Annotated in this window: 40 protein-coding genes, 1 tRNA gene and 20 pseudogenes (1 of these 61 cut by a window edge); 28 read left to right on the forward strand and 33 right to left on the reverse strand. The window is 74.4% G+C overall.

The features are described 5' to 3' along the window. On the reverse strand, window positions 1-189 hold the 5' end (the start) of the coding sequence (locus ACZ411_RS15220; RefSeq protein ID WP_464171526.1) for a hypothetical protein. 354 nt of this gene lie to the left of the window's left edge; the window shows 189 of its 543 coding nt (coding positions 1-189); its start codon is at window positions 187-189; the stop codon falls past the left edge of the window. 138 nt (window positions 190-327) lie between these two features. Between ACZ411_RS15220 and ACZ411_RS15225 the strand changes: the two genes are divergently transcribed. Continuing rightward, a complete protein-coding gene (locus ACZ411_RS15225; RefSeq protein ID WP_015489305.1) occupies window positions 328-501 on the forward strand; it encodes a CsbD family protein in 174 nt (57 codons plus the stop codon). A gap of 165 nt (window positions 502-666) precedes the next feature. Here the strand turns inward: ACZ411_RS15225 and ACZ411_RS15230 are convergent. Both ACZ411_RS15230 and ACZ411_RS15235 read right to left on the reverse strand, forming a co-directional pair. Further along, window positions 667-1,849, reverse strand: a pseudogene (locus ACZ411_RS15230) (AMP-binding protein). A 19-nt stretch (window positions 1,850-1,868) separates the two neighbouring features. Further along, a pseudogene (locus ACZ411_RS15235) lies at window positions 1,869-2,779 on the reverse strand (1,4-dihydroxy-2-naphthoyl-CoA synthase). A gap of 144 nt (window positions 2,780-2,923) precedes the next feature. On the opposite strand from ACZ411_RS15235, the pseudogene ACZ411_RS15240 reads away from it, so the two are divergent. After that, window positions 2,924-3,909: pseudogene (locus tag ACZ411_RS15240) on the forward strand (o-succinylbenzoate synthase). Between the two features lie 53 nt (window positions 3,910-3,962). Here ACZ411_RS15240 and ccsA read toward each other — a convergent pair. The 5 genes and pseudogenes from ccsA to ACZ411_RS15265 form a co-directional block, all read right to left on the reverse strand. Then, entirely contained in the window at window positions 3,963-4,661 is a 699-nt protein-coding gene (gene ccsA / locus ACZ411_RS15245; protein ID WP_464171459.1) for a cytochrome c biogenesis protein CcsA, read from the reverse strand. Window positions 4,662-4,961: 300 nt separating this feature from the next. Beyond that, window positions 4,962-6,614: pseudogene (gene resB / locus ACZ411_RS15250) on the reverse strand (cytochrome c biogenesis protein ResB). Beyond that, window positions 6,598-7,340: pseudogene (locus ACZ411_RS15255) on the reverse strand (cytochrome c biogenesis CcdA family protein). Before ACZ411_RS15255 ends, resB begins: the two co-directional pseudogenes overlap by 17 nt. Before the next feature lie 3 nt (window positions 7,341-7,343). Next, window positions 7,344-7,953: pseudogene (locus tag ACZ411_RS15260) on the reverse strand (TlpA family protein disulfide reductase); the annotation flags it as partial. Next, window positions 7,953-8,600, reverse strand: a complete 648-nt coding sequence (locus ACZ411_RS15265; protein ID WP_464171461.1) for a histidine phosphatase family protein — start codon at window positions 8,598-8,600, stop codon at window positions 7,953-7,955. The gene ACZ411_RS15265 and the pseudogene ACZ411_RS15260, both read right to left, overlap by 1 nt. Window positions 8,601-8,916: 316 nt before the next feature. Between ACZ411_RS15265 and ACZ411_RS15270 the strand changes: the two genes are divergently transcribed. The 5 genes from ACZ411_RS15270 to ACZ411_RS15290 all read left to right on the forward strand — a co-directional run bounded on the left by ACZ411_RS15270 (window position 8,917) and on the right by ACZ411_RS15290 (window position 14,082). Continuing rightward, entirely contained in the window at window positions 8,917-9,126 is a 210-nt protein-coding gene (locus ACZ411_RS15270; RefSeq protein WP_464171463.1) for a hypothetical protein, read from the forward strand. Continuing rightward, entirely contained in the window at window positions 9,096-9,959 is an 864-nt protein-coding gene (locus ACZ411_RS15275; RefSeq protein WP_464171465.1) for a sigma-70 family RNA polymerase sigma factor, read from the forward strand. Before ACZ411_RS15270 ends, ACZ411_RS15275 begins: the two co-directional genes overlap by 31 nt. 238 nt (window positions 9,960-10,197) lie before the next feature. Then, window positions 10,198-10,410 (forward strand): hypothetical protein, encoded by a 213-nt coding sequence (locus tag ACZ411_RS15280; protein ID WP_094115022.1) that lies wholly within the window; start codon window positions 10,198-10,200, stop codon window positions 10,408-10,410. Window positions 10,411-10,521: 111 nt separating this feature from the next. Continuing rightward, window positions 10,522-13,002 (forward strand): excinuclease ABC subunit UvrA, encoded by a 2,481-nt coding sequence (locus ACZ411_RS15285; protein ID WP_464171467.1) that lies wholly within the window; start codon window positions 10,522-10,524, stop codon window positions 13,000-13,002. 219 nt (window positions 13,003-13,221) lie between these two features. Then, a complete protein-coding gene (locus tag ACZ411_RS15290; RefSeq protein WP_464171469.1) occupies window positions 13,222-14,082 on the forward strand; it encodes a DUF2510 domain-containing protein in 861 nt (286 codons plus the stop codon). A 104-nt stretch (window positions 14,083-14,186) separates the two neighbouring features. On the opposite strand, the pseudogene ACZ411_RS15295 reads toward ACZ411_RS15290, so the two are convergent. The 3 genes and pseudogenes from ACZ411_RS15295 to ACZ411_RS15305 all read right to left on the reverse strand — a co-directional run. Further along, window positions 14,187-15,038, reverse strand: a pseudogene (locus tag ACZ411_RS15295) (5-oxoprolinase subunit C family protein); the annotation flags it as partial. Continuing rightward, window positions 15,035-15,655, reverse strand: a complete 621-nt coding sequence (locus ACZ411_RS15300; protein WP_464171471.1) for a 5-oxoprolinase subunit B family protein — start codon at window positions 15,653-15,655, stop codon at window positions 15,035-15,037. The gene ACZ411_RS15300 and the pseudogene ACZ411_RS15295, both read right to left, overlap by 4 nt. Further along, window positions 15,652-16,503 (reverse strand): LamB/YcsF family protein, encoded by an 852-nt coding sequence (locus tag ACZ411_RS15305; RefSeq protein WP_464171473.1) that lies wholly within the window; start codon window positions 16,501-16,503, stop codon window positions 15,652-15,654. Before ACZ411_RS15305 ends, ACZ411_RS15300 begins: the two co-directional genes overlap by 4 nt. A 112-nt stretch (window positions 16,504-16,615) precedes the next feature. On the opposite strand from ACZ411_RS15305, the pseudogene aspS reads away from it, so the two are divergent. The 4 genes and pseudogenes from aspS to ACZ411_RS15325 all read left to right on the forward strand — a co-directional run bounded on the left by aspS (window position 16,616) and on the right by ACZ411_RS15325 (window position 19,488). Further along, window positions 16,616-17,927, forward strand: a pseudogene (gene aspS / locus ACZ411_RS15310) (aspartate--tRNA(Asn) ligase). A 205-nt stretch (window positions 17,928-18,132) separates the two neighbouring features. Beyond that, window positions 18,133-18,324 (forward strand): annotated as a pseudogene (locus tag ACZ411_RS15315) (DUF7882 family protein); the annotation flags it as partial. Window positions 18,325-18,524: 200 nt separating this feature from the next. Further along, window positions 18,525-18,740, forward strand: a complete 216-nt coding sequence (locus ACZ411_RS15320; protein ID WP_464171516.1) for a hypothetical protein — start codon at window positions 18,525-18,527, stop codon at window positions 18,738-18,740. A gap of 79 nt (window positions 18,741-18,819) precedes the next feature. Then, window positions 18,820-19,488 (forward strand): DUF6518 family protein, encoded by a 669-nt coding sequence (locus ACZ411_RS15325; protein ID WP_464171518.1) that lies wholly within the window; start codon window positions 18,820-18,822, stop codon window positions 19,486-19,488. 171 nt (window positions 19,489-19,659) lie between these two features. Here ACZ411_RS15325 and ACZ411_RS15330 read toward each other — a convergent pair whose 3' ends face one another. Further along, entirely contained in the window at window positions 19,660-19,788 is a 129-nt protein-coding gene (locus tag ACZ411_RS15330) for a Dabb family protein (RefSeq protein WP_464171475.1), read from the reverse strand. Window positions 19,789-20,022: 234 nt separating this feature from the next. Next, window positions 20,023-20,286: a glutaredoxin family protein gene (locus tag ACZ411_RS15335; RefSeq protein ID WP_104289606.1), complete on the reverse strand. Its 264-nt coding sequence runs from the start codon at window positions 20,284-20,286 to the stop codon at window positions 20,023-20,025. A gap of 77 nt (window positions 20,287-20,363) precedes the next feature. Between ACZ411_RS15335 and ACZ411_RS15340 the strand changes: the two genes are divergently transcribed. Continuing rightward, window positions 20,364-21,116: an HAD family hydrolase gene (locus tag ACZ411_RS15340; RefSeq protein WP_464171477.1), complete on the forward strand. Its 753-nt coding sequence runs from the start codon at window positions 20,364-20,366 to the stop codon at window positions 21,114-21,116. 138 nt (window positions 21,117-21,254) lie between these two features. Here ACZ411_RS15340 and ACZ411_RS15345 read toward each other — a convergent pair whose 3' ends face one another. The 3 genes from ACZ411_RS15345 to ACZ411_RS15355 form a co-directional block, all read right to left on the reverse strand. Next, entirely contained in the window at window positions 21,255-21,353 is a 99-nt protein-coding gene (locus ACZ411_RS15345; RefSeq protein ID WP_003792170.1) for a 30S ribosomal protein bS22, read from the reverse strand. Window positions 21,354-21,425: 72 nt separating this feature from the next. Further along, a complete protein-coding gene (locus ACZ411_RS15350; protein WP_094115012.1) occupies window positions 21,426-21,665 on the reverse strand; it encodes a helix-turn-helix domain-containing protein in 240 nt (79 codons plus the stop codon). Then, window positions 21,655-22,335 (reverse strand): ArsR/SmtB family transcription factor, encoded by a 681-nt coding sequence (locus ACZ411_RS15355; protein ID WP_464171481.1) that lies wholly within the window; start codon window positions 22,333-22,335, stop codon window positions 21,655-21,657. Before ACZ411_RS15355 ends, ACZ411_RS15350 begins: the two co-directional genes overlap by 11 nt. A gap of 78 nt (window positions 22,336-22,413) precedes the next feature. Between ACZ411_RS15355 and ACZ411_RS15360 the strand changes: the two genes are divergently transcribed. Further along, window positions 22,414-23,838, forward strand: a complete 1,425-nt coding sequence (locus ACZ411_RS15360; protein ID WP_094115010.1) for a TrkH family potassium uptake protein — start codon at window positions 22,414-22,416, stop codon at window positions 23,836-23,838. 64 nt (window positions 23,839-23,902) lie between these two features. Next, window positions 23,903-24,572 (forward strand): annotated as a pseudogene (locus tag ACZ411_RS15365) (potassium channel family protein). Between the two features lie 40 nt (window positions 24,573-24,612). Here ACZ411_RS15365 and proC read toward each other — a convergent pair. Then, window positions 24,613-25,422: a pyrroline-5-carboxylate reductase gene (proC, locus tag ACZ411_RS15370; protein WP_464171520.1), complete on the reverse strand. Its 810-nt coding sequence runs from the start codon at window positions 25,420-25,422 to the stop codon at window positions 24,613-24,615. Window positions 25,423-25,633: 211 nt separating this feature from the next. Here proC and ACZ411_RS15375 point away from each other — a divergent pair. Continuing rightward, window positions 25,634-26,552: pseudogene (locus tag ACZ411_RS15375) on the forward strand (cation diffusion facilitator family transporter). A 41-nt stretch (window positions 26,553-26,593) separates the two neighbouring features. Here ACZ411_RS15375 and tadA read toward each other — a convergent pair. After that, entirely contained in the window at window positions 26,594-27,076 is a 483-nt protein-coding gene (gene tadA / locus ACZ411_RS15380; RefSeq protein WP_464171483.1) for a tRNA adenosine(34) deaminase TadA, read from the reverse strand. Between the two features lie 32 nt (window positions 27,077-27,108). On the opposite strand from tadA, the gene upp reads away from it, so the two are divergent. The 3 genes and pseudogenes from upp (at window position 27,109) to ACZ411_RS15395 (ending at window position 29,678) form a co-directional block, all read left to right on the forward strand. After that, window positions 27,109-27,747, forward strand: a complete 639-nt coding sequence (upp, locus tag ACZ411_RS15385) for a uracil phosphoribosyltransferase (RefSeq protein WP_104289612.1) — start codon at window positions 27,109-27,111, stop codon at window positions 27,745-27,747. Window positions 27,748-28,115: 368 nt separating this feature from the next. Continuing rightward, window positions 28,116-28,914, forward strand: a pseudogene (locus tag ACZ411_RS15390) (winged helix-turn-helix domain-containing protein). Between the two features lie 383 nt (window positions 28,915-29,297). Then, window positions 29,298-29,678, forward strand: a complete 381-nt coding sequence (locus ACZ411_RS15395; protein ID WP_464171522.1) for a MarR family winged helix-turn-helix transcriptional regulator — start codon at window positions 29,298-29,300, stop codon at window positions 29,676-29,678. Here ACZ411_RS15395 and ACZ411_RS15400 read toward each other — a convergent pair. Beyond that, window positions 29,641-30,366 (reverse strand): hypothetical protein, encoded by a 726-nt coding sequence (locus ACZ411_RS15400; protein ID WP_464171486.1) that lies wholly within the window; start codon window positions 30,364-30,366, stop codon window positions 29,641-29,643. The two genes, ACZ411_RS15395 and ACZ411_RS15400, sit on opposite strands and share 38 nt — an antisense overlap. Window positions 30,367-30,786: 420 nt before the next feature. Continuing rightward, the gene (locus ACZ411_RS15405; RefSeq protein WP_464171487.1) at window positions 30,787-31,056 is read right to left on the reverse strand and encodes a hypothetical protein; all 270 of its coding nucleotides are present in this window, start codon (window positions 31,054-31,056) and stop codon (window positions 30,787-30,789) included. A 142-nt stretch (window positions 31,057-31,198) separates the two neighbouring features. Between ACZ411_RS15405 and ACZ411_RS15410 the strand changes: the two genes are divergently transcribed. The 3 genes and pseudogenes from ACZ411_RS15410 to ACZ411_RS15420 form a co-directional block, all read left to right on the forward strand. Continuing rightward, on the forward strand, window positions 31,199-31,963 hold the full coding sequence (locus tag ACZ411_RS15410) for a deoxyribodipyrimidine photo-lyase (protein WP_464171489.1): 765 nt from the start codon (window positions 31,199-31,201) through the stop codon (window positions 31,961-31,963). Then, a pseudogene (locus ACZ411_RS15415) lies at window positions 31,960-32,379 on the forward strand (FAD-binding domain-containing protein); the annotation flags it as partial. The gene ACZ411_RS15410 and the pseudogene ACZ411_RS15415, both read left to right, overlap by 4 nt. A gap of 73 nt (window positions 32,380-32,452) precedes the next feature. Beyond that, window positions 32,453-32,725, forward strand: a pseudogene (locus tag ACZ411_RS15420) (FAD-binding domain-containing protein); the annotation flags it as partial. A 60-nt stretch (window positions 32,726-32,785) separates the two neighbouring features. On the opposite strand, the gene ACZ411_RS15425 reads toward ACZ411_RS15420, so the two are convergent. After that, a complete protein-coding gene (locus ACZ411_RS15425) occupies window positions 32,786-33,877 on the reverse strand; it encodes a YihY/virulence factor BrkB family protein (RefSeq protein WP_464171491.1) in 1,092 nt (363 codons plus the stop codon). A gap of 300 nt (window positions 33,878-34,177) precedes the next feature. Between ACZ411_RS15425 and panD the strand changes: the two genes are divergently transcribed. Continuing rightward, window positions 34,178-34,594: an aspartate 1-decarboxylase gene (panD, locus tag ACZ411_RS15430; RefSeq protein ID WP_464171493.1), complete on the forward strand. Its 417-nt coding sequence runs from the start codon at window positions 34,178-34,180 to the stop codon at window positions 34,592-34,594. A gap of 194 nt (window positions 34,595-34,788) precedes the next feature. On the opposite strand, the gene ACZ411_RS15435 is transcribed toward panD, so the two are convergent. The 7 genes and pseudogenes from ACZ411_RS15435 to ACZ411_RS15465 all read right to left on the reverse strand — a co-directional run bounded on the left by ACZ411_RS15435 (window position 34,789) and on the right by ACZ411_RS15465 (window position 38,674). Continuing rightward, entirely contained in the window at window positions 34,789-35,322 is a 534-nt protein-coding gene (locus ACZ411_RS15435; protein WP_464171528.1) for a hypothetical protein, read from the reverse strand. Window positions 35,323-35,362: 40 nt separating this feature from the next. After that, window positions 35,363-35,461: pseudogene (locus ACZ411_RS15440) on the reverse strand (1-acyl-sn-glycerol-3-phosphate acyltransferase); the annotation flags it as partial. 224 nt (window positions 35,462-35,685) lie between these two features. Next, window positions 35,686-36,180, reverse strand: coding sequence for an aldo/keto reductase (locus ACZ411_RS15445; protein WP_464171524.1), 495 nt, complete (start codon window positions 36,178-36,180; stop codon window positions 35,686-35,688). Further along, window positions 36,147-36,479: pseudogene (locus ACZ411_RS15450) on the reverse strand (aldo/keto reductase); the annotation flags it as partial. The gene ACZ411_RS15445 and the pseudogene ACZ411_RS15450, both read right to left, overlap by 34 nt. A gap of 103 nt (window positions 36,480-36,582) precedes the next feature. Then, a pseudogene (locus ACZ411_RS15455) lies at window positions 36,583-36,648 on the reverse strand (hypothetical protein); the annotation flags it as partial. A 920-nt stretch (window positions 36,649-37,568) separates the two neighbouring features. After that, complete coding sequence (locus ACZ411_RS15460) at window positions 37,569-37,784, reverse strand: hypothetical protein (RefSeq protein ID WP_464171495.1); 216 nt, start codon at window positions 37,782-37,784, stop codon at window positions 37,569-37,571. Window positions 37,785-38,497: 713 nt separating this feature from the next. Then, complete coding sequence (locus ACZ411_RS15465; protein ID WP_464171497.1) at window positions 38,498-38,674, reverse strand: hypothetical protein; 177 nt, start codon at window positions 38,672-38,674, stop codon at window positions 38,498-38,500. Between the two features lie 751 nt (window positions 38,675-39,425). On the opposite strand from ACZ411_RS15465, the gene ACZ411_RS15470 reads away from it, so the two are divergent. The 4 genes and pseudogenes from ACZ411_RS15470 (at window position 39,426) to ACZ411_RS15485 (ending at window position 41,623) form a co-directional block, all read left to right on the forward strand. After that, window positions 39,426-39,701, forward strand: coding sequence for a hypothetical protein (locus tag ACZ411_RS15470; protein ID WP_464171499.1), 276 nt, complete (start codon window positions 39,426-39,428; stop codon window positions 39,699-39,701). Between the two features lie 155 nt (window positions 39,702-39,856). Next, a pseudogene (locus tag ACZ411_RS15475) lies at window positions 39,857-40,171 on the forward strand (PadR family transcriptional regulator); the annotation flags it as partial. Between the two features lie 910 nt (window positions 40,172-41,081). Further along, the gene (locus ACZ411_RS15480; protein ID WP_464171501.1) at window positions 41,082-41,513 is read left to right on the forward strand and encodes a hypothetical protein; all 432 of its coding nucleotides are present in this window, start codon (window positions 41,082-41,084) and stop codon (window positions 41,511-41,513) included. After that, complete coding sequence (locus tag ACZ411_RS15485) at window positions 41,510-41,623, forward strand: hypothetical protein (RefSeq protein WP_464171503.1); 114 nt, start codon at window positions 41,510-41,512, stop codon at window positions 41,621-41,623. Before ACZ411_RS15480 ends, ACZ411_RS15485 begins: the two co-directional genes overlap by 4 nt. Window positions 41,624-41,726: 103 nt before the next feature. Here ACZ411_RS15485 and ACZ411_RS15490 read toward each other — a convergent pair. Next, window positions 41,727-41,798, reverse strand: a tRNA-Arg gene (locus tag ACZ411_RS15490). A gap of 190 nt (window positions 41,799-41,988) precedes the next feature. Between ACZ411_RS15490 and ACZ411_RS15495 the strand changes: the two genes are divergently transcribed. Together ACZ411_RS15495 and ACZ411_RS15500 are read left to right on the forward strand one after the other, a co-directional pair. Beyond that, on the forward strand, window positions 41,989-43,221 hold the full coding sequence (locus tag ACZ411_RS15495) for an alpha-amylase family protein (protein ID WP_464171505.1): 1,233 nt from the start codon (window positions 41,989-41,991) through the stop codon (window positions 43,219-43,221). Then, window positions 43,215-43,337 (forward strand): hypothetical protein, encoded by a 123-nt coding sequence (locus ACZ411_RS15500; protein WP_464171507.1) that lies wholly within the window; start codon window positions 43,215-43,217, stop codon window positions 43,335-43,337. The genes ACZ411_RS15495 and ACZ411_RS15500 overlap by 7 nt, the downstream gene beginning before the upstream one ends. Window positions 43,338-43,426: 89 nt before the next feature. Here ACZ411_RS15500 and ACZ411_RS15505 read toward each other — a convergent pair whose 3' ends face one another. The 4 genes and pseudogenes from ACZ411_RS15505 to ACZ411_RS15520 form a co-directional block, all read right to left on the reverse strand. Further along, window positions 43,427-43,726: a hypothetical protein gene (locus ACZ411_RS15505; RefSeq protein WP_464171509.1), complete on the reverse strand. Its 300-nt coding sequence runs from the start codon at window positions 43,724-43,726 to the stop codon at window positions 43,427-43,429. 151 nt (window positions 43,727-43,877) lie between these two features. Continuing rightward, a pseudogene (locus tag ACZ411_RS15510) lies at window positions 43,878-44,957 on the reverse strand (Gfo/Idh/MocA family protein). Window positions 44,958-44,974: 17 nt separating this feature from the next. Next, a pseudogene (locus ACZ411_RS15515) lies at window positions 44,975-45,675 on the reverse strand (ThuA domain-containing protein). A gap of 170 nt (window positions 45,676-45,845) precedes the next feature. Further along, a partial coding sequence (locus ACZ411_RS15520) for a substrate-binding domain-containing protein (protein WP_464171511.1) occupies window positions 45,846-46,422 on the reverse strand: 577 nt, incomplete at its 5' end.

A 46,422-nucleotide genomic window follows, 5' to 3' on the forward strand; every position in this document is an offset into this window, starting at 1 on the left:
GAAGGCCACCACCGCGACGAGGGTCGCCAGTCCGCCGGCCGCGAGCGCGCCGCTGACCTGGCGGACGCCGTCGACCTGCACGGCGGCGACGAGGATCGCGACGGTGAACGCGGCCATGACGACCGCCACCGCGAGGATCAGCCAGGACAGGAGGCCCTTCGCGCGGGCATCGGGGGTGCGGGTGGCCATGACCCCATCCTCCCACGGGCCGTGCCGCGGGGCGGGCCCTGGGGCCGCCACCCGTGCGTCCGGTGGGAGCCGGGTGACGGCGGCCGCGAGCGGGCGTAGCGTCGGAGACGTCCCATCCACCGAACGAAGGAGCGATGCATGAGTGCAGACGACAAGGCCCAGAACACCGGCGAGAAGCTCGCGGGGAAGGCCGAGGAGGCCTTCGGGAAGCTGACCGGCGACGACAGCAAGGTCGCCGAGGGCGAAGCGAAGCAGGCCGGAGCCAGCGCCAAGCAGGCCGGCGAGAACGTGAAGGACGTCTTCAAGAAGTAGGACCTCCTCGAGGGACGTCCCTCCTGAGGGGCGAGGGGCCGGATGCGGTGCATCCGGCCCCTCGTCATGTCCGGGCGGGCGTCCGGGTCCGGGCGGGCGTCCGGGTCCGGGCGGGCGTCCGGGTCCGGGCGGGCGTCCGGGTGGGGCGCCCGCGCCGACGGCGGGTCAGGCGCCCGCGTCGCCGTCCGCCAGGACCCGCAGCGCGCGGCGGTCGGGCTTCCCCGACGGCAGGGTGGGCAGCGGGTCGACTCCGCGGACGAGCGTGGATCCCGCCACGCGACCCAGGCGCGCGGCGAGGTCGGCCCGGACCCGCTCCGCCAGGGCCGGATCCACCGCGCCCCGGCACGAACACCACGGGCCGCTGCCCCCACCCGGCGTGCTCGCCGGGCACCGCGACGGCCTCGCCCAGGCGCGGCTCGACGCCGGCGAGCGACCGCACGGCCTCCTCCACGGCCGCGAGCCGGAGCTTCTCGCCGCCCGAGATGACCACGTCGTCGAGTCGACCCGTGATGCGGAGGACGCCGTCCACCAGCTCGCCGCCGTCGCCCGTGCGGTACCAGCGCCGGCCGTCGTGCTCGCCGAACGCGGCATCGGTCGCGCCGGGGTCGCCCAGGTACCCCTCCGCGAGCATGGGCCCCGCCAGCTCCACCTGGCCGTCGACGACGGCGACCTCCGCGGTGGCGACCGGGACGCCGTCGTAGACGCACCCCCCGGCGGTCTCGCTCGATCCGTAGGTGCGGACCACGCGCCATCCGAGCGCCGCGGCGCGGTCCGCCAGGTGCGGCGGCGTGGCCTGGCCGCCCACGAGGACCGCGTCGATGCGCCGGACGGCGTCGCGGACGCGCGCCGCCTCGCCTCCGGGCCCGCCCTCCGCCGCCTCGACGAGGCGGTGCAGCTGCGTCGGGACGAGCGACGTGTACCGGGCGACCCGGGCGTCGAGGGACGCGGCGAGGTCCGCGAACGCCCGCGGGTCGAAGCGCCCGGGAGCGAGGACCGCCGGTGCGGTGCCCGCCGCGATGGAGCGCACGAGCACCTGGAGGCCGGCGATGTAGTGGGTCGGCAGGGCGAGGATCCACTGACCGGGCGCCCCGAGCGCGGTCTGCGACGCCGCGGCGCTCGCGAGGAGGGCGTCGGAGGACAGCGCGACGCGCTTGGGCCGCCGCGTCGTGCCCGACGTCTCCACGACGAGCGCGACGCGGCGCTCGACCTCCGCGGGCGCCGGCGGATCGCCGGCGTCGGGCGCGTCGACCAGCCGCGCGAGGAGGGCGGGGCCGTCGCCCGCCAGCGCCGCACGGAGGAGCGGCACGACGTCGGCGCCGTGCGCGGTCAGCCGCTCCAGCCGCCTCACGGGTGGAGGACCCGTCGGATCAGAACTGCCACGGGAACGGCGACCAGTCGGGCGCCCGCTTCTCGAGGAAGGAGTCGCGGCCCTCGACGGCCTCGTCGGTGCCGTAGGCGAGGCGCGTGGCCTCGCCCGCGAACACCTGCTGGCCGACCATGCCGTCGTCGACCGCGTTGAACGCGTACTTCAGCATGCGGATCGCGGTGGGCGACTTCCCGAGGATGGTCTCGGCCCACTCGAGCGCCGTGGACTCCAGCTCGGCGTGCGGCACCACCCGGTTGACGGCGCCCATCTCGAGCATCCGCTGGGCGCTGTGCTCCTCGGCGAGGAAGAAGACCTCGCGCGCGGCCTTCTGGCCGACCTGGCGGGCGAAGTAGGCGGATCCGTAGCCGCCGTCGAACGAGCCCACGTCGGCGTCGGTCTGCTCGAAGCGGGCGTGCTCGGCGGAGGCGAGGGTGAGGTCGCAGACGACGTGCAGCGAGTGGCCGCCGCCGGCCGCCCAGCCGGGGACCACGGCGATGACGACCTTCGGCATGAAGCGGATGAGGCGCTGCACCTCGAGGATGTGCAGGCGACCCGCGCGCGTCGGGTCGACGCCCTCGGCGGTCTCGCCTTCCGCGTACCGGTACCCGTCGCGCCCGCGGATGCGCTGGTCGCCGCCGCTGCAGAACGCCCAGCCGCCGTCCTTCGGGCTCGGGCCGTTGCCGGTGAGCAGCACCACGCCGATGCGGGGGTCCTGGCGGGCGTCGTCGAGCGCCTGGTAGAGCTCGTCGACGGTGCGCGGCCGGAAGGCGTTGCGCACCTCGGGGCGGTCGAAGGCGATGCGCGCCACCCGGCCCGCGAGGTCGTGGTGGTACGTGATGTCGGTGAAGCCCTCCGCCAGGGGACGTCGCGCCAGCGGGTGGGATCGTGGATGTCGGAGACCTGCTTCACCATGCGCCCAGCCTATTCGCCGGGTGCGGGACACGTGCCGGGTGCGGGACACGTGCCGGGTGCGGGACCTATGCCGGGCGCGGGACACGCGCCGGGTGCCACACCGGTCCCGGGTGCAGGACCGGCGCCGGGTGCGAGGCTGGTCCCATGCTGCCTCCGATCGACGACCTGCTCGCCACCGTCCGCTTCGTCGCCTCCCCCTCCGCACGCGCTTCCGCGGCCTCGACGTGCGCGAGGCCGCGCTCCTGGAGGGCCCGCTCGGCTGGACGGAGTTCTCGCCGTTCGTCGAGTACGACGACGCCGAGTCCGCCGCGTGGCTCGAGGCCGCGATCGACTTCGGGTGGACGGCGCCCCCCGCCCCGCTCCGCGACCACGTGCTCGTCAACGCGACCATCCCCGCGGTGGAGGCCGCGCGCGTGGCCGAGGTGCTGGCGCGGTTCCCCGGCTGCCGCACGGCGAAGGTGAAGGTCGCGGAGCGCGGGACGGTGCTGGCCGACGACGTGGCGCGGGTCGCCGAGGTGCGGCGACTGCTGGGACCGGAGGGCCGCGTGCGCATCGACGCGAACGCCGCGTGGACGGTCGACGAGGCCGAGCACGCCGTCCACGCCCTGGCGGAGCACGACCTCGAGTACGTGGAGCAGCCCTGCGCTTCGGTGGAGGAGATGGCCGAGCTGCGCGGCCGGATCCGCCACCTCGGCGTGCCCGTCGCCGCCGACGAGAGCGTGCGGAAGGCCGAGGACCCGCTGCGGGTGGCACGGGCGGGCGCGGCCGACCTGCTCGTGATCAAGGCCCAGCCGCTCGGCGGCATCCACCGCGCGCTCGGCATCACGCGGGAGGCGGGCCTCCCCGTGGTCGTCTCCAGCGCGCTCGACACGAGCGTGGGCATCTCCATGGCCGCGCACCTCGCGGCGGCGATCCCGGACCTCCCCCACGACTGCGGCCTCGGCACGGTCTCGCTCTTCGTCGAGGACGTGACGGCGGAGCCGCTCGTGCCGGTCGACGGCCGGATCCCCGTGCGCCGCGTGGCGCCGGACGCGCGGCTCCTCGACGCGCACGCCGTGGACGTCGAGCGCCGGGCATGGTGGACGGAGCGGATCCGCCGCACGCACGCGGTGCTGGCCGCGCGCGGATGACGCGCCGGCCGCCTACAGGCCGCTGTAGGTGTGCAGGCCCTTGAAGAACACGTTCACGACGCCGAAGTTGAACATGACGGCGGAGAAGCCGATGATGGCCAGCCATGCGGAGCGCGACCCGCGCCAGCCAGGCGCGTGGCCCGCGCGTGGATGTAGCCGGCGTAGAGGACCCAGATGATGAAGGTCCAGACCTCCTTGGTGTCCCAGCCCCAGTAGCGGCCCCAGGCGCGCTCAGCCCAGATGGCGCCGGCCATGAGCGTGAAGGTCCAGAAGATGAAGCCCACGATGTTGAGGCGGTAGGCGATGGACTCGAGGGTGACGGAGTCCGGCAGCGTGGCGAGGAAGGCGCATCTCGGCGGCGCGGGCGCTCGGCCGCGAGCGACTCGCGCCGGAACTGCGGCCGCTGCACGCCGGACAGCGCGAACGCGAGGGCGAAGAAGCCCGTGCCGAGCGCGGCCACGAAGACGTGGATGACGAGCCAGTAGGACTGGAGCGACGGCGGCAAGCGGCGCCACCTCGACGCGGTACTGGACCACGGCCACGCCGAGCAGGATGAGGACGAGGCGCGTCACGAAGGTGCCGAGGAACCGCAGGTCGCGGCGCGTGAGCACGATGAGGTAGACGCTGAGGATGAGCAGCGTGCCCGTCATGGCGAACTCGTACATGTTGGCCCACGGCACGCGGGAGGCGGCGAGGCCGCGGAGCACCGTCGCGACCGCGTGCGCGACGAAGCCGACGCCGAGGAGGACCATGGCGACGTTGAGGCTGACGGAGCGACCCGGCGCGACGGGCGCGTCCGGCCCGGCACCCCGCGCCGTCGGCGGCGTCGCGTCCGCGCGGCGCGGGTCCGCGCTCCAGCGTGGCGGCGCCGCCGCGGCGGGCGGCGGTGGCGCCGACGGCGGAGGGCTGGCGCGCGGCGGCGGTGGCCGCGTCGGCGACGAGCGCCGAGCGCCGCGCCGCCAGGTCGAGGGCGAACGCGACGAACGCGGCCGCGTAGAGCCCCATCGCGACGAGGAGCGCGATGAGGGAGACGTCGTCGAGCATGGCCGTGTTCACGATGAGAGCCTAGCTTCCGCTCCTGACACCCGGCCCGGCTCGAGGCCGGTCACGTGCCGCTCGGCCAGGGCCGCGACCGCGGCCTCCAGCGTGGGGTCCTCGCCGCGCGCGAGGCCCGCGTACTCGAGGGTGGTGGACCCGTCGGCCTGCGGCACCGCCTTCACCCACACGCGTCGGCGCGGGACGAAGAGCGAGGTGAGCAGGCCGCCGAGCACGAGGATCGCGAACGGCGAGCACCCAGCCCTGCGTCGGGTCGTGGTGCACGTCGAAGGAGACGAAGCGCGGCACCGAGTCGAGGCTGACGCTGCCCGAGCCCGTCCGGCAGGTCGGCCGTCTGGCCCGGCGACAGCTCGATGGACGCGACGCCGGTCTTGCCGCCGGTGAGCTGCGTGAGGTCGCCCGTGGCGAGCGTGTAGACGGAGGTGGGCACGCCGCCGTCGATCCCGAGGTCGCCCGTGTAGACGTTGAGCGTCAAAAGCGGGTTGTCGAGGTCGGGGTAGGAGGAGAAGAACGGGGCCTTCTCCGCCCCCTGGGTCGGGTAGAAGAAGCCGAGCATCCCGACCTGCTCGCGCAGGCCGTCCGGCACCTTCGACGACGCCCAGCGAGGTGAGCTTCGCGTCCTGCGGGAGGAAGGGGACGTCGGCGCTGTAGACGACCGTGCCCTGGGGATCCCGCACGGTCACGCGGGGCGCGTACCCGTTGCCGAGCAGGTACATGTCGGTGCCGCCGATGGCGAGCGGCTCGCTGACCTTGACCTCGCGCTCCTGGGGCGACCCGCCCGGCACGTCGGCGGTCACGTCGGCCGTGAAGTCGAGCGGCTGGCCGATCGCGTTGGGGTTCTCCTGCTCGTACTCCACGTGCAGCGCGTCGAGCTTCACGCGGTACGGCGTGAGCGCCGAGTCGTCGAAGAACCGGCCGGGGTTGAAGGAGTCGAAGGTGGAGAGCGTGTTGACGAACGAGACCGGCCCTCCACGAGGACCTTCTGGCCGGAGTAGCCGAAGCCGCCGCCGACGCCGACCGTGACGAGGATGCCGACGAGGGCCGAGTGGAACACGAGGTTGCCGGTCTCGCGCAGGTACCCGCGCTCCGCGGAGACGGACAGGACGCCTCCCGCGGCCGACGCGTCGTCGACGAGGACCGTGCGGTACCGCTGGCGCTTCAGGAGCGCGCGGGCCTGGCGGATGGCGTCGACGGGATCGGCGGTGGTCGTGCGCGTCGTGTACCCGGCGAGGCGCGAGAGGCGCGCGGGCGTCTTCGGCGGCGCTTGGCGGAGCGCGTCGAGGTGGTGCTTGGCGCGGGGCACGACGCAGCCGATGAGGCTGATGAACAGCAGCAGGTAGATGGAGGAGAACCAGACCGAGCTGTAGGTGTCGAACACCTGCAGCCCGGTCGAGCGCCGGGTACAGGTCGGGGTTGTCGACCCGGAACTGGGTGACGCCGTTCGGGTCGGAGCTGCGCTGCGGCACCAGGGATCCGGGGATCGCGGCGAAGGCGAGGAGCAGCAGCAGGAACAGCGCGGTGCGCATGCTCGTGAGCTGCCGCCAGAACCAGCGCAGCGTGCCCAGGAACCCGAGCTTCGGCTGCGCGATGGGCGCCCCCTCGCGCGGCGCGGGCCGCGGGGAGTCGACGTGGTCAGATGGTCGGGACATACTGGGCGATCACCCCCTGGAGCTGGAGCATCCACGCCGACCAGAGGCCCGAGACCATGAGCAGGCCGATGAGGACGAGCACCGGCGCCCCCGACGAGGTTGACGGTGCGGATGTGGCGGCGGAGGAACCCGACGGTGCGCGTCATCCAGCCGAGGCCGAGGGCCGCGAGCAGGAACGGCACGCCGAGGCCGATGCAGTAGGCGACGCCGAGGAGGACGCCGCGGCCCGCGTCGGCGGAGGTGAGGCTCATGGAGATGACGACCGCGAGGGTCGGGCCGATGCAGGGCGCCCAGCCGATGCCGAACACGACGCCGAGCAGCGGCGCGCCCGCGAGGCCCGTCGCCTGGGCGCCACGAGGCCTTGACCTCGCGCTGCAGGAAGCCGAGCCGCCCCGTGAAGACGAGCCCCATGACGATGAGGACGACGCCGAGGATCCGCGTGATGAGGTCCTGCCAGCGCATCAGCCAGAACCCGGCCGTCGCGGAGACGAGCGTCGTGACGACGAAGACGGCGGAGAAGCCGAGCGCGAACAGCGCCGTGCCGATCGGCCGGCGGCGCCGCGTCGCGGATCCGCCCTTCGCCTCGGCCATGCCGCCGATGTAGCCGAGGTAGCCGGGCACGAGCGGGAGCACGCAGGGGGAGGCGAACGCGACCAGTCCCGCGAGCAGCGCGAGGGGCACCGCGACGAGGAGCTGGCCCGAGAGGGCCCCCTGGATCTGGTCCACCCACCCCGCCGCCTCCGCGACCGTGTCGGTCACGAGGGTGCGCAGGACGCCGGGGTCGATCTGTCCGAGCGCCCGGGAGGCGACGCGGCCCTCGCGGTCGAGCACGATGGTGGCGGGCACGGCGTTCGGCGCGATGGTGCCGGCGAAGGCGAGCTGCATGGACGTGTCCTCGACGTCGAGGACGGACGGGTAGGTGATGCCGTAGGTGCGGTCGAACGAGTCGACGTTCGGCGCCTGGTCGCGGGTGTTGACGCCGAGGAACCTCACGCCGTCCGGCGCGTGCTCCTCGCTGGCGGCCTGCAGGTCCTTCGCCTCGAGGCGGCAGGGCGGGCACTCGGCGTACCAGAAGTTGACGACCGTGACGGAGCCGCGGTAGTCGTCCGAGGAGATCTCGGTGCCGTCCGAGAGCGTGCCGGAGAAGTTCGACCGGGTCGGCGCGGTCCGCGCGGGGGACCTCGGTGAAGGTGCCGTCGCCCGCGATGTAGCGCTCGTTGTTGCCGCTGCGGTACTGGGCGGCGAGCGGATCCTCCGCGCAGCCGGCGAGGACCACGGCGGCGAGGGCGGCGGTCGCGGCCACGGCGAGGAGGCGGCGCGGGCGGCGGACGCCCCGCATCACACGGCCCCCGTGTCGACCGCGAGGTCGGTCAGGCCGGCGGCCGCGTCGAGGTAGCCGGTCTCGACGAAGCGGTCGCCCACGCGCTCGACCGTGGTGATGCTCGAGAGCGCGCAGCGGCGCTGGCGCGGGTCGTGGAAGAGGCGCTCGCCCGCGAGGGAGAGGTGCACCATCCAGATGGGGAGCTGGTGGCTGACGATGACGACGTCGCCGTCCGGCACGGAGCGGTACGCCGCCTTGACCGCGTCGGCCATGCGGGCCGCGATGGAGCGGTACGACTCGCCCCAGCTGGGCTTCACCGGGTCGACGACGAGGGGCCAGAGGCGCGGCGAGCGCGCGATGCGCGCCGGCGAGGGGAAGCGGGACCCCTCGAAGCGGTTGGTGGGCTCGATGACCCGCTCGTCGGTGGCGACCTCGAGGGCGAAGCGCTCGGCCCAGGGAGCAGCGGACTCCTGCGCGCGCTGCAGGGGCGACGCGATGACGCCGGTCGACAGGGTGCGCACGCTCTCCTCGAGGGCACGTGCCGCGGCGTCGGCCATCCGGTGGCCGAGCTCGGAGAGGCCGTATCCCGGGATGCGTCCGTAGAGGACCCCGTGCGGGTTGTGCACCTCGCCGTGACGGACGAGATGGATTCGTGAGGCGACCACCCGTCAAGTGTAGGTGTCGGGTGGATGTACAACCGCCGAGGATCCGGCGCAATCCCCCTGCGCTAACCATTAGTCCCCGATACGATTGCGGGCACCGGCGGGGGCCGGGCTCCCGCGACCGGCACCGACCGGATGTTACATGCGTATACGAACGTTTGGGCCCCAAAGGAATCGCACGCTAAGTTAGGTGCTCGAGGTCGGGAACGGCCTCCTGGCGAGAGCCCCGTGGCACACGGGACCCCGCCGCGACCCCCGTCTCACGGACAGGGGCCCGCATGACGATGCCGTCCGGGACGGCGCGGAAGGAACGGGCACCATGACGATGACACCGACCAGGCCGACGGCCTCCGACACCACCACCGACTCCGCGCTGGACCGGATCGAGGCCGTCGGCCCCGTGGATCCGTACGCGGACAGCGACCTCCCCGAGCCCTCGCTCGTCACCCCCGGCGCCAGCACCGACGCCGTCAAGGACTCCTCCGCCAGATCGGCCGCGTGCCGCTGCTCACCGCCGAGCAGGAGGTGAGCGTGGCGCGCCGCATCGAGGTGGGCGTGCTCGCCCAGGAGGTGCTCGACACCCGCGACGGCCTCACGCCCGCCGAGCGGCGCGAGTTCCAGACGCTCGCCCAGGACGGGATGCGCGCCAAGCAGCACCTCGTGAACGCGAACCTCCGCCTCGTCGTCAGCATCGCGAAGCGCTACACGGGCCGCGGCCTGCCGTTCCTGGACCTCATCCAGGAGGGCAACATGGGCCTCGTCCGGGCGGTCGAGAAGTTCGACTACCAGGCCGGGTTCAAGTTCTCGACCTACGCGTCGTGGTGGATCAAGCAGTCCATCACCCGCGGCATGGCCGACACGAGCCGCACCATCCGGATCCCCGTGCACACCGTGGAGCACATCAACCGCATCAACGCCGTGCAGCGCGAGCTCGCGGTGGAGCTCGGCCGCGACCCCTCCATGGAGGAGATCGCGCGCGAGTCGGACACGCCCGTCACCAAGGTGCGCTACCTCCTCGACCGCGCGCAGGAGCCCATGTCGCTGCAGGTCCTCGTGGGCGGCAGCGGCGGTGACGGCGACACCGAGATGGCCGACCTCATCGAGGACGCGGACGTCACGCAGCCCATCGACGTGGTGACGCAGCAGCTCATGGCCGCGCACGTCACGCGCCTCATCGACGGGCTCGCCGAGCGCGACGCCGAGGTCGTGCGGATGCGCTTCGGCCTGGCCGGCTTCGAGCCGCGCTCGCTCGCGTTCGTGAGCCAGCAGCTGGGCGTGACCCGCGAGCGCGTGCGCCAGATCGAGAAGAAGTGCCTCGCGAAGCTCCGCATCCCGGAGCTGGAGACGTACATCCGGGGGTGATCCCCGCGCACGACGACAGGGCCGCCCGCGACGCACGTCGCGGGCGGCCCTTTCGCGTCGTGGAGGCCGGGCTGCCCGGCCCGGGATCGCTCCGCGGACGGCCTTCCTGCGGATCCGCTCGGAACAATGCCCACTAGTCGTTAGTGCGCATACATTCGACATCCACCCGATCCGCGGCGCGCACCCCCGACGCGGACGACAGCGCGGGCTCGACGACGAGCCGCGAGAAGGAGGAGCCATGGCTCTCACGCAGACCGCACCCGGCCAGACCGACGTGCCCGGCATCAGCTGGTCCCCCGTCGCCGCCGGCCTCTGGGTCGCCCGACGCGGCGACGAGTTCGCCGGCATGTCCGAGGAGCGGTGGGGCGTCGGCTTCCACGTCACCGACCGCCTCGGACGCGACGTCGGCGACTTCCCCACCCTCCTCGAGGCCCGGCGCGCGCTCGGCTGATCCCGCGCGGGCGGCCGGTCGGGCGATGCGGCCGGTCGCGCTCGGGCGCCCGAGCGCGCCCCGCTGCCGGCCGGTGCGCCGACGTCCGCCGACCCGCATAGGGTCGAGCAGGTGCCTCCCACCGGAACGACCCCGCCCGCATCCGCTCCCGACGACCGCGCCGACGGCTTCGTCCGGGTCCGCGGTGCGGCGGAGAACACGCTCCGCGACGTGGACGTCGACATCCCGCGCGACCGCATCGTCGCGTTCACCGGCGTCTCCGGCTCGGGCAAGTCGTCCCTCGCCTTCGGCACGGTGTACGCGGAGGCGCAGCGCCGCTTCTTCGAGTCGGTCGCGCCGTACGCGCGCCGCCTCATCCGGCAGGAGCAGACCCCGCACGTCGACAGCATCACCGGGCTGCCGCCCGCCGTCGCGCTCCAGCAGCGCCGCGGGGCGCCCAGCACGCGGTCGACCGTCGGCACGGTGACCACGCTCTCCAACTCGCTGCGGATGCTCCTCTCCCGCGCCGGCGCCTACCCGGCCGGCCAGGGCCGGCTCGACTCCGATGCCTTCTCCCCCAACACCGCCGCGGGCGCGTGCCCGGTGTGCCACGGCCTCGGCGTCGCGCACACCGTCACGGAGGCCTCGCTCGTGCCGGATCCGTCGCTCAGCATCCGCGACGGCGCGATCGCCGCGTGGCCGGGCGCCTGGCAGGGCAAGAACCTCCGCGACATCACGATCGCGCTCGGCCACGACGTCGACGTCCCCTGGCGGGACCTGCCGCGGGACGCCCGCGACTGGATCCTCTTCACCGAGGAGCAGCCGGTGGTGCAGATCACCCCGCAGCGCGACCGCGTGGCGAAGCCGTACAACGGCCGCTTCTGGAGCGCCCGCGCCTACGTCCTGCACACGCTCGCCGACTCCGCGAGCCCGCGCCTGCGCGAGGCGGCGCTCGCGCACATGGTCTCGGGCACGTGCGAGCGGTGCGGCGGCAGCGGGCTCACGCCCGAGGCGCTCGCGGTGACCTTCGCCGGCCGCAGCATCGCGGAGCTCAACGCGCTGACGCTCGCGGACCTGGCCGCCGCCATCGCACCCGCCCCGGGCATGGGCGACGTGGCCGTCACCATCACCACCGACCTCGTCGGGCGCCTCGCCGTGCTGGTGGACCTCGGCCTCGGCTACCTGAGCCTCGGCCGCGTCACCACCACGCTGTCTCCCGGCGAGATGCAGCGGCTCCGGCTCGCGACGCAGCTGCGGTCGGGCCTGTTCGGCGTCGTCTACGTGCTCGACGAGCCATCGGCCGGCCTCCACCCGGCCGACGCCGAGCCGCTGCTCGAGGTGCTCGCGCAGCTGCGCGACTCCGGCAACTCGGTCTTCGTGGTGGAGCACGACATGGACGTCGTGCGGCAGGCCGACTGGATCGTGGACGTCGGCCCGGGTGCCGGCGAGGCGGGCGGATCCGTGGTCTACAGCGGCCCGGTCGACGGCCTCCGCGAGGTGGAGGCCTCCGCGACCCGCCCCCACCTGTTCCCCGACCTCGCGCCGCCGCGCGCCGCCCGGACCCCCAGGACGCCCACCGGCACCATCCGCGCGACGGGAGTGACGCTGCACAACCTCGTCGACCTCGACGTCGAGATCCCGCTCGGCGTGATGGTCGCCGTGACGGGCGTCTCCGGATCCGGCAAGTCGACTCTCGTGAGCCGCGTCCTCCCCGACCTCCTGCGGGCCTCCCTCGCGCCCGACCGCGTGGTCGTCGAGCAGGCGGACGGCGACGACGACGCGTCGGGAGCCGCGCGGATCGCCCGCGTCGAGGGCGCCGAGGCGGTGGACCGGCTCGTGTCCGTCGACCAGCGCCCCATCGGCCGCACCCCGCGCTCGACGCTCGCCACCTACACGGGCCTCTTCGATGCGGTCCGGCGCACGTACGCCGCCACCGACGCGGCGCGCGCCCGCGGCTACGGCGCCGGCCGCTTCTCCTTCAACGTGGCGGGCGGGCGCTGCGAGACGTGCCAGGGCGAGGGCTCGGTGACGGTCGAGCTCCTCTTCCTGCCCGGGTCGTACGGGCCGTGCCCCACCTGCCACGGCGCCAGGTACGAGCCGGGGACGCTCGAGGTCGAGTACCGCGGCCGGTCCATCGCCGACGTGCTGGCGATGACGGTCGACGAGGCCCACGGCTTCCTCGTGGACGTGCCGCTCGCCGAGCGCGCCCTGGCGACGCTCCGCGACGTGGGCCTCGGCTACCTGCGGCTCGGCCAGCCCGCGACCGAGCTCTCCGGCGGCGAGGCCCAGCGGATCAAGCTCGCCACCGAGCTGCAGCGGGCGCCCCGCGGCCACACGCTCTACCTGCTCGACGAGCCGACCACGGGGCTGCACCCGGCCGACGTCGTGCTCCTGCTGCGCCAGCTCCAGGGCCTCGTCGACGCGGGCAACACGGTCGTCGTCGTCGAGCACGAGATGGACGTGGTCGCGGACGCCGACCGGGTGATCGACCTCGGCCCGTCCGGCGGCGACCAGGGCGGCCGGATCGTCGCCCAGGGCACCCCGCGGGAGGTCGCGGACACGGCCGGCAGCCGCACCGCGCCGTACCTCGCGCGGCGGCTCCCGGCGACGTGAACGGGGCCTCGCGCGGCGGCTCCCGGGACGCGGACGGAGGCCGCGCGCGGCGGCGCGCGGCTACGTGATCGGGGCCTCCCGCGGCGGCCCGCGGCGCCGTGGACGGGGGCCGCGTCCGTCGGCCCGGGTCCAGGCCGACGTGGGTAGTGTGACCTCCAGCGTCCGTGCCCGCGCGCGTCCGACGCCCCACCTGCATGCCGCACCTCGCAAGGAGCACTCGTGACTGACTCGACCGGAACACCCTCCACGCCCGCGGGATGGTACGCGGACCCCGCCGGATCCGACCGCCTGCGCTGGTGGGACGGCACGCGGTGGACGGACCACCTGACGGACGTCCCGGCCGCGGCGAGCCCCGCTGCCTCCTCCGCCGCGACGTCGTCCTCGACGGAAGCGGGCCGCGATCCGGAGCAGGCAGCTCCCGCCACCGCCCACGTGCCGCCGGTCGCGCCGCCCGTCAGCCCGCAAGCGGCGCAGCAGCCGTACTCGCAGCAGCCCTACTCCCAGCAGCCGTCGGGCCAGCAGCCCTACTCGCAGCAGCCGTCCGGCCAGCAGCCGTACTCGCAGGCCGGGTACGCGCAGCCGGCCTACGCCGCGCCCACCCCGCCGCCGCAGGCGCCCGCGGGCACCTCCCCGTTCACCTGGGCGGTGTGGATCCTCGCGGCGCTGCCGGTGATCTCGATCCTCCTCGCGCTGGCCGTCGACTACCGTGCCGCGCTCGAGATGGGCGCGCGTGGTCCACGGCCCGACGTCGCCGTCGCCTCGGCGCTCAGCAGCCTCGTGCAGTTCCTCATGTGGGCGGCCTCCGTGGCGCTCGCCTACTTCGACCACCGCGACCTCACGCGCCGCGGGGTCGTCCGGCCGTTCCACTGGGCGTGGGCGTTCATCCCCGTCGCAGGCGGCGTCTACCTGATCGGCCGGTCGATCGTCGTCCGCCGTCGCATCCCCGGCTCCCCCGCCAACGCGCTCGCGCCCGTCTGGCTCTGGATCGGGCTCATCGTCATCGTCGCGTTCGTCTCCATCGTCAAGGCCGTGGAGGCCTTCACCACCAGCCTGCAGATGTACGGCACCGGCGGGTACTGACCTCCGCACCACCCGCGCCCCGGTCGGCGCGTCGGCCTACAGACGAGGCGGACGCGCTGGCCGGGGCGCAGCTGCGCGGCCAGCCGGACGTCGTCGCGGGCGACCACGCCGATCACCGGGTAGCCGCCCGTCATCGGGTGGTCGGCGAGGAAGAGGATCGGCTGGCCCGACGGCGGCACCTGGAGCGCTCCGGTGACGACGCCCTCGCTGGGCAGCTCGCCGGGGATCCGCCGGACGAGCGGCTCCCCCGCCAGGCGGACCCCGACGCGGTCGGCCTCGGCGGTCACCTCCCAGGGCCGGTCGAGGAGCGCGGCCCACGCCCCGTCGACGAACCAGTCGAGACGGGGCCCGGCCGACACGCGGAGGACGACCTCGCCGTCCGCGGGCGCGGTCACGGCGAGCGAGTCGACCGGGGGCACGGGCCGCGCGGGCGGCGGCCCCACGGGGAGCACGTCGCCCGCCGCCACCGCCGCCGGGCCGACCCGCGACAGCAGGTCGGTGGCGCGCGACCCGAGGACGGGCGCCGCGTCGATCCCGCCGCGCACCGCCAGGTACCAGCGGATGCCCGCGACCGCGGCGCCGATCTCGAGCGCGTCGCCCGCGTCCAGGAGCATGGCGGCGGCGTAGGGCGCGGGCCGCGCGCGGCGGCCGACCGTGCGGACCAGCGGCCCGACGGCGCCCGTGACGGCGACCCACACCGCGGCGGTCGCCCGCAGCACGGCGCCGCCGAGCACGATCTCGAGGCCCGCCGTGCCGGCGTCGTTGCCGACGAGGAGGTTCGCGTCGGCGAGCGCCCGCGGGTCGAGGGCCCCCGAGGGGGAGACGCCGATGCCGCCGTGGCCGGGGCGGCCCGCGTCCTGCACGAGCATCAGCGGGCCGGTGCGCTCGACGACCAGGGCGGGAGCCGACGCGGCCGCGGCGCGTCGTCCGCGGCGCGCGGCCTCCAAGCCGGTCATCCCGCCACCTCCCGGAAGCGCACGGCGGAGCCGGGCACGAGGAGCGCCGCGGGCTCCCGCTCCGGATCCCACAGGACCGCCCGCGTGGTGCCGATCAGCTGCCAGCCGCCGGGCGACGCCCGCGGGTAGATCCCGCTGAACTCGCCGGCGAGCGCCACGGCCCCGGCAGGCACGCGCGGCCGGGGCGACGACCGGCGCGGCACCTCGAGCCCCGACACGCCCGCGAGGTAGCCGAAGCCGGGCGCGAAGCCGCCGAACGCGACCGTCCAGATGCCGGAGGTGTGCCGCGCGACGACCTCGCGCTCGTCGACGCCGAGGAGGGCGGCGACGTCCGCCAGGTCCTCGCCGTCGTAGACCACGTCGATCTCCACCGGGTCGCCGCCGCGCGCGCCCGCCACGTCGGCGGGTCGGGCGGCGAGCGCCCAGGAGCGGGCCGCGGCGAGCGTCAGCACGTCGGGATCCACGGTGACGAGGATGGTGCGCGCGCCCGGGACGATGTCGACGACGCCCGCGGGCCGCGTCGCGTCGAGCACGGGCTGGAGGCGCAGGACCTCGTCGAGCGAGTCGAGGTCGAGCATCACGGCCGCGTCGCCGCACGGGAGGAGCCGGAGGGTCACAGGGCGCGCCGGTGGCGGGCGGGGAGCGCGCGGGATCCGGGGGCCTCGGCCGCAGCGGACTCGGACGCATGGGCTGACGCTCGGCCGTCGGCGTCCGGCACCGGCCGGACCTCCACGCCCGCGGCCTCGAGAGCGTCCCGCACGATGCGCGCCAGGTCCACGGCGCCCGGGGTGTCGCTGTGCAGGCACAGCGAGTCGGGGTCGAGCCGCACCACCGATCCGTCGATCGCCACGACCGTGCCCTCGGTCGCCATCCGCACCGAGCGCGCCGCGACCTCCGCGGGGTCGTGGATGACCGACCCCTCCCGCCGCCGGGAGACGAGCGCCCCCGCGGGCGTGTAGGCCCGGTCGGTGAACGCCTCGATCCGGGTCGGCAGGCCGGCGGTACCCGCCAACCGGAGGATCTCGGAGCCGGGCAGGCCGAGCACGGGGAGGCCCGGATCCAGCGCGACCACGGCATCGACCACGGCCTGCGCCTGCACGGGGTCGTGCGCGATCCGGTTGTAGAGGGCGCCGTGCGGCTTGACGTAGGAGACCCGCGCTCCGACCGTGCGCGCCATGCCGGAGATCGCGGCCAGCTGGTAGAGCACGTCGCCCGTGAGCTCGGCGGGCGACGCGTCGAGGTCGCGCCGCCCGAAGCCCGCCAGGTCGCGGTAGGCGACGTGCGCACCGACCGCCACCCCGTTCCGCGCGGCGCGCTCGAGCGCGTGCAGCATGACCAGCGGATCCCCGGCGTGGAACCCGCACGCGACGTTGGCGCTCGAGACGACGTCGAGCATCGCGTCGTCGTCGCCGAGGGTCCAGCGGCCGAAGGACTCGGCGAGGTCGCTGTTGAGGTCGATCTGCATGGCGGCTCCCCTGCACCGGGTGCGGCGGCCGCGCGCCGCGGCGCCGTCCCCTCCAGGCTAGGCGGCCCGCGGGGCGACCCGCCGGACGGCGGCGCGGATAGACTCGACGACCGTGACCTCCCGTACCCTGATCAAGAACCTGGCCGCCCTCGACGACGGGGACGTGGCCGTCTCCGGATGGGTCGAGACCGTCCGGGACCAGAAGAAGATCCAGTTCGTGATCCTCCGCGACGAGTCCGGCGCGGTGCAGCTCACCTACAAGCGCCAGGGCGACGAGGACGCGACCGCCGACACCATCTCCGGCCTCGCCGCAGGCACGTTCCTCACCGCGACGGGCACGCTCAAGCACGACGAGCGCGTGAAGCTCGGCGGCCTGGAGATCGGCCTGGCCGACATCGAGGTCGCCGGCGCGGCCATCCCCGAGACGCCCATCGCGGCCGACTCGTCCATCGACAAGCGCCTCGACTGGCGCTTCATCGACCTGCGCGCGCCGCGCAACTCGCTGATCTTCCGCGTGCAGACCACGCTCGTGCACGCGCTGCGCACCTACTGGGTGGAGCACGACTTCATCGAGGTCTTCTCCCCCAAGCTCATGGCCACGCCCTCCGAGTCGAACGCCGAGCTCTTCAAGGTCGACTACTTCGACGGCGTCGCGTACCTCACGCAGGAGCCCCCAGTTCTTCAAGCAGATGGCGCAGTCCGCGGGCTTCGGCAAGATGTTCGAGGTGGGACCGGCGTTCCGCGCCGACCCCTCCTTCACCTCGCGCCACGCCACGGAGTTCACCTCGGTGGACGCGGAGATCAGCTGGGTCGAGAGCCACGAGGACGTCGCCCGGCTCCAGGAGCAGCTCATCGTCGCCGCGCTCACCGCGGTGAAGGAGAAGCACGGCGACGAGATCCGCGAGCTGTTCGACGTGGAGGTGACGGTGCCCACCGTGCCGTTCCCGCGGATCCCGCTGCTCGAGGCGAAGGACATCGTCGCGAAGCGCGGCCACGTGATCGACCGTGCGGACGACGACCTCGACCCCGAGGGCGAGCGCCAGATCGCCGCGCACGTGATGGAGGAGTTCGGCCACGAGTTCGTGTTCCTCACGGACTACCCGTCGTCGATCCGGCCGTTCTACCACATGCGGAACGCCGAGGACCCGACGATCACGAACAGCTACGACCTCATCTGGAACGGCGTCGAGATCACCACCGGCGCGCAGCGCGAGCACCGCGTCGAGGTGCTCGAGGCGCAGGCCCGCGAGAAGGGCCTCGACCCCGAGGAGCTCGGCTCGTACCTCGACTTCTTCCGCTACGGCGTGCCCCCGCACGGCGGCTTCGGCATGGGCCTCAACCGCGTGCTGATGCTCCTGCTGCACCAGTCGAACCTGCGCGAGGTCACGTACCTCTTCCGGGGTCCGAACCGGCTCGCCCCGTAGGTCCCGCTCCACCGGACGGCCCGATCCCCGCGCAGGGGGTCGGGCCGTCCGCCGTTCCCGGGAGTCCGTTCTTCCCCAGGTGCCGTAATGTCGGCTCCAGAGCTCGTCGCCCTCGCCCGCGGGTCGCCGAGCAGCCGTGGACGCCGCGGGATAGGACGATCCCGCGACCCGACGGGCTCTGGACGGGACACGGAAGGACCGCCCGATGGGTCAGCTGATCTTCGACAGCACCACGCGCACCACCATCGACGACCGCGCCCTCGCGCACCTGCAGATCGTCATGCTGGCGAAGCTCCGCCGCCGGGAGAGCTTCGCGTTCTCGTGGAAGTACCCGGCCTCCGAGGGCGACGGGCGCAGCACCGTGTGGGTGGCGCCCGAGCTCCCGCTGCACTTCCGGTTCTCCGGCAGCCGCTCACCGGCCATCAACCCGGCCTGGGTGGACGTCCTCATGGACTGCCGCGAACACCGGGTCCGGCCTCCACCTGCTGCCGGAGCCGGCGGCCGGCACCACGCCGCATCCCGCGATCCACCCCGACTGACCCGCCGCGCGACCGCGCGGCGCACTCCCGGCACGCCCTCACCTCCCCAAGGACGCCCATGGCCCTCACGAACCTCCCCTACGACGACGAGGCGATCCTCGCCGCCGCCGAGTCCGCGACCATCATCAGCCGGGAGGTGCGGGACGTGCAGGTCGACTTCGCCGACACGAGCATCTCCGACGACGGCGTGGCCCGGATCACCGCCACCGTCTCCTGGACCGTCCCCGCGGACGAGGCCGTGCGGATCCTCGAGCGGGCGCTGCCGCGAGGCTGACCCCGCCTGCATCCGAGTGGGGACGCGGATCCTCCCCGCGGCCGACGACCGGTCGCGCGCCCGTTGGGAGGGTGGTGCCATGACCCGACCCGATCCCCGCACCACGCTCCGGGACGCCGGCGCCCGCCCCGCGTCGACGCCCGGCCCCCGGTCGCGGGAGACGTGGCGCACCGCGCTCCGTGCCGCCGCGATCGTCCTCGTGGCGAGCCTCGTCGTCGGCGGCCTCACCAGCCCGGCGCAGGGCTTCCTGCCCGACCCCGTCCGCCCGTTCGCGAACTCCGCGGGCGGCTCGAGCATGCTCGCCTTCCTCCTGGTGTGGGCCTCCGGTGCCCGCCCGCCGCTCGGGGCGCTGCTCGGCGCCGTCTCCTTCGTCGCCATGGTCGAGGCGTACGGCGTCGTGAGCCTCTGGCGCGGGTACTTCCTCGCCGATCCGCTCTCGTCCATGTGGATCCCGGTCGGTCTCGTGGCCGGCCCCGTCATCGGGCTCGCCGCCGCCCTCGTGCGGCATGCGGGTCGCGGCTGGGTCGTCGTGGGCGTCGCCGTGCTGAGCCTCGTCCTGGCCGCCGAGGGGACCTACGGCCTCCTGCTCCTCCAGGGCACGACGGGCGCCGCCTACTGGATCCTCGAGATCGTCCTCGCCGCCGCCTTCCTCGCCGCGGCCGTGCTGCGTGGTCGACGCGTCGACGGCGCGGCGCGCGGGACGAGCGCTACAGGCGCGTCGGGCGCCACGGCCCGCAGCCGGACCTGACCCACCGCGGGTAGCGGCCCGCAGCCGGTCCTGATCCGCCGCTGGTAGCGACCCGCCGCTGGTCCTGACCAGCCGCCAGCCCCGCCCCGCCGCGATGCGTCGACCGGAACGCGACAGCGGTTCCCGGCGGGAGCGCGAGGGCCGCGCCCGCGGGTCGGGCGCCCGCCGGGATCAGACCTCGAAGTCCACCGACGCCGCGGAGGCCACGAGGCTCCGCACGAACGCCGCGACCCGCTGGTGCTCCGGGTGCACGTCGTACGCGTCGAGCGCGGCGCGGTCGTCGAAGTCGGCGATGAGCACGAGGTCGTGGCTGCGCGCGGGATCCGGACCACGTCGCGCCCCACTTGGAACGAGCGGATGCCGGGCACGAGGCCGGCAGGGTGCCGAGGGCCTCGGCGACGCGGGCGGCGTCGCGGTCGAGGGCAGCGGGATCGCGGTCGGCGAGCTTCCAGGAGACGACGTGGCGCAGGGTCATGCCCCGACCCTATCCGCGCCCGGCCGCCTCCGCCGGGACGGGAGCCCGCCCGCGCCGGGTCAGCGGGCGTCGAGTGCCGTGCGCAGCCGGTCGGCGTCGATGCGCCAGTAGTTGTGCACGCGTCCGTCGATGAGCAGCACGGGGATCTCCTCCGCGTACCGGTCGGCGAGCGCCCGGTCGTCGAGGATGCTGCGCTCCTCCAGCGTCACCTCGGCGGCCCGCGTCGCGTCGAGCCCGCCGAGCACCTGCGTCACGACCTCCCGGGCGTCGTCGCAGAGGTGGCAGCCGGGCTTGCCGACGAGGGTGAGGACGGTGGCGCTCATCCGTCCAGCGTAGGCGAGCGCCCGCGCTCCGCCGCCCGGACGGCCGGCGCAGGAGCGTCGCCTACGCTGAGGCGATCATGGTCGAGCAGGCGGGCACCCCGGTCCTCGCGCTCTTCGACGTGGACAACACCCTCATCCACGGCGCGAGCGTGTTCCACCTCGTGCGCGGGCTGCGGGCGGCGGGGCTGCTCACGGTGCGCGACATCGTCGGCGCGGGCTGGAAGCACGCGCGCTTCAAGGCCCGTGGGGAGAACGACCGCCACCTCGCCTCGGCGCGCGCCCGCGGCCTCGAGGTGGTCACGGGCGTGACGGTCGCGGACATGGCCCGCCTCGCCGACGCCATCTACGAGCAGCACACCGCGCGGACGGTCTGGCCGGAGACGCTCGGCCTCGCGCAGGAGCACCTCGCGAAGGGCCACCAGGTCTGGCTCGTGACCGCGTCGCCCGCGTTCCTGGCCGACGTGATCGCGCGCCGCCTCGGCTTCACGGGCGCGCTCGGCAGCGCCCTCGAGGTGCGCGACGGCGCCTACACCGGCCGCCTCGACGGCGAGTTCCTGCACGGCGCGCACAAGGCCGACGCCGCGCGCTCCCTGCTGGCACGCACCGGCGCGGCACCGGACGACTGCTGGGCGTACTCCGACTCCCGGCACGACATCCCGCTGCTCACGCTCGTCGGGCACCCCGTGGTCGTGAACCCCGACCAGGCGCTCGCGGCCCACGCCCGCGGATCCGGCTGGCCGTCCCTCCGGCTGCGACGCGCGAGCATCCGCGACGCCCGTCGACGCGTGCGCCGCGAGGCCGCGCGGGCTGCGGGCCCCGCCGCCCCGTGACCGCCGCGCTCCGTGACCGGCGCAGCACCACGACCGGCACCGACGCCCGCATGCCGCTGGACGCACGAAGAGGACGCCGCCCCGTCTCCGGGTCGGCGTCCTCTCCTCGCGTGCTGCGCCCTCATGGACGCGTCCGCTCTACTTCTTGTTGCGACGCTGGTGGCGCGTCTTGCGAAGCAGCTTGCGGTGCTTCTTCTTCGCCATGCGCTTGCGACGCTTCTTGATCACTGAACCCATAGGGGCACCTCATCTGTTGCCGGACGGAACGCGCGGGCTCTGGTGACCCGCGGAAAATAGCCTCAGAGGAAGTCAGCCGACATCCGACATGCCGGTGTGACGCGACGCCTCGCCGGGCTGGCCGGGCACCGCGTTCGACGGGTCGATCGCGGCGAGGACGGCGGACTCCGGCACGCGGAACGAGCGGCCGAAGCGGATGGCGGGCAGGTCGCCGGAGTGCACGAGGCGGTAGACGGTCATCTTGGAGACGCGCATCATCTCCGCCACCTCGGCCACCGTGAGGAATCGGACGTCGGACAGGTCACGCGACATGGGCGGATCGACTCCTCGTTCTGCGTGACCGGCTCACGGGCCGTGGAGCACCCGCGATGCGGGCGCTGGTGCGCGAGTCTAGGGGTCCGGATGGACGCGTGTCCATCGTGTCACATCCTGCATCACGCGTCCCGCGCGTTCCCCTGCTTCCGGCCCCGCAGACGGCCGAGACCCGCCTGCCCCGCGGTGCCCGCGACCCGCGTCGCGTCGTGCACGGCGGCCGCCGCCTGGTACCGGGTGTCCGCCCAGATCCGGCCGAGGGACGCGGCGAACGGATAGCCGGCCGGGTCGTGGTCCCCGTCCTCGTCGGGGTCCCGCGAGAGTCCCCGCCGAGGAGGCCCGTGTCGGGATCGGCGGCTCCGTCGTCGAGCGCCGGGTCGTCGCGGCCGTCGTCGACGAAGGGCGCGATCCAGGCGTCGAGCTCCTCGAGCGGCGCCGGCTCCAGCCGGTAGTAGCGGTGCTGCCCCTCCTCCCGCACCGACACGAGGCCGATGTCGCGGAGCACCCGCAGGTGCTTGGAGACGGTCGGCTGGCTGAGCCCGAGGGTCTGCACGAGCTCCGAGACGCTGATCTCGCCCGTGGGCGCCTCGGGCACCGCGCGTCGGTCGAGCAGCACGCGGAGGAGGTCGCGGCGGGTGGGATCCGACACGACGTCGAAGATGTCAGCCATGCCCGAAGGGTATTCCGTCCCGCGCTCGCAGTACCATGGCGAACCGGGCCCCAGGGCCGTCGAACGGACAAGGGGACCATGCGCGTCAGGCCGGATCACGGGCGACCCCTGCTGGGACGCATCCGCGACTTCCTCGACTACTTCGCGCACTCCACGCCCGCGCGCTTCGCGATCCTCATCTTCGCCGCGCTGGTGCTCACGCTCACCACGATCCTCATGCTCCCGGGCATGACGACGTCGGGGGACGCGGCTCCGTTCGCCGACGCCCTCTTCACGGCCGTCTCCGCCATCTGCGTCACGGGCCTCGCGACGGTCGACATGGCCACGTACTGGAGCCCGCTCGGCCACGCCTTCATCGCGCTCGGCGTGCAGATCGGCGGCATCGGCGTGCTCACGCTGGCATCGATCATGGGGCTCATCGTGTCGCGCCGCCTCGGCCTCAAGGCCCGGCTCATGGCGGCGAGCGACAGCAACCCCCTGCGCATCCACCACGGTCCCGTCGCCGAGGGCCAGGCCGTGAAGCTCGGCGAGATCGGCACGCTGCTGCTCACGGTCGCGATCAGCGCCCTCGTCATCGAGCTGTCCATCGCGGCGCTCCTCTTCCCCCGGATCCTGCTGGAGGGCATCCCGGTCGGCCAGGCGGCCCTCGACGCCTTCTACTACTCGCTCATGGCGTTCACGAACACCGGCTTCGTCTTCAGCGAGGCCGGGTTCGAGCTGTACCACCAGGACTACTGGTTCCTCAGCCTCCTCATGGTCGGCGTCTTCCTCGGCAGCATCGGCTTCCCCGTCATCTACGCCGTCTACCGCGGGTGGCGGAAGCCGCGCCGCTTCTCGGTGCACGTGAAGCTGACGCTCTGGACGTCCCTGATCCTCATCGTCCTCGGCACGCTCGCCTACGTGATCCTCGAGTGGGACAACAAGCGGACGTTCGCGCTGATGGACCCGGTGCAGCACGGCTTCCAGGCGCTGTTCCTCTCCGTCATGACGCGCTCGGGCGGGTTCTCGACGCTCGACATGGCCGAGTTCGGCAACGCGAGCCTGCTGGTCACGGACATGCTCATGTTCATCGGCGGCGGATCCGCGTCCACCGCCGGCGGCATCAAGGTCACGACCCTGGCGATCCTGTTCCTCGCCGCGTTCGCCGAGGCCCGCGGCAGCGAGTCGATGGAGGTCTTCGAGCGCCGCATCCCGAGCGACGTGCTCCGACTCGCGGTGAGCATCGTGCTGTGGGGCGCCACCACGGTCGCGCTCAGCAGCATCGTGCTGCTGCAGATCTCCGGCGAGCGCCTCGACTACGTGCTGTTCGACGCGATCTCCGCCTTCGCCACCTCCGGCCTCAGCACGGGCTTCACGGCCGAGGCCACCGATCCCGCGAAGTACGTGCTCGCGGCCACCATGTTCCTGGGCCGCGTCGGCACCGTGACGCTCGCCGCCGCCCTGGCCGCGAGCACGCGGCGCCAGCTGTTCCAGCGCTCCGAGGAGCGGCCCATCGTCGGCTGACCCGCCGACCCGCGTCCCCCGCACCTGCCCCACCCACCGCACCGCCGCACCAGGAAGGCCCCCCATGGGCGAACGCATCCCCCACAACGCCCCCGTGCTCGTGATCGGCCTCGGCCGCTTCGGCGCCGCGACCGCCGGCCAGCTGGCCCGCCTCGACCGCGAGGTGCTCGCGATCGACGCGAGCGAGGGACTCGTGCAGAAGTGGTCCGACCGGGTCACGCACGCGGTGCAGGCCGACGCGCGCAACATCGAGGCGCTGCAGCAGCTCGGCGCCAAGGACTTCTCCATCGCGGTGGTCGCGGTCGGCTCCTCCATCGAGGCGAGCGTCCTCATCACCGCGAACCTGGTGGACCTCAAGATCCCCCAGATCTGGGCCAAGGCCATCAGCCAGTCGCACGGCAAGATCCTCGAGCGCATCGGCGCGAACCACGTGATCTACCCGGAGGCAGAGGCGGGCGAGCGGGTGGCGCACCTCGTGTCGGGGCGGATGCTCGACTTCATCGAGTTCGACGACGACTTCGTGCTCGCCAAGATGTACCCGCCGAAGCCGATCCGCGGGCTCGCGCTCGCCGCAGTCGTCCGTGCGCCGCCGCTACCGCATCACCGTGGTCGGCGTGAAGACGCCCGGCAAGCCGTTCACCTACGCGACCGCGGAGACCGTCGTCTCGAACCACGACCTCATCATCGTGTCCGGCACCTCCGCCGACATCGAGCGGTTCGCCTCGCTCTCGTAGGCCCGGCGGGGTGCTGCGCTCCCCGCGGCGGACGCGCGGGTCAGCCCGCCGCGAGCTCCCGCGCCCGCGCGAGGGCGGCGTCGGTCGCGCGGTCGAAGAGCCCCGACAGGTCGGCCGCCTGCAGCACCTCCACGGCCCGCTCGGTGGTGCCCTTCGGGCTCGTGACCCGGCGCCGCAGCTCGGCGGGGTCGTCGTCGGACGCGGCGAGCAGCTCGACCGCTCCCCGGAACGTGCCCTGGACGAGCACCCGGGCCTCCTCCGGGCTGAAGCCCTTGGCCCGGGCGGTGCGCGTCAGCTCCTCGACGAGGAGGAAGACGTACGCGGGCCCCGACCCCGAGATCGTGCTGAGCGCGTCGATCCGGTCCTCGGGCACCTCGACCACGTCGCCGACGGTCGCGAACACCGCGCGCGCGAGGGCCAGGTCGTCGGGGGTCGAGCGCGTGCCCGCAGCGAGCCCGGCGACGCCGCGGCCCACGAGCGACGGTGTGTTCGGCATCGACCGGACCACCGCCACGTGCGCCGGCAGCAGCGCCTCGAACGTCGCGATGGTGACGCCGGCCGCGACGCTCACCACGAGGGTGCCGGGATCGAGGTCGTCGGCGATCTCGCGCAGCAGGTCCGGCACCATGTGGGGCTTCACTCCCACGATGACGACGCGGGCCCCGCGGACCGCGCGACGGTTCGCCTCGGGGTCCTCCTCGACGCTCGCGGCCGAGACCCCGTCACGCCGGGCGAGGGCCGACGCGCTGGCCGCGGAGCGGGTCGTCACGCGCACGTCGCCCTCGACCCGCACCCGCGGCGAGAGGAGGCCCCCGAGGATGGCGCCGTTCATGGATCCGGTGCCGAGCATCGCGAGCGACGGGAGCAGGACCGGCTCCGTCGCGCTCGTGGTCTCGGCGGGGGCGGCGGGGCGGGCGGCATCGGCGGGCATGCCCTGATCCTAGGGAACGGGCCTCCCGGCCGACCCGTCGGACGGGGCGTCCGCGTGGCTAGGCTGAGGCGACCGGGGCATGCGCGCCCGGGCGGCCCGAGCCGTCCCCGCCGGTCGAGGAGGTCCCGCCTTGAGCGAATCGCACGGCAGCAAGGCCATCTTCGCCGCCCTGGCCGCCAACGTCGGCATCGCGATCACGAAGTTCATCGCGGCCTTCTTCTCCGGCTCCTCGTCGATGCTCGCGGAGGGCGTGCACTCGCTCGCGGACTCGGGCAACCAGATCCTGCTGCTCATCGGCGGCAAGCGCGCCCGGCGGGTCGCCGACGAGGAGCACCCCGTTCGGCTACGGACGCGTCCGCTACGTCTACGCGTTCATCGTGTCGATCATCCTGTTCTCCGTGGGCGGCGTGTACTCGCTCTACGAGGGCATCCACAAGATCGAGCACCCCGAGCCGCTCGACGTGCCGTGGCTCCCGATCGTGGTGCTCCTGATCGCCATCGCCCTGGAGTCCTTCTCGCTCCGCACCGCCATCAAGGAGTCGAACCCGCTGCGCGGGAAGCAGACGTGGGTGCAGTTCGTGCGCCGGGCGAAGAGCCCGGAGCTGCCCGTGCTCCTGCTGGAGGACACCGCGGCGCTCTCCGGCCTCGTCTTCGCGCTCCTGGGCGTCGTCGCCTCCATCGTCACGGGAGACGGCATCTACGACGGGATCGGGACCCTGCTCATCGGCGTCCTCCTCGTCGCGGTCGCGGTGGTGCTCGGCGTGGAGATGAGCAGCCTGCTCGTGGGCGAGGGCGCTTCGAAGCCCGACCTGGCCGCGATCCGCGCCGCCATCACGGCCGGCCACGAGGCCGAGTCGATCATCCACATGAAGACCCTGTACCTCGGGCCGGACGAGCTCCTGGTCGCGGCGAAGATCGCGATGCCGGCGACGAGCTCGCTCGGCGACGTCGCGGCGGGGATCGACGCGATCGAGCGCCGGGTGCGCGAGGCCGTGCCGGTCGCGCGCGTCATCTACCTCGAGCCCGACGTGCGGGTCGCCACGCGCTGATCGGCCCCCGGGACGCCGGGCCCACTCTCGGGGTCCGCGCGTCAGGCGCCGTGGTCCGCGCGCCGGTCGGCGAAGAACGCGTCGAGCAGCTGCGCGCACTCCTCGGCCCGGACGCCCGCGAACACCTCCGCACGATGCGGCAGGCGCCGGTCGCGCAGCACGTCGTAGAGCGAGCCGGCGGCGCCGGCCTTCTCGTCCCATGCGCCGAAGACCACGCGGGGCACGCGCGCGGCGAGGATCGCGCCGGCGCACATCACGCACGGCTCGAGCGTGACCACGAGGGTGCTGCCCACCAGGTGCCGGTCGCCGGTGGTCGCCGCGGCCTCCCGCAGCGCCTCGACCTCGGCATGCGCGGTGGGGTCCTGGCGGGCCTCCCGGAGGTTGCGGCCGCGGCCGATCACGACGCCCGACGCGTCGACGACGACCGCCCCGACGGGCACGTCCCCGGTGGCCTCGCAGGCCCGGGCCTCGTCGAGCGCCACGGCCATCCAGCGGTCGTAGTCGCCGGGCACGTGGAGGTCCAATCGCCGTCCCCCTTGCTGATTAGATGGAGCCTATGCGAGTCCACGTAGCCGACCACCCGCTCATCACGCACAAGCTGACGGCGCTGCGGGACCGCACCACCCCCTCCCCCGTGTTCCGCAGCCTCGCCGACGAGCTGGTCACGCTGCTGGCCTACGAGGCCACGCGCGACGTCCGCGTGGAGACGATCACCGTGCAGACCCCGGTGGCGCCCGCGCAGGGCCTCACGCTGAGCGACCCCAAGCCGCTCGTCGTCCCCATCCTCCGCGCCGGGCTCGGCATGCTCGACGGCCTGATGCGCCTCATGCCGAGCGCCGAGGTCGGCTTCCTCGGCATGGTGCGCAACGAGGAGACCCTCCAGCCCGACATCTACGCCGAGCGCCTCCCCACCGACCTCTCCAACCGCCAGTGCTTCGTGGTCGACCCGATGCTCGCCACGGGCGGGTCGCTCATCGCGGCCATCGAGTACCTCTTCGAGCGCGGCGCGGTCGACGTCACGTGCATCTGCCTCATCGCGGCGCCCGAGGGGCTGAAGGCCGTCGAGGAGGCCACCGCCGGCCGCGAGGTCACGATCGTGCTCGGCGCGCTCGACGACCGGCTCGACGAGGTGGGCTACATCATCCCGGGGCTCGGCGACGCGGGCGACCGCCTGTACGGCACCGCCGCGCACTGACCCGGGCCGCGCCTCCGCGCACCCTGTCCGGCGACGCACGGATCCTGCGCGTCCCGCACGATTCCCGCCCTCCCTGTTGACACGGACGCACACATCCGTGCATGCTCTCCCCATGACTCTGAACGCGCACGTCCTGACCTCCTCCGAGGCCTCGGGAGTCGCCGGCATGATGATGCCCGGCCGTGTCGCGCTGTCCTGTCGAATGCCGGCCTGACCCGCTGCCTTCGCCCGAGCGGTCCCGCGACGCATCCGTCGCCGACCCTCCTCGCCGTCGCCCGGCGCATCCGCCCCCTGAGGCGTCTCGCACTCCCCTGAGGTCCCGCGCACTCCAGCTGCGCCGCACCCGCATCATCACAAGGACTCCCGCAATGTCCCTCGCGACCATCGACACCGCCCGCACCTCCCTCCGATCCGCTCCCGCCGCGCCCGTGCTCCGCGCGGCGGCCCCCCTCGCCCCGGCCGTCCGCCGGAGCCACCCCGCCTCGATCACGTCGCCGGCCCCGGCGCCCGTCGTCGCCCCCGTCGCCGCACCGGCCCGGCCCGCACGGCTCCGCGCCGTGCCCGAGGGCACCGAGGCGCGCGGCTTCGCCATCTACGTCGGCCTCGACGAGCTGAAGGCCGCCGCCGCGGGGACCAGACCTCGGCACCGTGGTCGCCGCCCTCAAGCGGCTCGCGGCCGAGCTCGCGCCCGGCGCCGAGACGCACGCCGCGGTGGCCCTCGCCCCCGAGGGCGCCGGCGGTCGCGACATCGACGTGGTGCGCCTCGCGCTCCAGGACCCCGCCGCCGTCGCCCAGCACCGCGAGCAGCCCGAGGACGAGGACCGCGTGGACGGCGGCGTGACCGTCGACCTGTCGCGCAAGCGCGTGGTGCTCGACGGCGAGACGGCCCCGCTCACGTACAAGGAGTTCGAGCTGCTGCAGTACCTGGTGCTCCGCGAGGGCCGCACCATCGAGCGCTCCGAGCTCATCGGCTCCCTGTGGTCCGCCACGGACGAGGACGACGTCCCGAACGAGCGCACCATCGACGTCCACGTGCGCCGCCTCCGCTCGAAGCTCGGCCGCTACGAGGAGATCGTGCGCACCGTGCGCGGCGCCGGCTACCGATTCGACCGCCACGCCGACGTCTCCGTGCACCACGCCAGCGCCCAGTCCCCCGACCTCTTCTAGGGCCGCGCGGTCCGCACAGGCCGCCCATCCGGAGCTGTCGGCGTACTCCCAGCACATCGCGGCGTTTCCGGGTAGCGGGGCGTTACGGGATCGTTATACAGTCTTCTCGTCCCCACCGTTTGCTGTGGCGGTGGAGACGGAATGTGATTGCAGGACACTCCTGGTGCAAGGGAGAGGGCCGGCCCCATGCCTCTGGGGTCGGCCCTCGGTCGATGTCCGGCGCCGTCCGCGCCGGATCCTCCCCACGGCGCCGCCCTAGACTTCGGGACGAGAGCGTGCGCCCGATCGCCATCGCGGTGCGCACCGGACGAGGAGACCTGGTGGGCGAGACCGCGGACGCCGTACGGGCCTGGGAGTCGCTGTTCCGCGCGCAGGTCAGCGTCATGCGCCGCCTCACCGCCGAGTTCCCCAGCCGCGAGCTCTCCTTCAACGAGTACGACGTGCTGTTCAACATCTCGCGGCAGCCCGAGGGGCGCCTGCGCCTGCGCGACCTGAACCAGCACGTGCTCCTCACGCAGCCGAGCGTCAGCCGCCTCATCGACCGGCTCGTCGCCCGGGGCCTCGTCGTCAAGTGCGGTGACGAGAGCGACGGCCGGGCCACGATCGTGCGCCTCACCGACGCCGGGGACGCCGCGTTCCGCAAGGTCGCCCGCGTGCACATGGAGTCGATCGCCTCCACCGTGGGCGGAGCGCTGACCTCCGACGAGCTGGACACGCTGCGCGAGCTCACCGACAAGCTGCGCGGGAGCGTGGCCGAGGCCTAGGCCCCCGATCGGCCGACGCCGGCCGTGCGAAGGGCCCGCCCCGGGCCACCAGGAGGCGCAGCAGCGCCAGGACCAGGTCGGCGGCCGTGACCAGGCACGCGGCCCAGCCGACGGCGGTCGTGAGGCCCGCGGCCAGCGGGCCGCCGGACGCGGCCAGCGCGAGGACGCCCGTGACGACCACGGCCAGCACCGCGACGGCCGTGGCGTCGACGGCGGAGAGCGGCGGCACGGCGTCGGCCGCGGCGGGCCCGCGGCGGCCGCCCGCGACCGCGCGGTGCAGACCGTCGCGGATCCGCGAGACGCCGTAGGCGGCCTCGCCCGCCTCCAGCGGCAGGTGCGTCGTCCCGAAGAGCACGTCCGCCAGCGTGCGCTCGCGGATGCGGCGCAGGGTGCGGATCTGCAGCGGCAGCCGGACCAGCACGGGGACGGCCCACCACCAGGCCGGCTGCAGCTCCCCCTGGACGCCGGCCGCGCCGAGGTAGAGCGCGATGAGCGCGTAGGACACGAAGCGGAGGACGGGCCCCACGCCGATGCGCAGCGCGGCGAGGCGGGCACGGCGCCGGTCGGCAGCGCCGGCGGGTGCACCCGCGTGCGTGAGCCGGCCGACGTGGCGGTTCCACCGGTCGCGGCGCTCGCGCATCGCGCCCCACCGCACAGCGGTGTCGACGCGCGCCCGCGCTCCGGGCACGGGCGCGGACCGGTCCTCGCCCGACAGGAGCGCCGTGAGGATCGCGGCGGAGCGGGGAGGAGGCCGCAGGCGATGCGGCGTCGGGCGCCGGGACGCGGAGCAGCGTGGCGGGCGCCAGCGGGACCGGCCCCGTGAGGCCGAGGTCGATGCCGGTCTCCACCGCGCCCACCGCCCAGTGGCGGTGCAGGAGCCGGAGGGCGCCCGCGAGCGGCCCGCGGGATCCGCTCGGCCGGGGGTCGAGCCGCGCGGAGACGCCGACGGCGTCGGGATCGCGTTCGAGCGCCTCCGCGAGGAGCTCGAGCACACGCGGCTCCAGCTCGGCGTCCGGGGACACGAGCAGCACGCGCCCCGGGTCGCCCACCAGGCGGAAGGCGAGGTCGTACGCCGACCGGAGGGGGCTCTCGCGGGGGCCGCGGTCGATCACGGTGACGGTCGTCGTCGACGGGCCCGCGCCGGGGCGGGGTGCTCGTGCACGCCGTTGAACGTGCGCGCGACCGCGAAGGCGTCGTCGTGGCTGCCGGCGACCACGACGACGACGCGCTCCGGCGGACGGGTCTGGGCGAGGAGCGACGCGAGGGCGCGCGCGATGGTGGTGCCGGAGTCGCGCGCGACGACGACCGCCGCGACGGCGTCGGGGCCGGCCGCTCCGCGGTTCGCGGACGGGGGCAGGGGAGCGCTCGGGTGGTCCATGGGCCTCTCGACGTCGGGTGCGGTCGGCGGTCGGACCCGGACGGACGCGCACTGCCACGACCGATGTTACGGGCCGCCCGGCTGCGTCCGCGCGAGGACCGCACACCCGCCGCCGGACGGACACCGTCCTAGGCTCGGAGACATGAGCGACGACGACGCCCCCGACCGCGGATCCACCGACCGGGAGGGCCCGTCGGCGGCGCACGGACCGAGCATCGTGTGGCTGCGCGACGACCTGCGCGTGGCCGACAACCCGGCGCTGCACGCGGCGGTCGAGCGGGGCGAGCCGGTCGTGGTGCTGTACGTGCTCGACGAGGAGAGCGACGGGATCCGCCCGCTCGGCGGCGCCGCCCGCTGGTGGCTGCACATGAGCCTGTCGCGCCTCGGGGAGTCGCTCCGGGACCTGGGCTCGCCGCTCGTGCTGCGCCGCGGACCGGCCGCGCGCGTGCTCGCGGAGCTCGTCGAGGAGACCGGGGCGGGTGCCGTGCTCTGGAACCGGCGCTACGGCGGGGCGGAGATCGCGGTCGACACCGGCATCAAGAAGGACCTGGGGGACCAGGGCCTCGACGTCCGCAGCTTCCAGGGATCGCTCCTGGTGGAGCCGTGGACCGTCACCAACAAGCAGGGCGAGCCGTTCCGCGTGTACTCGCCGTTCTGGAAGACCGCGCAGGAGCGGGAGGAGCCGCGGAAGCCGCTCCCCGCGCCCACGGGGCTCGACGCGCCGCGGAGGCGCCCCGGCACGGACGACCTCGACGACTGGGGTCTGCTGCCGACGCGACCCGACTGGGCCGGCGGGCTCCGCGAGTCCTGCGACCCGGGCGAGGCCGCGGGCCTGCAGCGCCTCGAGGACTTCGTGCACCGCGAGCTGAGGACTACGCCGCCCAGCGCGACGAGCCCGCCGCGATGACCACGTCGCGGCTGTCGGCGTACCTGCGCTGGGGCGAGGTGAGCCCGTTCCAAGTCTGGCACCGGGTGCAGCGCACGCGCGGCAGGAAGGTCGGCGGCGACGAGGCCAACGCCACGAAGTTCCTGTCCGAGCTCGGATGGCGGGAGTTCAGCTACCACCTGCTGTACCACCAGCCCGACCTCGCCACCCGGAACTTCAGCCCGCGGTTCGACGGCTTCCCGTGGGAGGAGCCGACCGACGGAACGCTGGGCGCCTGGCAGCGCGGGCAGACCGGCGTGCCGCTCGTCGACGCCGGCATGCGCGCGCTCTGGAAGGACGGCCACCTGCACAACCGCGTGCGCATGGTCGTCGCGTCGTTCCTCATCAAGAACCTGCTGATCGACTGGCGGCTCGGGGAGCAGTGGTTCTGGGACACGCTCGTCGACGCGGACGCCGCCAACAACGCCGCCAGCTGGCAGTGGGTCGCGGGATCCGGGGCCGACGCGGCGCCGCTGCTTCCGCGTGTTCAACCCGGTGCTGCAGGGGCAGAAGTTCGACCCGGCCGGCGAGTACATCCGGTCGTACGTGCCCGAGCTCGCGCACGCGCCCCGCGACGTGGTGCACGAGCCGTGGAAGGCCCAGGGCGACCTGGTCACGAGCGCCGAGGACGACGCGGACTCCGCGGCCGACGGAGGCCTCGCGGCCTATCCGTCGCCCATCGTGGACCTCAAGGAGTCCCGGCGTCGCGCGCTCGCGGCGTACGACGAGGTCAAGGACCGCTGACGCGCGAGGGGCCGGCGCGCGGATCGCGCACCGGCCCCTGGGTGACGTGTCGGCGGCGGATCAGGAGCGGTCGTCCGCCCGGTCCTCGCGGCCGAGGCGCTCGTCGCGGTCGTGGCGCTCGCGGATCCCGCGGCCGCGCTTCACGTCCTCGCGCTCCGCGGCGGCCTTCTTGTCGCTCACGGCGGTGTCCCGCGGCGGCAGCTGGATCGTCTCCTCGGCCGCGATGCCCGCCTGCAGCTGACGGCCCCGCTCGAGCTCCGCGTCGAACTCGGCGCCGAACAGCAGCGCGAGGTTCGCGATCCAGAGCCAGAGCAGGAAGATGACGACGCCGGCGAGGGCGCCGTAGTTCTTGGCGTAGTCCGAGAAGTTCGTGACGTAGAACGCGAACGCGACCGAGGCGACGACCAGGATGAGGAGCGCGAGGGCGGCGCCCATGCTCATCCACCGGAACCTCGGCTGCTTCGCGTTCGGGGTGGCGTAGTAGAGGATGCCGAGGAGCAGGACGATCAGCAGCGCCAGCACCGGCCACTTGGCGATCGACCACACGAGCTGCACCGTCTCGCCGAGGCCCAGCGCCTGCCCGATGGCCTCCGTCACGGGTCCGGAGATCGCGATGATGAGCGCGCACACCAGCAGGATCACGATGCCGATCACCGTGACGGCGAGCTGCGTGGGCTTGAGCTTCCAGAACGGCCGACCCTCGGAGATCTCGTAGATGCGGTTCATGGCGCGGCTGAAGGCGCCGACGTAGCCGGACGCCGACCAGATCGCCAGGACCACTCCGGAGACGAGCGCGAAGCCCGCCGCGGGGGAGTCGACGAAGCCGGCGAGCACGGGAGTGAGCAGGTCGAGGGCCGACTGCGGCGCGAAGCCCTCGAGGACGGCGAGGACCGCGTCCACGGTGCTCTGCCCCTGCCCGAACACGCCGAGCAGCGAGATGATCGCGATGAGCGCCGGGAACAGCGACAGGACCGCGTAGTAGGTCAGCGACGCGGCGATGTCGGTGCACTGGTCGGAGCCGAACTCGCGCATGGTCTTGCGGAGGACGTACTTCCACGACGGCTTCTCGATGTCCGTCGGGGAGTCGGGCTTGCGCGCGTCGTCCTGGTCGGGCCGGTCCTCGATGGTGCCGGCTGTGTCTCGTCCTGCCACTGGTGCCTCCGTGGTGATCGGTGCGGGTGGGGTCCCCTCCCCCAGCGTGGCCCGCGGGCGGCGGCGCGCATAGCCCGTCCGGCGGCCCTCCCGTGCCCGCGCGGCCGCTGCAGCGCGCCCCCGGACGCCCGCGTCCGCGCTGCCCACGCAGGTCTCGTACACTCGCCGAGGGCCACGCGCGATCCGGATCCGGCGCCCGCCGGAACATCCGCCCGCCGCCGCGCGTTGCCATCGTGACCGCCCCGCGATCACCGTGCTCCGCCGACGCGCGCACGGACGCCGCCCGGCAGAGGAGGACGCATGCTGCGCACCATGATGACCGCGAAGATCCACCGCGCCACGGTGACGCACGCCGACCTGCACTACGTCGGCTCGGTGACGGTCGACCGCGACCTGCTCGACGCCGCGGACATCCTCGTGGGCGAGCGCGTGAGCATCGTCGACGTGACCAACGGCGCCCGGCTCGACACCTACACGATCGCCGGCGAGCGCGGCAGCGGCGTGCTCGGGATCAACGGCGCCGCCGCCCACCTCGTGGGCGTGGGGGACGTGGTGATCCTCATGGCCTACGGGCAGATGACGACCGAGGAGGCCCGCGCCCTCGAGCCGCACGTGGTGCACGTCGACGCCCGGAACCGCATCGCCCGCGTGGACGCCGACCCCACGGCGCCGCCCGCGCCGGGCCTCGAGCGGTCGCCGCTCTCCGAGCCGGCCTGACCCGCCTCCCGCGACGGCGCATCACTGTACTGGGTCCCCCAAACGACGGACAGAGGCCGGTCCCCCCAATACGGGGTACATTCCCGCGCAAGCCGGAGGAACGCCAGGATGCCGGGCTACCGTGGAGGCATCCGGTACGGCTCTTCGGGTGAGCTGTACCCGAACCAGCCGGTTCGTCTGCGGGTAACAGACGTTCACGTGCGCAGTCCGGCCCGGGCCTCGAAGGTCCGGGCCGGTACGTCATCCCCGTCGGTCCGTCCGGATCCGCCGCGTCGACCGGTGTTGCGCGACCGGCCGACCTCAGCGCTCCTCGGCCCGTCGACGGCGTCGCTCGTCGCGCTCGGCGTCCGCTGCCGCGGCCTCTGCGGGCGTCGGCGCCGTGCCGCCGAGGTGGCGCGGCTGCCACCCTCCGCGCCGCGCCCGTCGACCGGGTAGTCGGCCTGCAGCCGGTCGACCAGCTCCTGGAGCTCGCCGCGCAGGGCGTCGGTGACGACGCGCGGGATCCGCGTCCGGCGCCACCGGGATCCGCTCGCCCGCCCGCATGCGCACGAGGCACGCGCGATGCGGTGGCGCGCAGGCGGATGCGGTGGTCCTTGGTCAGCAGCCGGTGCCCGCCCCAGCACGGCGACGGGGACGATGGGCACGCCGGCCTCGGCGGCCAGCCGGGCCGCTCCCGTCTTCAGCTCGCGCACGCGGAACGACGCGCTCGCGCCCGCCTGGGGAAGCACCGCGAGCTTCCCCGGCGCGGAGCGCCGCGACGGCGTCGGCGTAGGCCTCGGCACCCGCCGTCATGTCGACGCTGATGTGGCGCATGCGGCGGAGGACCCAGCCGACGCCGGGCTGGTCGAACGCGCCCTTCTTCGCCATGAAGCGGATGCGGCGGCGCCCATGCAGCCAGCGTCGCCCACTCGACGAGCGCGAACTCGAGGTACCCGAAGTGCGTCATCGCGATGACGGCGCCGCCGGTCTCGGGGATCCGCTCCCGTCCGTCGGCGACCAGGCGGAGGCGGAGGGACCCGAAGAGCGCGCGGCCCAGGATCACGGCGGTCCCGTAGACGGGCTCGCGGGTGCGGCGGCTCATGCGACAGACCCTACGGGCCCCGCCTCGCGGTGCGCCGGAGAGCCGACGCTCGCCGGACCGGCTCGTCGGCTCCCGGGCGCTCCGCCGCGGCTGAGCGGCGGCGGCGGACTGGGTCCAGCCAGTAGTTGGAGAACCCCGTGTCGGCCGGGTTCACGTTCTGACCGGGCGGCACGATCTCGTCGATGCGGTCGAGCGTCGCGGCGTCGAGCTCCAGGGTCGCCGCGTCGAGCTGGGACTCGAGCTGCTCCATGGTGCGCGGGCCGATGATCGCGCTGGTGACGGCCGGATGGCGCGGCGCGAACGCCAGCGCCAGGTGCACGAGCGGCACGCCGAGCTCGTCCGCGAGGGCGCCGGGCCGGTCGGCGGCCTCGAGCTTCGGGTCGGACGGGTGGTCGCCAGGGACGGGTCGCGGTCGTTGCGGTGCGTCTTCGGCATCTCCTGGCCCTTGCGGTACTTGCCGGAGAGCCATCCGCCGGCGAGCGGGCTGCCGACGAGCGTGCACCATGCCGTGCCGCTGGGTCGTGGGCAGGAGGTCCGCCTCGATGCCGCGCGTGAGGAGCGAGTGGGCGGCTGCTCCGTGACGAAGCGCGCCGTGCCCCGGTCGCGGGCGGCCCACTGGGCCTCGACGACCTGGCTGGGTTGGAACGTGGACGAGCCGATGTAACGCACCTTGCCCTGGGAGACCAGGTCGGTGAGGGCGCCGAGGGTCTCCTCGATGTCCGTGTGCTCGTCCGGCCGGTGCATCTGGTACAGGTCGATGTAGTCGGTGCCGAGGCGGCGCAGCGAGTCCTCGACGGCGCGCATGATCCAGCGGCGCGACCCGCCGCGGTGGTTGGCCTCCCGGCTTCATGCCGTTGAAGAACTTGGTGGCGAGGACGATGTCGTCCCGGCGGCCGGACTGCGCGATCGCCTTGCCGACGATCTCCTCCGACTCGCCGTAGGCGTAGATGTCGGCCGTGTCGAGGAAGGTGATCCCGGCGTCGGGCGCGGTGGATCGCGCGGATGGACTTCTCGTGGTCGGTCTCGCCCCATGCGCCGAACATCATGGTGCCGAGGCAGAGCGCGAGACCTCCACGCCCGTGCGTCCGAGGTGGGTGGTGGGCTGCTCCCGTGGACTGCTCTGTCATGAGCGCCACGCTACGCGCTAGGCGTCGGCGCGGCCGCTCTCGGCGCCGGCATCGGCGCGGTCGGCCGCGGTTCAGTTCGGTCTCGGTGGACGCACCGGGCTCGACCGTGGCCTGGGCCTCGTCGTCCATCGTCTCCAGCGTGATGTCGGCCTCGGGGGCCTCCTGGCCGTCGGCGTCGAGCGGCACGATGTCATCGCCGAGACGGCGACGGGCCGCCTCCTCGCGCTGCACGCGGATCCGCTCGAGCTTCTCCTCGCGCAGGCGCAGGCGCTCGGTGTCGACCTCGACCCGGCGCACCGTGACGCCACGGGTGGGTCCGGCGGCCTTGGCCGGGGTGGTCTTGCGGGACGGCTCGCGCTTGGCGGCCTCGCTCGCGGGCTTCCGCGACGAGCGTGCCCGACTTCGCGGCGGCCGAGGCGGGCTTCGTCGAGGACACGGCCGGCGGCTTCCCGGAACCCGGGCAGCGCTCGTGGTTCCGGTACAGTGGTCGAGGATGTTGCCCGTGGCCATGCCGACGGGGTCGGCCTTGCCGCAGACCGAGCACTTCGTCGCGAGGGGTTGCTGCCACGTTCGATACCACTTTCCATCGCCGCGCCGTCGCCGGACCGAGGATGCCGGTCGGCCGGACGGCGCCTGTCCCACGGTACCCGACGCACGAGGTGCGGGGATACCGACTGCCCGACCCGGGCGCGTCAGGCGGGGACGCAGGTGGTGCGCATCCGCACCACCACGGCGCCGTCCGCCTCCTCGACCTCCAGCCCGACCGTCACGGACGCGAGCTGGTGAGGCCGGCGAGGTGGGTCCCGCCGCACGGGATCCGGGCCGTGCCGTCGGGCAGCTCGCACACCCAGGAGCGGCGCGAGGTGAGCAGGTCGCCCTCGCGCTCGATCCGCGCGGCCGCCCCCGAGGCCACCCACCCGGCGAGCGTGGCGTCGACCTCGGCGCGCACCTCGTCGAGGCGCTCGAGGAGCGCGGCGGGCACGAAGCCCTTCTTCCGGAGCGACTTGCCCAGCCGGTAGACGTCGACCGACGACCACGGGCCGATGCGCGAGGTCCCGATGGCGAGCGCGTCGAAGCCCGGGGCGCCGTCGTCCGCGGGACGTCCTTCGTCCAGGCGGCGGCCAGCGCGCGGTCGAGGGCGAGGGAGGCGAGGTGGCAGCCCGTGTGGCCGGCGCTGAGCGCCCGGCGGTGCTCGGGATCCACGGCGACCTCGGCCGCGTCGCCCGCGCGCACGTCGGCGTCGCCCGGGACGACGTGGACGGCGACGAACGACCAGCCGTCGCGCCCTTCTTGACGGGGACGTCCGCGCCCACGTGCAGCGCGGCCTCGCCCCCCGCGGGAGCCGCCTCGGCCGCCCCCACGAGGCAGTCGAACACCTCGATGCCGGCGCCGCGCACCCGAGCGCCAGGCGCGGTCCGCGGGCTGGTCGGGCCAGGCGGCGTCGACCGGGTGGCACGCGGTCGCGTCGAGGACGACCGCGAGGGTCCCGTCGTCGCGGGCGTCGACGCGGAGGACCGTGCCCTCGGAGGCGACGGCTCCCGCCGGGTAGGTGACGCGCGTGGGCGGCAGGGCGACGGCGCCGGCGGGGGTGGAGGTCATGGCGGCTCCCGGTTCGGTGTGCCCCGATCCTCGCAGAACGGGCGCGGCGGTCCCGGCCCCGCGGACCCGGGCACCGGCGGATCGGGCACCCGCGGGTCAGGCACCCGCACCCCGTGCGGGCGCCCGGCCGAGGACGCGGCGGAGCACGGCGCGCTCCCCCAGCGTCCACGCGGCGCTCGCCAGGAGGTACAGGGCGGCCGCGAGCGGGGCGATGGCGGCGAACGCCACCGTGACGAACGGCAGCACGCGGAGCATCCCCGCCATGCCGGGCACCGCCGGATCGACGGAGCGCGGGCGGGCCCTGGAAGCGGAGGTCGGCGGGCCGACGCGCCTCCGCGACCGCCGCCAGCACGGCGAGCGCGGCGGCGCAGACGAGCACCGGCGCGAGCCCCAGCCCCGCGGACGCCAGGGCGCTGGTCCCGAGGGGCACGCCGCCGAACGGGGCCGCGAGCAGGGCGTTGGCCTCGCCGCCGATCCGTCCGTGCGCGAACAGGGCGTAGACGGCCGCGAGCACGGGCGCCTGCGCGAGCGTCGGGAGGCATCCGGCGAGCGGCGACGCGCCCTCGCGGCGCGTAGAGCTCCTGCGTCGCGCGCGACGGCCGCTCGGGCTTCCCGGCGTGCCGGCGGCGGAGGTCGGCGAGCGCGGGCGCCAGGCGGCGGCGCTGGATCTCGGCGCGCACCTGGGCGACGCCGACGGGCGCCGAGCAGGGCCCGCACGCCGAGGGTCAGCAGGACGACGGCGACGCCGGTCGCCGAGGCGCCGGCGAGCGGGTGGATCAGGTCGGCGAGGCCGACGACGAGCTGGGACAGGCCGTCGAGGACGGCTCGGACGGGGGCGATCGAATGTGGGGTCCACGGGATTCCTTGCGACGAGAGCGGAGGGGGTGCGTCTGGTCGTCGCATGCCGGCGCGCGCCCCGGTCCCGTGCCGTGACGGCGGGGGACCCGTGCAGGCCGCGGTCAGGCGGCCGGGAGCGGCGCGGGCACGACGACCCGCATCGCGCGGCCCGGGCCCGGGAGCGCTCGTGGCCGTCGGCGTCCGGGTCGCTGGAGGAGACGAGGACCGGGAGGTCGACGTCCTCGTCGGGTCGCCGCGGCGGCGCACCGCGCCCGAGGAGCCCGCGGGCGGCGGCGACGCGCACGAGCGCGACCGCGGCGGCCACGGAGGCGGCGGAGGCCGCGCCCACGAGGGCCGCGAGCAGCACCGCCGGCGCCACGCCCGCACCGCCCAGCACGACGTCGCCCAGGAGGGCGAGGACGCGGCCGAGGGCCTCCAGCACGAGGGGCATGCTCGACGGTAGCACCGGCGAGCCGTGGCGGCACGAGGGTCCGGGAGCCCGACGACGACCCGGGAGCCGGGCCCAGCGGCCCCGCCTGCTCGGACACGCCGCATGCACGGCACTCCGAGGTACCGCGCAGTGCGTGATACTGTGCGACGCATGAGAGAGACCGGCTGATGGACACCACGCAGCTCCTCAAGGGAGCGCTCGACACGGCGGTGCTCGCCGTCGTGCAGCACGACGACGGGTACGGCTACGACATCGTCCGGCGCCTCCGCGACGCCGGCCTCGGCGACGTGGGCGACGCCTCGGTGTACGGCACGCTCCGCCGCCTCTACGCGGCCGGCGCCCTGTCGAGCTACGTGGTGCCGTCGGAGGGCGGCCCGCGCCGGAAGTACTACGCGATCAACCCCGAGGGCCGCGAGCTCCTCGCCGGGCAGCGCGCCACCTGGGCCGCCTTCGCCACGGCGATGAGCGGGCTCCTCGGCGACCCCGGCCTCGCCGCCGACCCCGATCCGCGGGACGGGCCGGCGGCGCCGGCGTCGGATCCGCTCCGCATCCGTCCACGTCCGCACGATCGGAGAGAAGCCGTGAACACCGCAGATCCCGCCCTCGACACCCGCATCCGGGCCTTCGCCGCCGCCGTGCGCGCCCGGCTGGCCGACCTCGACCCGGAGGACGTCGACGACCTCACGGGCGGCCTCGCGGCCGACCTGCAGGAGGAGGCCGCGGATCACGACGGCGCCCTCGAGCTCGGCGACCCGGTGCGCTACGCCGACGAGCTGCGCTCCTCCGCGGGGCTGCCCCAGCGCTCGGCGACGACGCCGGCCGCCTCGCCTGTCGCTGCTCCGGCAGCGGTTCGACGAGACCGGGCGCGAGACGCTGCGCACCGTGCGTGGGAACCGCGAGCTCTCCGCGATCCTCGACCTCCTGATCGTCTTCCGCCCGGTGTGGTGGCTGCTGCGGGCCTGGGCCGGCTACCAGTGCGCCCTCATCGTGCTCGCCGTCGTCTTCGGCTCCTCCCACCCTTCACGCTGCTCCCCGGCGGTCCGCTGGGCTGGCTGCTGCTCGCCGCGCTCACGCTGGTCAGCGTGCAGTGGGGCCGGGGCCGCTGGGCGAGCCGGTATCCGGACCTCGCGGACGGTCGTCAGCGTGGCCACCGCCCTCTCGCTCGTGGTCCTCGTCCCCGTCGCGCTCACCGACTCGGCAAGCGACGGATACGTCGACGAGAGCGCCTACTGCGCCGCCGTACCAGGAGCCGGGGCTCTCCCTGGACGGCAAGGCGATCGCGAACCTGTTCGCCTACGACGCCGAGGGGGACCTCCTCGACCGCGTGCAGCTGTTCGACCAGGACGGGGAGCCCGTGACGACGGTCAGCGGCATCAGGAGGACGGCCGGGTCGTGGACCCGACCACGGGCGAGTACGTGACGCCCGCCGACGGCGCCTGGAACGTGTTCCCCCTCGACCGGGACATGATCGCCGTCGCCGACGGGAGCGTGCCCGTCGGCTCGGAGGTCGTGCGTCCGCCGTTCGCCAAGGCGCTGCCCCTGGGGTGCCGTCGGCACCCCGACGCCGAGCCCGTCGCCGAGCGGCGACGCGACGACGGCGCCGGAGGACGCGCCGGTCGGGGAGCCCAGCACCGAGACCACGCCCACCCCGGAGCCGACCCCGTGAGCGCGCTCGTCGACCACGGGCGCGGCAGCGGAGCGATCGGCACCGGCACGGACCTGGCACGGCTGACGGCACGCGAGCGCGAGATCCTCGTGCTGGTGGCCCGCGGCTCTCGAACGCGGAGATCGCCGGGCGCCTGTTCCTCGCGCCCACCACGGTGAAGACGCACGTGAGCCGGACGCTCGACAAGCTCGGGGTGCGCGATCGCCTGCACGCGACGATCTGGGCGTACGAGCACGGGGTGGTGGCACCGCTCACGGCGGTCCGCTGAGTCCGGCCACGGCGGACAGGACGGCCCGGGAGACGAGAACGGCCCGCACGAGGCGGGCCGTTCCATTCTGTCTCAAACCAGAGATGCGCACCCGGAGGTGCTGTGCGCCCGGAGGGATTCGAACCCCAACCTTCTGATCCGTAGTCAGATGCTCTATCCGTTGAGCTACGGGCGCAGTCGTGCGGCGATGATCCCCGCGAGCGGCGATCAGGCCGGGAGACAGACTACATGCTCGCGGGCCGCCTCGCGAATCCGGGCGGCGCAGGGCCCGCCGGCGGCCGCCCGATGTCCCGCGGAGCCCGACCGGCGGCCGGCCCGCGACCCGCTGATTAGGCTGGATCGACCCGAACCGCGAGGAGCGACCCTTGGCATCCTGGACCGATCACGTCGTCTGGTGGCACGTCTACCCGCTCGGCTCCACGGGCACCCCGCAACCGCGACGACCTCGCCGGCCCCGACGGCGGCTCCCCGCGGGCCCCGCGGCCGAGCCCGCGCACCGCCTCGACCGGATCCGCGCATGGCTCCAGTACCTCGTCGACCTCGGCGCCAACGGCCTGCTGCTCGGCCCGGTCTTCGACTCGGAGACGCACGGCTACGACACCCGCGACCACCTCGCGCTCGATCCGCGGCTCGGCGACGACGCCGACCTCGACGCCCTCCTCGCCGACGCATCCGCGCGCGGCGTGCGCGTCCTCCTCGACGGGGTCTTCAACCACGTGGGCCGCAGCCACCCAGGTTCGTCCAGGCGCTCGCCGACGGTCCCGGCTCCCGAGGCGGCGTCCTGGTTCCGGTGGGACGAGGCCGGGGAGCCCGTGCGCTTCGAGGGCCACGGGGCGCTCGTCACGCTCGACCACGACTCCGAGGCCGTGCGCGCGCACGTCGCCGACGTGATGGTGCACTGGCTCGACCGCGGGATCTCCGGCTGGCGGCTCGACGCGGCGTACGCCGTGCCCGCCGCGTTCTGGGCCGCCGTCCTCCCGCGCGTCCGCGAGCGGCACCCCGACGCGTGGTTCGTCGGCGAGATGATCCACGGCGACTACGCCGGCTACCGCGCATCGACCGTCGACTCCATCACCGCCTACGAGCTGTGGAAGTCGATCCGGAACTCGATCGCCGAGCGGAACCTCTTCGAGCTCGACTGGACGCTCACGCGGCACGCCGAGCTGCTGCCGTCGTTCACGCCGCAGACCTTCGTCGGCAACCACGACGTGACCCGCATCGCCTCCGCCGTGGATCCGCGGCACCTCGGCCACGCCGTGGCCCTGCTGCTCCTGCTGCCCGGCATCCCGTCGATCTACGCGGGCGACGAGCGCGGCCTCACGGGCGTGAAGGAGGACCGCGCGGGCGGCGACGACGCCGTGCGCCCCGCCTACCCCGCCACCCCGGAGGAGCTGCCCGACGACCCGGACGCCGCGCGGATCCGGAGCCTGCACCAGGAGCTCGTCGGCCTCCGCCGCCGGCACCCCTGGCTGGTCGACGCCGGGATCGCGACCTCCGGCTCACCAACACCGCCCTCACGGTCACGCTGCGGTCCTCGGGCTCCGGCGCGGCAGGCGGCGTCGCACCCCGGCCCCCGGACGCGCTCCGCCTCGTGCTGAACCTCGGCGACGAGCCCGTCGAGGTCACCGGATCCACCGATCGAGTCGAGGCGGGCGGCCTCGACGGCGCGGGACGCCTGCCGGCGCACTCGTGGGCGGTGCTGGCGGGCGCGTAGGAACCCGCCACCGCTCCGAGGGCAGCGCCCGCTGCCGGGCCCGCTGCGCGCCCTCCCGGGCGTCGCGCCCGTGCCGCGCCCCGCAGCGCTCAGACCGCGCGGTGGGGCCAGCCGTAGACCTCGGCGAGGAGCGCGGCCCGGGCCGCGTGCGCCGCGGCCTCCTCCTCGGCCTCCGCGTCCGGGTCCTCGTCGGCGGGGGCGAAGCGCCCGTCCGCGACCTCCGGCCCGTCGTCGTCGAAGGGGCAGTACGTGAGCGGCCACTCGACCGCCGTGAGCGTCGGCCACACGGCCGCGTCGGTGGCGTCCGCGGCGTCGACAGCACCGCCCGGCCCCTCCTCGTCGCGGCGCACGGAGGCGAGCAGCTGCCCGTCGGCCGGACGCGCGTCCACGGCGCGCAGCCCCTCCGTCGCCGTACGGCACGAAGAGGAACTGCGAGAAGTGGCGGGTCACGGCGTCAGGGTAGTGCGCGGCGGGTGCCGGGAACGGCGGGCGGACGGGATTGTGGAAGGCTGCCCACCATCCGCCCGCACGCCGGCCGGATCAGTCGCCGGAGCGGCCCGGCTGGCCCAGCGGCACCGCCTCGGGGCGCTCCACGGTGCTCCGATCTCCCGTCGACGACGGGTCGAGGATCACGTCCATCACCTCCAGCACGTGGAACGCGAGCTCGCCGGACGCCCGGTGCGGTGCCCCGCGGCGGATGGCGTCGGCCATCTCCGCCAGACCGCATCCGCGGCCGGCATGACGAAGCCGGCGCTCGGCTCGACGTCGGTCCACTCGCGATCCGCGGACGTCGCGACCTGCACGGTCCCCGAGAAGTGGTTGGGATCGGGCACCGAGAGGGTGCCCGCGGTGCCGTACACCTCGATGTTCGGGATGCGCGTCGCCCAGACGTCGAAGCTCATCGTCACGGTGGACACCGCGCCCGAGGCGTGGGTGAGCACGGCGCTCACGTGCGTGTCGACCGTCCACGGGGATCTCGCGGGAGTCCGGATCGGAGGCGGCGGACCGCACGCGCGGTCGGACCGGAGCGACGCGCCCTGCACCCGCGTGACGGGTCCGAGCAGCGTCACGAGCGCGGTCAGGTAGTACGGGCCCATGTCGAACAGCGGCCCGGCACCCGGCTGGAGTAGTAGAACGCCGGCGCGGGGTGCCAGAGCTCGTGGCCGGGCGCGCCCCAGAAGGCGTTCGCCGCGACGGGCCGACCGATCGTGCCCGCGTCGAGCACGGCACGCGCCGTCTGGATCCCGGTGCCCAGCACGGTGTCGGGAGCGGATCCGACCCGGAGCCCCCGCTCCTCCGCGAGGCGCAGGATCGGCTCGGCCTCGGCGGGGCTCAGCGCCAGCGGCTTCTCGCCGTACACGTGCTTGCCGGCCTCGAGCGCCCGCAGGTCGACCTCGGCGTGCGCGGCGGGGATGGTGAGGTTCAGCACCGTGTCGATGCGCGGGTCGGCGATGAGGTCGTCGACGCTCAGCGCATCCACGCCCTGCGCCTCGGCGACGGCGCGAGCACGGTCGAGGTCGAGGTCGGCGACCGCGACGAGCCGGACGCCCGGCAGGGACTCGAACGCGGCGAAGTACTGCTCGCTGATCTTCCCCCGACGCCGACGATCCCCAGGGTCATGGCGTCGTCGTCGTGCTTCAGCGTGCTGCCCACAGGAGGCCCCTCTCGATGATGGTGCGGACGTTCGGGTCCTCGACGACCTCGATGCGGTGGCCGGGGGCGGAGACGAAGATGCGGCCCTCGCCCCACTGGCGGGTCCAGATGGCGGGTGCCGTCACGGGCCGGTGCCACGGATCCCACGGGCGGACCGTCTGCGTGGTGGTGGCCAGCACGTCGTTGTACTCGTCGCTCAGCGCCCAGGTACTGCTCGGTGACGAGGTCGAAGTCGGCGATGCCCTGCGTGATCTCGTGCGTGCGCCCGAGCTCCGTCATCTCGACCGTGTACGGGATGTAGTTGTCGGACTGCTCGCCGGTGCGCTCCGCCGGGTCCTTGCCCGCATGGTGGGCGAACTGGCCGCCGATCATGTGCAGGTAGTCGGCGGTGTTCCGGTAGGAGTCGGCGATGCCGCCGTGCCAGCCGGCCATGCCGGTGCCCGCGATGACGGCGGCGCGGAGGCCCGCCATCTCCTCCGGCGTCGATGGTGGTCATGGTGTTGGCCTGCACGATGAGGTCGGTCTCGGCCATGGCGTCGGCGTCGGCGTAGACGGCCGATCCCTCCTCGACGCGGACGTCGAAGCCGTTCTCCTCGAGGAACGGGATGAACAGCCCGGTCGTCTCCACGGGCGTGTGGCCGTCCCAGCCGCCGCGGACGATGAGCGCCTTCCGCGCCGCGGTCACGCGAGGACCGTCCGCTCGGGCTGGCCGCTGGGCGGACTGACGGACGTGCGGGGCATCTGCATCACTGCGACTCCTTCGTCGAGCGCCACCGGTCGGCTGCCGTGCGCCCCTCGAACGCTACGCACCGGCGGACGGCGGGGGCAAGCAGGGCGCGGACGATCCGAAACCTTTCACTCGCGCGCCGACACCCCGTCCGCCGGGACCGCCGTGCTGCCGCGCTCCACGAGCGCTGTCGCGAGGTCGAGGCGCGTCGGCTCGTCACTCCGGCCCTCGCGGATCCGCAGGACCATGCGCGCGGCGGCCTCCGCCATCTCGCGCACCGGCTGGCGCACGGTGCTCAGCGCGGGCGAGACGATGCGGGCGAACGGGAGGTCGTCGTAGCCGAGTACCGAGAGGTCGGCCGGGATGCGGATCCCCCGCTCGCGCGCCGCCTCGTAGAGCCCGAGGGCCTGCTCGTCGTTGCCGGCGAAGATCGCGGTGGGCCGCTCCGGCGCGTCCAGCAGCTCGCCGCCGGCGCGGTAGCCGGCCGAGCGGCCGAAGTCGCCCTCGCGCTCGTCGAGCGTCACGTGGGGCCCGGCGGCCTCCAGCGCGGAGCGGAAGCCCGACATCCGCGCGCGGGAGTAGAGGCGGTGCGGGGGGCCGCTGATCGCGCCGATGCGCGTGTGCCCGAGGCCGAGGAGGTGCTCCCCCGCCGCGTGGCCGCCCTCCCAGTTCGTGGACCCGACCGCCGGCACGTCCGCCGCGGGC

It is taken from the genome of Clavibacter sp. AC415, from assembly GCF_979252985.1.

Bases quoted from the DNA above. Each gene is read 5' to 3' on its own strand.
- ACZ411_RS15225 (WP_015489305.1), top strand. From the start codon at position 328: ATGAGTGCAGACGACAAGGCCCAGAACACCGGCGAGAAGCTCGCGGGG.
- ccsA (WP_464171459.1), bottom strand. From the start codon at position 4,661: ATGGTCCTCCTCGGCGTCGGCTTCGTCGCGCACGCGGTCGCGACGGTG.
- ACZ411_RS15270 (WP_464171463.1), top strand. From the start codon at position 8,917: ATGACGATGACACCGACCAGGCCGACGGCCTCCGACACCACCACCGAC.
- ACZ411_RS15280 (WP_094115022.1), top strand. From the start codon at position 10,198: ATGGCTCTCACGCAGACCGCACCCGGCCAGACCGACGTGCCCGGCATC.
- ACZ411_RS15305 (WP_464171473.1), bottom strand. From the start codon at position 16,503: ATGCAGATCGACCTCAACAGCGACCTCGCCGAGTCCTTCGGCCGCTGG.
- ACZ411_RS15320 (WP_464171516.1), top strand. From the start codon at position 18,525: ATGGCCCTCACGAACCTCCCCTACGACGACGAGGCGATCCTCGCCGCC.
- ACZ411_RS15325 (WP_464171518.1), top strand. From the start codon at position 18,820: ATGACCCGACCCGATCCCCGCACCACGCTCCGGGACGCCGGCGCCCGC.
- ACZ411_RS15335 (WP_104289606.1), bottom strand. From the start codon at position 20,286: ATGAGCGCCACCGTCCTCACCCTCGTCGGCAAGCCCGGCTGCCACCTC.
- ACZ411_RS15340 (WP_464171477.1), top strand. From the start codon at position 20,364: ATGGTCGAGCAGGCGGGCACCCCGGTCCTCGCGCTCTTCGACGTGGAC.
- ACZ411_RS15345 (WP_003792170.1), bottom strand. From the start codon at position 21,353: ATGGGTTCAGTGATCAAGAAGCGTCGCAAGCGCATGGCGAAGAAGAAG.
- ACZ411_RS15350 (WP_094115012.1), bottom strand. From the start codon at position 21,665: ATGTCGCGTGACCTGTCCGACGTCCGATTCCTCACGGTGGCCGAGGTG.
- ACZ411_RS15355 (WP_464171481.1), bottom strand. From the start codon at position 22,335: ATGGCTGACATCTTCGACGTCGTGTCGGATCCCACCCGCCGCGACCTC.
- ACZ411_RS15360 (WP_094115010.1), top strand. From the start codon at position 22,414: ATGCGCGTCAGGCCGGATCACGGGCGACCCCTGCTGGGACGCATCCGC.
- proC (WP_464171520.1), bottom strand. From the start codon at position 25,422: ATGCTCGGCACCGGATCCATGAACGGCGCCATCCTCGGGGGCCTCCTC.
- upp (WP_104289612.1), top strand. From the start codon at position 27,109: ATGCGAGTCCACGTAGCCGACCACCCGCTCATCACGCACAAGCTGACG.
- ACZ411_RS15395 (WP_464171522.1), top strand. From the start codon at position 29,298: ATGCGCCGCCTCACCGCCGAGTTCCCCAGCCGCGAGCTCTCCTTCAAC.
- ACZ411_RS15405 (WP_464171487.1), bottom strand. From the start codon at position 31,056: ATGGACCACCCGAGCGCTCCCCTGCCCCCGTCCGCGAACCGCGGAGCG.
- ACZ411_RS15410 (WP_464171489.1), top strand. From the start codon at position 31,199: ATGAGCGACGACGACGCCCCCGACCGCGGATCCACCGACCGGGAGGGC.
- panD (WP_464171493.1), top strand. From the start codon at position 34,178: ATGCTGCGCACCATGATGACCGCGAAGATCCACCGCGCCACGGTGACG.
- ACZ411_RS15445 (WP_464171524.1), bottom strand. From the start codon at position 36,180: ATGGTGCACGCTCGTCGGCAGCCCGCTCGCCGGCGGATGGCTCTCCGG.